This is a genomic window from Phyllobacterium sp. YR620 (assembly GCF_900104165.1).
Taxonomy (GTDB): Bacteria; Pseudomonadota; Alphaproteobacteria; order Rhizobiales; family Rhizobiaceae; genus Phyllobacterium; species Phyllobacterium pellucidum.
The window spans coordinates 111,650-168,199 of the sequence record NZ_FNJP01000003.1 but is presented as its reverse complement, the minus strand read 5'-3'; the positions used below and the strand labels follow the sequence as shown (position 1 = coordinate 168,199).

57 protein-coding genes (2 of these 57 only partly in view) are annotated in these 56,550 nt (G+C 59.8%); 33 read left to right on the top strand and 24 right to left on the bottom strand.

The window, feature by feature from the left end:
- A protein-coding gene (gene purN / locus BLR72_RS12590; RefSeq protein WP_091949012.1) for a phosphoribosylglycinamide formyltransferase crosses the window boundary here: on the top strand, positions 1–18 show its end. The gene continues 594 nt to the left of window position 1, outside the view; the window shows 18 of its 612 coding nt (coding positions 595–612); its start codon lies beyond the left edge, outside the window; it ends in the stop codon at positions 16–18.
- Positions 19–48: 30 nt separating this feature from the next.
- On the opposite strand, the gene BLR72_RS12585 is transcribed toward purN, so the two are convergent.
- Entirely contained in the window at positions 49–2,154 is a 2,106-nt protein-coding gene (locus tag BLR72_RS12585) for a molybdopterin oxidoreductase family protein (protein ID WP_091949009.1), read from the bottom strand.
- Between the two features lie 128 nt (positions 2,155–2,282).
- Here BLR72_RS12585 and BLR72_RS12580 point away from each other — a divergent pair, with 128 nt between their 5' ends.
- The gene (locus BLR72_RS12580) at positions 2,283–2,930 is read left to right on the top strand and encodes a glutathione S-transferase family protein (RefSeq protein ID WP_091949594.1); all 648 of its coding nucleotides are present in this window, start codon (positions 2,283–2,285) and stop codon (positions 2,928–2,930) included.
- Positions 2,931–2,934: 4 nt separating this feature from the next.
- Here BLR72_RS12580 and BLR72_RS12575 read toward each other — a convergent pair whose 3' ends face one another.
- Positions 2,935–3,777, bottom strand: a complete 843-nt coding sequence (locus tag BLR72_RS12575; RefSeq protein WP_091949007.1) for an EamA family transporter — start codon at positions 3,775–3,777, stop codon at positions 2,935–2,937.
- A 309-nt stretch (positions 3,778–4,086) separates the two neighbouring features.
- On the opposite strand from BLR72_RS12575, the gene BLR72_RS12570 reads away from it, so the two are divergent.
- The 4 genes from BLR72_RS12570 to BLR72_RS12555 all read left to right on the top strand — a co-directional run bounded on the left by BLR72_RS12570 (position 4,087) and on the right by BLR72_RS12555 (position 6,877).
- Positions 4,087–4,947 carry a 23S rRNA (adenine(2030)-N(6))-methyltransferase RlmJ gene (locus BLR72_RS12570; RefSeq protein ID WP_091949004.1) on the top strand — a complete coding sequence of 287 codons (861 nt, stop codon included), beginning with the start codon at positions 4,087–4,089 and terminating at the stop codon, positions 4,945–4,947.
- 53 nt (positions 4,948–5,000) lie between these two features.
- A complete protein-coding gene (locus BLR72_RS12565) occupies positions 5,001–5,438 on the top strand; it encodes a hypothetical protein (protein WP_027229775.1) in 438 nt (145 codons plus the stop codon).
- A 22-nt stretch (positions 5,439–5,460) separates the two neighbouring features.
- The gene (locus tag BLR72_RS12560) at positions 5,461–6,207 is read left to right on the top strand and encodes a ribonuclease T2 family protein (protein ID WP_091949001.1); all 747 of its coding nucleotides are present in this window, start codon (positions 5,461–5,463) and stop codon (positions 6,205–6,207) included.
- A 73-nt stretch (positions 6,208–6,280) separates the two neighbouring features.
- Entirely contained in the window at positions 6,281–6,877 is a 597-nt protein-coding gene (locus BLR72_RS12555; RefSeq protein WP_091949591.1) for a glutathione S-transferase, read from the top strand.
- Positions 6,878–6,932: 55 nt separating this feature from the next.
- On the opposite strand, the gene BLR72_RS12550 is transcribed toward BLR72_RS12555, so the two are convergent.
- On the bottom strand, positions 6,933–7,577 hold the full coding sequence (locus BLR72_RS12550; protein ID WP_027229778.1) for an outer membrane protein: 645 nt from the start codon (positions 7,575–7,577) through the stop codon (positions 6,933–6,935).
- Positions 7,578–8,068: 491 nt separating this feature from the next.
- Between BLR72_RS12550 and BLR72_RS12545 the strand changes: the two genes are divergently transcribed.
- From BLR72_RS12545 to BLR72_RS12520, 6 genes are all read left to right on the top strand, one after another.
- A complete protein-coding gene (locus BLR72_RS12545) occupies positions 8,069–8,836 on the top strand; it encodes an SDR family oxidoreductase (protein WP_244506692.1) in 768 nt (255 codons plus the stop codon).
- Entirely contained in the window at positions 8,833–10,929 is a 2,097-nt protein-coding gene (gene uvrC / locus BLR72_RS12540; protein WP_280140129.1) for an excinuclease ABC subunit UvrC, read from the top strand. Before BLR72_RS12545 ends, uvrC begins: the two co-directional genes overlap by 4 nt.
- A 98-nt stretch (positions 10,930–11,027) precedes the next feature.
- The gene (gene pgsA, locus BLR72_RS12535) at positions 11,028–11,612 is read left to right on the top strand and encodes a CDP-diacylglycerol--glycerol-3-phosphate 3-phosphatidyltransferase (RefSeq protein WP_027229781.1); all 585 of its coding nucleotides are present in this window, start codon (positions 11,028–11,030) and stop codon (positions 11,610–11,612) included.
- A 12-nt stretch (positions 11,613–11,624) separates the two neighbouring features.
- Positions 11,625–11,879, top strand: coding sequence for a molybdopterin converting factor subunit 1 (gene moaD, locus BLR72_RS12530; protein WP_027229782.1), 255 nt, complete (start codon positions 11,625–11,627; stop codon positions 11,877–11,879).
- A 1-nt stretch (position 11,880) separates the two neighbouring features.
- Positions 11,881–12,360 (top strand): molybdenum cofactor biosynthesis protein MoaE, encoded by a 480-nt coding sequence (locus BLR72_RS12525; RefSeq protein ID WP_091948994.1) that lies wholly within the window; start codon positions 11,881–11,883, stop codon positions 12,358–12,360.
- On the top strand, positions 12,357–12,788 hold the full coding sequence (locus BLR72_RS12520; RefSeq protein ID WP_091948991.1) for an META domain-containing protein: 432 nt from the start codon (positions 12,357–12,359) through the stop codon (positions 12,786–12,788). Before BLR72_RS12525 ends, BLR72_RS12520 begins: the two co-directional genes overlap by 4 nt.
- Before the next feature lie 60 nt (positions 12,789–12,848).
- Here the strand turns inward: BLR72_RS12520 and ndk are convergent, their stop codons facing one another.
- The gene (gene ndk / locus BLR72_RS12515) at positions 12,849–13,271 is read right to left on the bottom strand and encodes a nucleoside-diphosphate kinase (protein ID WP_027229784.1); all 423 of its coding nucleotides are present in this window, start codon (positions 13,269–13,271) and stop codon (positions 12,849–12,851) included.
- A 223-nt stretch (positions 13,272–13,494) separates the two neighbouring features.
- Here ndk and BLR72_RS12510 point away from each other — a divergent pair, with 223 nt between their 5' ends.
- On the top strand, positions 13,495–14,007 hold the full coding sequence (locus tag BLR72_RS12510; protein ID WP_091948988.1) for a DinB family protein: 513 nt from the start codon (positions 13,495–13,497) through the stop codon (positions 14,005–14,007).
- An 81-nt stretch (positions 14,008–14,088) separates the two neighbouring features.
- Positions 14,089–15,993 carry an ABC-F family ATP-binding cassette domain-containing protein gene (locus tag BLR72_RS12505; RefSeq protein WP_091948985.1) on the top strand — a complete coding sequence of 635 codons (1,905 nt, stop codon included), beginning with the start codon at positions 14,089–14,091 and terminating at the stop codon, positions 15,991–15,993.
- A 7-nt stretch (positions 15,994–16,000) separates the two neighbouring features.
- Here BLR72_RS12505 and BLR72_RS12500 read toward each other — a convergent pair whose 3' ends face one another.
- Together BLR72_RS12500 and BLR72_RS12495 are read right to left on the bottom strand one after the other, a co-directional pair.
- Positions 16,001–16,663: a GNAT family N-acetyltransferase gene (locus BLR72_RS12500; RefSeq protein ID WP_091948983.1), complete on the bottom strand. Its 663-nt coding sequence runs from the start codon at positions 16,661–16,663 to the stop codon at positions 16,001–16,003.
- A gap of 7 nt (positions 16,664–16,670) precedes the next feature.
- The gene (locus tag BLR72_RS12495) at positions 16,671–18,107 is read right to left on the bottom strand and encodes an MFS transporter (protein WP_091948980.1); all 1,437 of its coding nucleotides are present in this window, start codon (positions 18,105–18,107) and stop codon (positions 16,671–16,673) included.
- A gap of 116 nt (positions 18,108–18,223) precedes the next feature.
- Between BLR72_RS12495 and BLR72_RS12490 the strand changes: the two genes are divergently transcribed.
- On the top strand, positions 18,224–18,853 hold the full coding sequence (locus BLR72_RS12490; RefSeq protein ID WP_244506691.1) for a helix-turn-helix transcriptional regulator: 630 nt from the start codon (positions 18,224–18,226) through the stop codon (positions 18,851–18,853).
- Here the strand turns inward: BLR72_RS12490 and BLR72_RS12485 are convergent.
- From BLR72_RS12485 to BLR72_RS12465, 5 genes are read right to left on the bottom strand one after another with little or no spacing between them, the layout of a single operon-like run.
- Positions 18,832–19,371: a GNAT family N-acetyltransferase gene (locus BLR72_RS12485; protein WP_175492351.1), complete on the bottom strand. Its 540-nt coding sequence runs from the start codon at positions 19,369–19,371 to the stop codon at positions 18,832–18,834. The genes BLR72_RS12490 and BLR72_RS12485 overlap by 22 nt on opposite strands.
- Complete coding sequence (locus BLR72_RS12480; RefSeq protein ID WP_091948972.1) at positions 19,371–19,955, bottom strand: hypothetical protein; 585 nt, start codon at positions 19,953–19,955, stop codon at positions 19,371–19,373. Before BLR72_RS12480 ends, BLR72_RS12485 begins: the two co-directional genes overlap by 1 nt.
- A gap of 10 nt (positions 19,956–19,965) precedes the next feature.
- Positions 19,966–20,415 (bottom strand): DNA polymerase III subunit chi, encoded by a 450-nt coding sequence (locus BLR72_RS12475; RefSeq protein ID WP_091948969.1) that lies wholly within the window; start codon positions 20,413–20,415, stop codon positions 19,966–19,968.
- A gap of 13 nt (positions 20,416–20,428) precedes the next feature.
- On the bottom strand, positions 20,429–21,055 hold the full coding sequence (locus BLR72_RS12470; protein WP_175492350.1) for a glutathione S-transferase family protein: 627 nt from the start codon (positions 21,053–21,055) through the stop codon (positions 20,429–20,431).
- 4 nt (positions 21,056–21,059) lie between these two features.
- Positions 21,060–22,556 carry a leucyl aminopeptidase gene (locus tag BLR72_RS12465; RefSeq protein WP_091948964.1) on the bottom strand — a complete coding sequence of 499 codons (1,497 nt, stop codon included), beginning with the start codon at positions 22,554–22,556 and terminating at the stop codon, positions 21,060–21,062.
- 286 nt (positions 22,557–22,842) lie between these two features.
- Between BLR72_RS12465 and BLR72_RS12460 the strand changes: the two genes are divergently transcribed.
- From BLR72_RS12460 to rsmA, 6 genes are all read left to right on the top strand, one after another.
- Entirely contained in the window at positions 22,843–24,045 is a 1,203-nt protein-coding gene (locus BLR72_RS12460; protein ID WP_036813177.1) for an LptF/LptG family permease, read from the top strand.
- Positions 24,042–25,130, top strand: a complete 1,089-nt coding sequence (gene lptG, locus BLR72_RS12455; protein ID WP_027229793.1) for an LPS export ABC transporter permease LptG — start codon at positions 24,042–24,044, stop codon at positions 25,128–25,130. Before BLR72_RS12460 ends, lptG begins: the two co-directional genes overlap by 4 nt.
- Before the next feature lies 1 nt (position 25,131).
- Entirely contained in the window at positions 25,132–27,492 is a 2,361-nt protein-coding gene (locus tag BLR72_RS12450; protein ID WP_091948961.1) for an LPS-assembly protein LptD, read from the top strand.
- A 132-nt stretch (positions 27,493–27,624) separates the two neighbouring features.
- On the top strand, positions 27,625–28,578 hold the full coding sequence (locus BLR72_RS12445; RefSeq protein WP_091919060.1) for a peptidylprolyl isomerase: 954 nt from the start codon (positions 27,625–27,627) through the stop codon (positions 28,576–28,578).
- A 15-nt stretch (positions 28,579–28,593) separates the two neighbouring features.
- Positions 28,594–29,619 carry a 4-hydroxythreonine-4-phosphate dehydrogenase PdxA gene (gene pdxA, locus BLR72_RS12440; protein WP_091948958.1) on the top strand — a complete coding sequence of 342 codons (1,026 nt, stop codon included), beginning with the start codon at positions 28,594–28,596 and terminating at the stop codon, positions 29,617–29,619.
- Positions 29,616–30,437, top strand: coding sequence for a 16S rRNA (adenine(1518)-N(6)/adenine(1519)-N(6))-dimethyltransferase RsmA (gene rsmA / locus BLR72_RS12435; RefSeq protein ID WP_091948955.1), 822 nt, complete (start codon positions 29,616–29,618; stop codon positions 30,435–30,437). The genes pdxA and rsmA overlap by 4 nt, the downstream gene beginning before the upstream one ends.
- Here rsmA and gmk read toward each other — a convergent pair.
- The 7 genes from gmk to fabD all read right to left on the bottom strand — a co-directional run bounded on the left by gmk (position 30,434) and on the right by fabD (position 36,866).
- The gene (gene gmk / locus BLR72_RS12430) at positions 30,434–31,045 is read right to left on the bottom strand and encodes a guanylate kinase (RefSeq protein ID WP_027229797.1); all 612 of its coding nucleotides are present in this window, start codon (positions 31,043–31,045) and stop codon (positions 30,434–30,436) included. The genes rsmA and gmk overlap by 4 nt on opposite strands.
- Before the next feature lie 32 nt (positions 31,046–31,077).
- Positions 31,078–31,965, bottom strand: a complete 888-nt coding sequence (locus BLR72_RS12425; protein ID WP_091948952.1) for a YicC/YloC family endoribonuclease — start codon at positions 31,963–31,965, stop codon at positions 31,078–31,080.
- A 40-nt stretch (positions 31,966–32,005) separates the two neighbouring features.
- Positions 32,006–33,208 carry an endolytic transglycosylase MltG gene (mltG, locus tag BLR72_RS12420; RefSeq protein ID WP_036813190.1) on the bottom strand — a complete coding sequence of 401 codons (1,203 nt, stop codon included), beginning with the start codon at positions 33,206–33,208 and terminating at the stop codon, positions 32,006–32,008.
- A gap of 91 nt (positions 33,209–33,299) precedes the next feature.
- On the bottom strand, positions 33,300–34,562 hold the full coding sequence (fabF, locus tag BLR72_RS12415) for a beta-ketoacyl-ACP synthase II (protein ID WP_027229799.1): 1,263 nt from the start codon (positions 34,560–34,562) through the stop codon (positions 33,300–33,302).
- A 109-nt stretch (positions 34,563–34,671) separates the two neighbouring features.
- The gene (locus BLR72_RS12410) at positions 34,672–34,908 is read right to left on the bottom strand and encodes an acyl carrier protein (RefSeq protein ID WP_008128530.1); all 237 of its coding nucleotides are present in this window, start codon (positions 34,906–34,908) and stop codon (positions 34,672–34,674) included.
- Positions 34,909–35,166: 258 nt separating this feature from the next.
- Complete coding sequence (gene fabG, locus BLR72_RS12405; RefSeq protein WP_091948949.1) at positions 35,167–35,904, bottom strand: 3-oxoacyl-[acyl-carrier-protein] reductase; 738 nt, start codon at positions 35,902–35,904, stop codon at positions 35,167–35,169.
- Positions 35,905–35,921: 17 nt separating this feature from the next.
- On the bottom strand, positions 35,922–36,866 hold the full coding sequence (gene fabD / locus BLR72_RS12400; protein ID WP_091948946.1) for an ACP S-malonyltransferase: 945 nt from the start codon (positions 36,864–36,866) through the stop codon (positions 35,922–35,924).
- A 459-nt stretch (positions 36,867–37,325) separates the two neighbouring features.
- Between fabD and rpsF the strand changes: the two genes are divergently transcribed.
- From rpsF to BLR72_RS12345, 11 genes are all read left to right on the top strand, one after another.
- On the top strand, positions 37,326–37,754 hold the full coding sequence (gene rpsF, locus BLR72_RS12395) for a 30S ribosomal protein S6 (RefSeq protein WP_027229802.1): 429 nt from the start codon (positions 37,326–37,328) through the stop codon (positions 37,752–37,754).
- The gene (rpsR, locus tag BLR72_RS12390) at positions 37,754–38,002 is read left to right on the top strand and encodes a 30S ribosomal protein S18 (RefSeq protein WP_027229803.1); all 249 of its coding nucleotides are present in this window, start codon (positions 37,754–37,756) and stop codon (positions 38,000–38,002) included. Before rpsF ends, rpsR begins: the two co-directional genes overlap by 1 nt.
- Before the next feature lie 140 nt (positions 38,003–38,142).
- The gene (locus BLR72_RS12385; RefSeq protein ID WP_027229804.1) at positions 38,143–39,111 is read left to right on the top strand and encodes a DUF2232 domain-containing protein; all 969 of its coding nucleotides are present in this window, start codon (positions 38,143–38,145) and stop codon (positions 39,109–39,111) included.
- 19 nt (positions 39,112–39,130) lie between these two features.
- Positions 39,131–39,700: a 50S ribosomal protein L9 gene (rplI, locus tag BLR72_RS12380; RefSeq protein ID WP_091919068.1), complete on the top strand. Its 570-nt coding sequence runs from the start codon at positions 39,131–39,133 to the stop codon at positions 39,698–39,700.
- Between the two features lie 367 nt (positions 39,701–40,067).
- Positions 40,068–41,348: an SAM-dependent methyltransferase gene (locus BLR72_RS12375; protein ID WP_027229806.1), complete on the top strand. Its 1,281-nt coding sequence runs from the start codon at positions 40,068–40,070 to the stop codon at positions 41,346–41,348.
- Positions 41,349–41,712: 364 nt separating this feature from the next.
- The gene (locus BLR72_RS12370; protein ID WP_027229807.1) at positions 41,713–43,206 is read left to right on the top strand and encodes a replicative DNA helicase; all 1,494 of its coding nucleotides are present in this window, start codon (positions 41,713–41,715) and stop codon (positions 43,204–43,206) included.
- A 4-nt stretch (positions 43,207–43,210) separates the two neighbouring features.
- Positions 43,211–44,377, top strand: coding sequence for an alanine racemase (gene alr / locus BLR72_RS12365; RefSeq protein ID WP_091948943.1), 1,167 nt, complete (start codon positions 43,211–43,213; stop codon positions 44,375–44,377).
- On the top strand, positions 44,377–45,777 hold the full coding sequence (gene radA, locus BLR72_RS12360) for a DNA repair protein RadA (protein WP_027229809.1): 1,401 nt from the start codon (positions 44,377–44,379) through the stop codon (positions 45,775–45,777). The genes alr and radA overlap by 1 nt, the downstream gene beginning before the upstream one ends.
- Before the next feature lie 41 nt (positions 45,778–45,818).
- Entirely contained in the window at positions 45,819–46,418 is a 600-nt protein-coding gene (locus BLR72_RS12355) for a CvpA family protein (protein WP_027229810.1), read from the top strand.
- A 138-nt stretch (positions 46,419–46,556) separates the two neighbouring features.
- The gene (gene purF / locus BLR72_RS12350; RefSeq protein WP_175492349.1) at positions 46,557–48,050 is read left to right on the top strand and encodes an amidophosphoribosyltransferase; all 1,494 of its coding nucleotides are present in this window, start codon (positions 46,557–46,559) and stop codon (positions 48,048–48,050) included.
- Positions 48,051–48,062: 12 nt separating this feature from the next.
- Positions 48,063–48,815: an SDR family NAD(P)-dependent oxidoreductase gene (locus BLR72_RS12345; protein WP_091948940.1), complete on the top strand. Its 753-nt coding sequence runs from the start codon at positions 48,063–48,065 to the stop codon at positions 48,813–48,815.
- 342 nt (positions 48,816–49,157) lie between these two features.
- Here the strand turns inward: BLR72_RS12345 and BLR72_RS12340 are convergent, their stop codons facing one another.
- Positions 49,158–50,099, bottom strand: coding sequence for a helix-turn-helix domain-containing protein (locus BLR72_RS12340; RefSeq protein WP_139202529.1), 942 nt, complete (start codon positions 50,097–50,099; stop codon positions 49,158–49,160).
- A 144-nt stretch (positions 50,100–50,243) separates the two neighbouring features.
- Between BLR72_RS12340 and BLR72_RS12335 the strand changes: the two genes are divergently transcribed.
- The gene (locus tag BLR72_RS12335; RefSeq protein WP_244506690.1) at positions 50,244–51,278 is read left to right on the top strand and encodes an alpha/beta hydrolase family protein; all 1,035 of its coding nucleotides are present in this window, start codon (positions 50,244–50,246) and stop codon (positions 51,276–51,278) included.
- Positions 51,279–51,296: 18 nt separating this feature from the next.
- Here BLR72_RS12335 and pssA read toward each other — a convergent pair whose 3' ends face one another.
- The 5 genes from pssA to BLR72_RS12310 all read right to left on the bottom strand — a co-directional run.
- A complete protein-coding gene (gene pssA, locus BLR72_RS12330) occupies positions 51,297–52,145 on the bottom strand; it encodes a CDP-diacylglycerol--serine O-phosphatidyltransferase (RefSeq protein WP_091948936.1) in 849 nt (282 codons plus the stop codon).
- A gap of 9 nt (positions 52,146–52,154) precedes the next feature.
- On the bottom strand, positions 52,155–52,886 hold the full coding sequence (locus BLR72_RS12325; protein ID WP_255695364.1) for a phosphatidylserine decarboxylase: 732 nt from the start codon (positions 52,884–52,886) through the stop codon (positions 52,155–52,157).
- A 92-nt stretch (positions 52,887–52,978) separates the two neighbouring features.
- Positions 52,979–54,790 carry an ABCB family ABC transporter ATP-binding protein/permease gene (locus BLR72_RS12320; RefSeq protein ID WP_244506702.1) on the bottom strand — a complete coding sequence of 604 codons (1,812 nt, stop codon included), beginning with the start codon at positions 54,788–54,790 and terminating at the stop codon, positions 52,979–52,981.
- Between the two features lie 71 nt (positions 54,791–54,861).
- Complete coding sequence (locus BLR72_RS12315; protein WP_244506689.1) at positions 54,862–55,200, bottom strand: ArsR/SmtB family transcription factor; 339 nt, start codon at positions 55,198–55,200, stop codon at positions 54,862–54,864.
- Between the two features lie 122 nt (positions 55,201–55,322).
- Positions 55,323–56,550 carry the 3' portion of a LysM peptidoglycan-binding domain-containing protein gene (locus BLR72_RS12310; RefSeq protein WP_091948927.1) on the bottom strand. It continues 14 nt past the right edge of the window, so only the last 1,228 of its 1,242 coding nucleotides appear in the window; the start codon falls outside the window, past its right edge — the gene reads right to left on this strand; its stop codon occupies positions 55,323–55,325.

The window sequence follows — 56,550 nt, the reverse complement described above, 5'->3', positions numbered from 1 at the left end:
ACCGTTTTCAGCGACTAGGCGCCGCTTTTCCGCAAGTGCGCGGCCGGTTCAGGCCAGCCGCACCCAAATCTTGTTGTCGTGAAAAGCCGCGCCGCCATTGGGAGCTGGTGAATCGGCGCCGGTCAGCACGTTGATGCCCTCGCCGCGTTCAAAGGCGGAATTGGCGAAGATGCCTTCCGAGATAACGACGCCGCGCTTCGTCCGCGCTTCGACGCGAGCGTGCAGAATGACTTCGCCGCGTTCATTGCCAATCTCGACGCGCGCGCCATCGATAATGCCGAGCACCGCAGCGTCTTCCGGATGAATCAGAAGTTCGGGACGCTGTTCCTTGGCGGTCGAGGTCGGCGTTTCAGAAAAAGTCGAATTGAGGAAGTTGTGCGCCGGCGATGTCGCCAGCCGGAACGGGTGCTTTTCATCGGCCACCTCGATCGCTTCCCAATAGTCCGGGAATGCCGGCAGCGTGCCGTGCGGCCCCTGTAGCCCCATGGATTGCGGCGGACGGTTGGGCGACGGGCCATTCACCCAATCCGGCCTGAAGCGAAACTTGCCGTCCGGCCAGGCAAAGCCCTTTTCGTAATGCGCGGTCTCGAAGTCGGGCTGGATGTCGAGCCAGCGCATGGCCTTGAGCGCGTCGAAGCCCGGCAGATTGCTCGCCGCCATCATATTGTCGATGAGGGTCTTTGCATCGAGATCAAAGCCCGGCAGGTGCGCGACGCCGAGTCGTTTGGCGAGTTCGTTGATGACGAAAAGATTGGGGCGCGTTTCGCCGGGTCCGTCGATCAGTTTTGGACCAAGCACGATGTGCTGCTGGCCGCCGCCGCGATAGATATCGTCATGTTCCATGAACATCGTCGCTGGCAACACGACATCGGCGAGCTTCGCCGTATCGGTCATGAACTGCTCATGCACGGCCATGAAAAGGTCGTCGCGGAGCATCCCCTGTTTCACCAGCCGCTGCTCGGGCGCGACATTGGCGGGGTTCGTATTCTGCACCAGCATCGCGGTGACCGGCGGTCCGCCATAGAGCGCCGATGCGTCGCCAGTCAATGCGGGGCCAATGCGGGACTGGTCGATGTGGCGGATCGAGGGATCGGCAAAGGCCCGCCCCTCGATCTCGCGCTTGTCCATACGGAAAATGCCGGAATTGGAATGGAAGCCGCCGCCGCCCTCATATTTCCAGGCGCCGGTGACGGCAGGGATCGACAGGGCCGCATGCATATTGACCGCGCCGTTGCGCTGGCGCGCAAATCCATAGCCGAGGCGGAAGAACGTTTTCTCGGTCGTGCCGACAAGACGGGCGAATTCTTCGATTTCTGCAACTGAAAGGCCGGTGATCGCCGCGGCCCATTGCGGCGTCTTATCCTTGAGATGCTGTTCAAGCCCTTTTGGATCGTCCGTATAGGCATTGAGATAGTCCCAATCGGCGAGGCCATCGCGAAAGAGCACGTGCATGACCGCGCAGGCGAAGGCTCCGTCGGTGCCGGGCTTCAGCACGAGGCCGAGATCGGCCTGCCGCACCGTCGCCGTCTCATAGATGTCGATGGCGACGATCTTTGCACCGCGATCCTTGCGGGCGCGCACCGCATGGGTCATGACATTGACCTGTGTCGCCGCGGCATTCGTGCCCCATATGACGACACAATCCGACTTTGCCATCTCGCGCGGATCGACGCCCCCAAGCTTGCCGGTGCCGGCATAAAAGCCGCTCCAGGCGAGATTGGTACAGATACTGTCGAACTGGTTGGTATATTTCTTGGCGTGGCGCAAGCGATGGATCGAGTCGCGCTGCACAAGCCCCATCGTGCCAGCGTAGTAGTAGGGCCACACGGTTTCCGAACCGTACTTTGCCTCAGCCTCGAGGAACCGTTCGGCGACGAGGTCGAGCGCAGCATCCCAGCTCGCCTCCTTCCATAGCCCCTCGCCTTTGGCGCCAGCACGGATTATCGGCTTCAAAAGCCGCTCCGGATGGTGGATGCGCTCGGCATAGCGGGCGACCTTGGCGCAGATGACGCCGGCCGTGTAGCTATTTTCCTTGGCGCCGCGCACCCGCCCGATATGGCCCGTGTCGAGAACCTCCACATCGAGCGCGCAGGTCGACGGGCAGTCGTGGGGGCATGCGGAATGGGCGGTGCGAAGAAGGACAGCTTTGTTCATGTCCGATCCATAGCGCAAAATCACACTCGCACAAATGCCACTTTTTGTCTTGGTGACAAGCTTGACCGCGCCCCATCATCCTTGTTAGTTAAGCAACTACTTTAGTAATGATCAAAGCGGAGGAAGAAATGTCGCTGACGCTGTATTTTCACCCCTTGTCATCCTTCTGCCAGAAGGTTCTGACGGCCCTCTACGAGAAGGACATCGCCTTCGAAAAGCACGTCGTCAATTTCATGGATGCGGCGGAAAACGCACGCTTCACCGAGATTTGGCCGATCCGCCAATTTCCAGTGCTTCGCGATACGGCACGCGGCAGGATAATCCCGGAGTCGAGCCTGATTATCGAATATCTCGACCAGCATTATCCCGGCAAAGGGCAACTATTGCCGGAGGATCGCGAGGAAGCTTTCGAGGCGCGCAGACTTGACCGGTTCTTCGATCTGCACGTGCAGGTACCGATGCAAAAGACCGTGACGGACAAGCTTCGCCCCGAGGGCCAGAATGACAGTTTCGGCGTCGAGGAGGCAAAAGCAAAACTCAACGCGGCCTACGGCGTGCTTGAAAAGGAACTCGGCGGCAAGACCTGGGCGACGGGCGAGCGTTATACAATGGCCGATTGCGCGGCCTCCCCGGCGCTGTTCTATGCCAACCTGTCCGTGCCTTTCGGCGCCGAATATCCCGGTGTGTCGGCCTATCTCGACAGGCTGATGCAGCGGCCGTCTTTTGCGCGCGCCGTGGAGGAAGCAAGGCCCTATTTCGATATGCGGCCCGAATAGGTGGTCAGGCGAGCCGCATGACTGCCGCGCCCGCCGCGATCAACGCCACGGCGGCAATACGTTTCGGTCCAACGCGCTCGTGGAGAACCAGCGCGGAAATTGCAACGGCGAAAAGAATGGAGGTCTCGCGCAATGCCGCGACCGTCGCCACCGGCGCCATCGTCATCGCCCAGAGCGCGAGGCCGTAGGAGCCAAGCGTTCCGACGCCGCCGATGGTGGCAAGGCGTATGCGCCTGGTGAAATGCGGCCAGAGTTCGCCGCGACGCATCACCACGGTCCACAAGAAGAGCGGTCCAGCATTGAGGACGAAAACCCACATCGTATAGGAGGCGGGCGCGCCGGAATGGCGCACGCCGATGCCGTCGATGAGCGTATAGGTGGCGATCACAAAGGCATTCACGAGCGCAAACATCGTCGCGGCGCGATTAGCGGAAGCCCGCCGCCTCGCCTCCAGCGCCAGTGCGAGGACGCCGCCGCAAATAAGCGCGATGCCTGCCCATTTCTGCACCGAAAGCACCTCGCCGATGAGCGGCCCACTGGCAATCGCCACGATAAGCGGCGCCGTGCCGCGCATGATCGGATAGGCCTGGCTCATATCGCCGCTGCGATAGGCAGCCGCGACGAGGATGAGGTAGATCACCTGCGCGACGCCCGATGCGGCGAGAAACGGCCAGCTCTCCCGCGCCGGCGGCGGCAGAAATGGCAGGCAGATTGCTGCGATGAGGCCTGCCGACGTGACAACGACGACCGTGTTGAGAAACTTGTCGCCTTCGGATTTGACGACGGCATTCCAGCTCGCGTGCATGAACGCGGCAAAGAGCACAATGAGAATGACAGTCCCGGACATGTTGCTAACCCGTAGCACGCCAGCGATACGAGTGTGCCCTGCGGCCCTATAGGACAGATTTATGACATTTGGCAAATTGGTTGCTTGAAAGCACAGGTCCAGGGAAATTGAAGGTTTGCATTCGGCCTTTTCCCGGGTCCTCGGGACGAGCCCGTGGATGACGGCAGCGATGGTGGAAGCGGCGGTGGTGGCTGGATCACGGCAATGATTGTGGATCCGCGCCCTGCCCCAGGCACGCGAAGCACCAAAATGAGGCAGCGGTCACACCGGATACTTGCGAGCGGCAGGACATCGTGAAACAAGCAGCGCATGAACTATCGCCACGCCTATCACGCCGGCAACTTCGCGGATGTGGTCAAGCACATCATCCTGACGCGGCTGGTGCTCTACCTGCAGCGCAAGGAACAGGCGTTTCGCGTCATCGATACCCATGCAGGGATCGGTCGCTACGACCTTAAGGGTGTCGAGGCCGGCAAGACCAATGAATGGCAGAACGGCATTGGCAGGCTGCTGGAGGCAAAGTTCGATCCCGACGTCGCCGCGCTCTTGTCTCCCTATCTCGACATCGTCCGGTCCGAAAATACCGATGGAGCGATGCGGCACTATCCCGGCTCACCGCTCATCGTGCGCCACTTGCTGCGGCGTCAGGACCGGCTTTCCGCCCTCGAACTGCACCCACGGGATGCCGAGCAGCTCGGCGACCTCTTTGCCGGCGACGTGCAGGTGCGCGTAACCGAGCTCGACGGCTGGCTCGCCATGGGCGCGCATCTGCCGCCGAAGGAAAAGCGCGGCCTCGTCCTCGTCGATCCGCCATTCGAGGTTGCGGGCGAGTTCGACCGGCTGGTCGACAGCCTTGCCAAGGCACACAAGCGCTTTTCCGGTGGAACCTTTGCGCTGTGGTACCCGGTCAAGGACCGCCAGGAAGTCAGGCGTTTCGCGGAAGCGCTGCGCGATACCGGCATTCCCAAGATCCTGCGCACGGAGCTTATGATTCGCGCGCCGTCAGCCGAGCCGCGGCTCGACGGCACCGGCATGATCATCGTCAACCCGCCTTTCACGCTGGAAGCGGAACTGCGCATTCTCTTTCCGGCGTTGTCAAAAATCCTCACTGAGGAAAAAAATGCAGGCTTTACAGTCGATTGGGTACGCGGGGAACAAGTTGACGCTTGACCGGAGGCAACTGCTGGTCGAAATTGCGGCAAAGATTAGTGGAGAGTACATACATGGCACGCCTATCACCCCTCCTTGCGGTTGGCTTTGCGGTCAGCGTCGTATTGTCCTCAGGGATCCCGGTTAGGGCAGCGGACTACGTTCAGGGCGGCTACGACGATACCTGCGGCCAGGCAAGTGTGCTCAACCGTATCGTGAACCGGTTTGCATATCAGGTGCGGCACGTGCCCAACCTGCCGCAGGTCGGCATACAGAATTTCAGCGATGTTCGCATGACGCGCTTTGAGCCGAGTCGCGAGCCCGAACTTGCCGCCGTCGAGCGCCACTATTGCAAGGCGACCGCGCATCTGAGCGACGGCGTCCAGCGCCCGGTCTGGTACGTGGTCGAGGACGGCATGGGCTTTGTCGGCATCGGCAACAATGTCGAGTTCTGCGTGGCCGGGTTCGATCGCTGGCACGTCTATGACGGCCAGTGCCGCACGCTGTACTGAGCCGCCGAAACCCCGTTAGGTGATGCCGATCGGCAAATGGGCCGGCTACGCACTGTTTGCGGCACTGCTCGCGATTTCAGTTCTCACCTATCTGCGCGAACAGAATGCGCCGGAAATCACCGGCGGGGCGCCGGTCCCCGAAATCTCGGAAGACGCGCAACGATCCACTCCCACGGACGCAAAGCCAGTCGCCATAGGTTCGGGGTTCGATTTTTATGTCCTTGCCCTCTCCTGGTCGCCGAGCTACTGCGCGGCGGAGGGCGCGAAGGCCAACCGGCAGCAATGCAGTTCCGGCCGCCCCTACGGCTTCGTAGTGCACGGACTGTGGCCGCAATATGAGCAAGGCTATCCCGAGGATTGCGACACTACCTGGCCACGTGATGTGCCTTACGCCTTAGCGAAGCAGCTTTCGGACATCATGCCTTCTGTCGGGCTCGTCACGTACGAATGGCGCAAGCACGGCGCCTGCAGTGGCCTCAGCCAGCAGGATTATTTCGCCGTGATGCGCCGCGCGGTGGATCGGGTGTCGATCCCCGGAGCATATCGCCAGCCGACCGCGCACCCGCAAGTCAATCCGCTCGGTATCGAACAGGCATTCATATCCGCCAATCCCGGCATACCGAAAGCGGGCGTCGCCGTGACATGCGACCGCGATTATCTTCGCGAAGTGCGCATCTGCCTGACCAAGGATCTGAATTTTCGGGCGTGCCCTGAGGTTGACCGCTCGAGTTGCCGGCAACGCGCCGTCGCAATGCCCGATGCCCAATAATCGGGACCGCTTTGCGAAAACGCTCGCGGCGTTTACGTTTCACCATCGAATCGCAACACGCTGGAGCGTCATCGTGACGAAAGTTCTCTATTCCCCCGCCTCGCCCTATAGCACCAAGGTTCGCATGGCCGCGCTTTATTCCGGCGTGCCGATCGACAGCGTACTCGTCGACAGCAATGCCGAGCCGGCCGAACTGATCGACGCCAATCCGCTCGGCAAGATTCCGACGCTCATCCTCGATGATGGCAAGGCGATTTTCGACAGCCGGGTGATCACGCAATATCTCAACCGCCTGTCCGGCAACAAGCTTTTCCCCCGCAACGCGGAAAAGCGCCTTGAGGCCGAACAGCTCGAATCGATAGCCGACGGGCTTTGCGATGTACTGCTCGCACATGTCTATGAAAGACGGTTTCATCCGGAAGAGAAAATTCATCAGCCATGGCTCGATCGCCAATGGGGCAAGGCGGTACGCGTGTTCGATCACCTCAATGCCGCGCCCCCGCGCCTGGGAAAGAAGATCCATGGCGGGCATATCGCGCTCGCGGCGGCCCTCGCCTATGCAAGCCTGCGCTTCGAGGGCAAATGGGAAAAGGGCCGCTTCAAATTGAAGCGCTGGCAGAAGCGCTTCGAGGAGTTACACCCCGAACTTGCGGCGCTGCTGCCGAAATAACGCAAAAAAAGGGCCGGACAGTTGCCTGTCCGACCCCTTTCTTCATCCGGCTGGCTTAAAACTTGTAACCAACGCCAACGCGGACTTCGTTTGTGGTCAGCTTGCTCGAAACGTCGCTGAGGCCACCAAGATCGTAGTCCTTGCGTCCGAAATCGTTGTAGCGATATTCGACGCGGCCAACGATGTTGTTGGTGATCTTGGCTTCGGCGCCCGCACCAACCGTCCAGCCGAGCAGCGTATTGGAATCGCTGCCGGTGTCGGCCGAAAGCTTGCTGTTCGTCACGGCAAGACCGCCGGTGCCATAAAGCAGCACAGGGTCAAGGGCGATACCGGCACGGGCACGTACCGAGCCTTCTACGCCCTGCTTGGCCTTGATGCCGTTGCGGGTTTCATCGCCGCCGGAATAGCCGAGATCGGCTTCACCACCGTATACGAACTGGCCGTTCTGGAAGTTGTAACCACCATAAGCACCACCTTTGAAACCGTCGGCATTGATTTTGCCGTCATCGGTCTTGTGCTTGTTCCAGCCGTAGCCGCCATAGGCACCGAGATAAGCGCCTGACCAGTCGGATGCGACAGGCGCTGCTTCCACGGGAGCAGGCGCTGGCGGCTGTTCCATGACAGCGTCGGCGGCAAATACGGGAGCGGAAAGCATCAGCACGGCGGCCGACGCGAGGAAGGTTGTTTTAAGAGTGCGCATGGCAATCTCCTTTTTTTAAACTCTTTTACACGGAGCGGGCACTGGTCGGGGGGAAAACCATGGATTGCGTCCGCTTAACGAGGCGGACATTCGCGCCGCATTGTGGCGGCACTTGCGCGGCAGTGTGATAAGAAACCGACGAGATCGTGGCCGAAATGCGATGTGCTTTTTACGCAACATCCTACATTGCGGCCAAGCGCAATAGTATGTCAGTCTAGCTGTGAAAGAATTGCTCACAAACATTTGATAATAAACAAAACTATCTCACTAAGAATGGTTAAATTCTGATTAGAATACTTAATATTTACTTAATATTTGCACAGATCGACGGTGAGACATTGCCACCGTCAAACAACGCAACTTTCGGCGAGCAAGCCGTAGCGAAAGAACACCGTTCGACTGCTTCTGTTCACTGCTGACCTTTCACCCTCGCGCTTTTCGTCGCCTAACCCTATATTCGGACCTGAATCACAGCATGGATGGAGTGGACCTTGAAGATTGACCGAACCGTTGCTCTCGTAACCGGCGGCGCGAAACGGATCGGCAAGGCGATTGTCGAAGACCTGGTGGCGCATGGGTTTGCCGTCGCCATTCATGGCCATAACGGCCTTGATGAAGCGCGCGACCTGCTTCGTTCAATCGAGGCGCAAGGGGGCAAGGGCTGCGTGGTGAAAGCCGATCTCAGCGACAGTGACGCGGTTCGCCGGCTGATCGGTGATGTCGGGGCCGCGCTTGGCCCGGTTCAACTCCTCGTCAACAACGCTTCGGTGTTTCACGCGGACGGCATCGGCGATCTCGGCAATGACGAGATCTGGGACGGCCATTTCGCGGTGCATGTCAAGGCGCCGGTGCTGCTCGCCGACGCCATGGCCGCGGCCCTTCCGCCGGAAGCGGAGGGACTCATTGTCAACATGATCGACCAGCGCGTCCTGAAGCTCATGCCGACGTTTACATCCTACACATTGTCGAAGGCGGCACTGTGGGCCGCGACGCAAACGCTGGCGCAGGCGCTGGCGCCGCGTATTCGCGTCAACGGCATCGGCCCAGGCCCTACCCTGCCGAGCTCCCGCCAGGATACCGCCGCGTTCGACAAGCAGGTTCACGCGCTCCTGTTGCAGCGCGGCCCCGATTTGTCAGAATTTGGCCGCACAATCCGCTACCTCTGGGAGACCCGCTCGATCACAGGGCAGATGATCGCCCTTGACGGCGGACAGCATCTGGCGTGGGAAACGCCCGATGTATCAGGAATTATTGAATGATCGACCCGGCCAATCAGAACCAGAAGAACGAGCTTCACGCCGACAATACCAACGATGACGACATCATCCTTGGCGTCGACGAGGAAGACGAGCCTGTCGAGGAAAGCAATGAGCCCGTCCGCGACGTCGCCGCGCTGATCAGCGCGATCGAATGGGATACCAGCGTCGTTTCCGAAGGCTCGAGCGGTCCCGACGTGATTGCGGACCTCGTCAAGCGGCTTCCTAACAAGCCCGGCGTCTATCGCATGTTCAATGCGAGCGGCGACGTTCTTTATGTCGGCAAGGCACACAGCCTGAAGAAGCGCGTTTCCAACTATGCGCGCGGACAGGGCCACAATAACCGCATCTCCCGGATGATCCGCGAGACGGTCAAAATGGAGTTCGTCGTCACACGCACCGAAACGGAGGCGCTTCTCCTTGAAGCGAATCTGATCAAGCGCTTACGGCCGCGTTTTAACGTGCTGATGCGGGACGACAAGTCCTTCCCCTATATCCTGCTCACCGCTCCGAAGCGCGGCGAAAAATGGCTGGCGCCCGGCATCTTCAAGCATCGTGGTGCGCGCTCCAGCAAGGGCGACTATTTTGGCCCCTTCGCTTCGGCGGGGGCGGTAGGACGCACGATCAATGCGTTGCAGCGTGCCTTCCTTTTGCGCACCTGCACTGATTCCTTCTACGAGAACCGCAGCCGGCCGTGCCTGCTCTATCAGATCAAGCGCTGCTCGGGCCCGTGCACCGGCGAAGTTAGCGAGGGCGACTACGACGAACTCGTGCGCGAAACGAAGGCGTTCCTCTCGGGCAAGAGCCAGGCGGTCAAAACCCACCTTTCCGACGCGATGCGCGAGGCGTCGGCTGAACTCGACTTCGAACGCGCCGCCATCTATCGCGACCGCCTCTCGGCTCTCTCGCATGTGCAATCGCATTCCGGCATCAATCCGCAATCCGTCGAGGAAGCCGACGTTTTCGCCATCTACCAGGATGGCGGCGTGACCTGCATTCAGGTGTTCTTCTTCCGCACCGGACAGAACTGGGGCAATCGCGCCTATTATCCCAAGGCAGACTCTTCGCTGTCCGCCGCAGAGGTTCTCGGCGCGTTCCTTGCGCAGTTCTATGACGACAAGCCATGCCCCGCCTTGATCATGCTGTCGGAAACAGTAGAAGACCAGGAACTGCTCTGCGCTGCCCTCACCGCAAAATCTGACCGCAAGGTCTCGATCACCGTGCCGCAGCGCGGCGAAAAGAGGGATCTGGTCGAACACGCCTTGAGCAATGCACGCGAGGCGCTGGGACGGCAACTCGCGGAGACCTCATCGCAATCGCGCCTGCTCAAGGGCGTCGCCGATACGTTCGGACTGGAAAAGACCCCACGTCGCATCGAGGTCTACGATAACTCGCACATCATGGGAACCAACGCGATCGGCGCGATGATCGTCGCCGGGCCGCAGGGCTTCGTCAAAAACCAGTATCGCAAGTTCAATATCCGCTCGACCGAGATTACCCCGGGCGATGATTTCGGCATGATGCGCGAAGTCATCGAGCGGCGATTCAACCGGCTGGTCAAAGAGCACGGAACGCCCGAGAACCGCGATGCACCGGCCGAGGACCTTGAGGTCGATGAATTCGAGGAAGATACCGATGCCTTCCCCGCCTGGCCGGACATAATCCTGATCGACGGCGGACAGGGGCAGATGAGCGCGGTGCGCGGCATCCTCAACGAGATGGGCATCGCTGACAAGGTGACCGCTATCGGCGTTGCCAAGGGCGTCGACCGCGATGCCGGACGCGAGCGGTTCTTCATGGAAGGCAAGCCGTCGTTCACGTTGCCGCCGCGCGACCCGGTTCTCTATTTCCTGCAGCGCTTGCGCGACGAGGCACACCGTTTTGCCATCGGCACCCACCGGGCCAAGCGCAAGAAGGAAATGGTCAAGAATCCGCTCGACGAGATCGCCGGTATCGGACCGTCGCGCAAGCGCGCGCTCCTGCATCAATTCGGCACGGCAAAGGCAGTTTCACGCGCCGCTGTCGAAGATTTGATGAAGGTCGACGGCATATCTGAAGCGATGGCGATTACAATTCGCGACCATTTCCGTACATAGCTGATTTTCGGACATAAATGCGCCTGACTTCTTATTGATTGGCTTGACGTTTGGCGGTCGAGCCACTTTGATCGGCACTGATTTGATTGGTTGGAAACATGCCCAGAAACAACGCCTACTCACTGCCGAACCTGTTGACCTATGCCCGTATCATCGCGGTTCCTCTCGTCGTCATTTGCTTCTTCCTCGAAGGCAGGCTGCAATCGAGCGACGCTGCGCGCTGGGGCGCGCTGGCCATCTTCCTGATCGCCAGCATTACCGACTTTTTCGATGGTTATCTCGCCCGTATCTGGCAACAGACTTCTACGATCGGGCGTATGCTCGATCCCATCGCCGATAAACTGCTGGTTTCCGCCGTCCTCCTCCTTCTCGCTGCGGACGGAACGATAGCAGGCTGGAGTCTTTGGGCGGCCATCATCATCCTTTGCCGGGAAATTCTTGTTTCGGGCCTGCGCGAATATCTTGCCGAACTCAAGGTCAGCGTGCCGGTCAGCCGGCTGGCGAAATGGAAGACGACGATCCAGATGATCGCAATCGCGTTTTTGCTGACCGGCCCGGCCGGCGACAAGATCGTGCCGATCGTGACAATAACCGGCATTATTCTATTGTGGATTGCCGCGCTCATTACGCTGTACACTGGCTGGGACTATTTCCGCGCCGGCCTGAAACACGTCGTCGATTAGAAAGGTTTCGATATGACCAAGCTCGTCTATTTCGCATGGGTACGCGAGCGGATCGGCAAAGGCGAGGAAGAACTCGAACTTGCTCCATCGATCGTGACCGTGGGCGACCTTCTCGCGCATCTGAAGCAACGCGGCGACGAATATGAGGCGGCATTCGAATATCCAGAGGTCATCCGGGTTGCTATCGATCAGGAGCATGTCGAGCACGACGCGCCGATCCAGGGTGCGCGCGAAATCGCCCTCTTCCCGCCGATGACCGGGGGATGAAATGGGTTCGGTCAAGCCCCTCGTCCGGATTCAGGTTGAGGATTTCGATACAGCCTCCGAGATTGCCCGCCTGACTGAAAACCGCCGCGGCATAGGCGCCGTCGTAACATTCAGCGGCCTTTGCCGCGACGAGGCAGGAACGCTCGCCGCGCTCGAGATCGAGCATTATCCCGGCATGGCCGAAGCCGAGATCACCCGCATTGCCGACGAGGCCCTAGCGCGCTGGAGCCTGGACGGGGTGACGGTCATCCATCGCTACGGCTTCATCAAGCCCGGCGAAAACATCGTCCTTGTGGTTGCGGCCTCGGCGCATCGGCAGGCGGCTTTCGAAGCTGCGTCGTTCCTGATGGATTACCTAAAAAATGCCGCACCTTTCTGGAAAAAACAGCATCTCGTCGGCAGGGATGGCGAGAACAGCTGGGTGGAAGCCAAGGCAACGGACAAGGAAGCGCTAAAGCGCTGGCAGAAGAAAACCAAATGAACCGGATAGCAATCGGATCGCTCGTCATCGGCTTCATCGCCGCCGTCGTACTTCTTGGACTGTCGCTGACAGCGCGCAGTGCGGAAGCCGCCAGGCAATTGACCGACATCAACTGGGTTGCGGAAGATCTCAATGGCCGCGGCGTCATCGATTATGCGCAGACGACGCTGCTCATCGGGCCCTCGGGCGCCGCGAGCGGCTCGGGAGGTTGCAATCGTTTCGCAACGACTGCGACGATCAACGGAGCGAAGATCAGCTTCAAGCCAGCTGCGGCGACGCGCATGATGTGCGCGCCTGCCGTGATGGACCAGGAGCAGAAATTCTTTGCGGTCCTGGAAGAGGCGCGGACCTATTCGGTCGAGGCCGCTACGGGAAAGCTCTTTCTATACGACAAGGACGGCAAGATCGTCGCCCGCCTGTCGCGATAGACCTCCAGAAACAAAAAAGCCGGGCACTTGGCCCGGCTTTTTCAATTCGATTATCAGGTATCAACCGACGATTTCGGTGCCCGAGAACCAGTAGGAGATTTCCTCGGCAGCGGTTTCGGGAGCATCCGAGCCGTGCACCGAGTTCTCGCCGATCGACAGGGCGAACAGCTTGCGGATCGTGCCTTCGTCGGCATTGGCCGGGTTGGTCGCGCCCATGATTTCACGGTTGCGGGCAATCGCGTTCTCGCCTTCGAGAACCTGAACGATCGTTGGGCCGGAGGACATGAACTCGACGAGCTCGCCAAAGAACGGGCGTTCCTTGTGAACGGCGTAGAAGCCTTCGGCTTCGCGGCGGCTCATCCAAACGCGCTTCGAAGCAACGACACGAAGGCCGGCCTCTTCGAACTTCTGGATAATGGCACCGGTGAGATTGCGACGCGTCGCGTCGGGCTTGATCATCGAGAAAGTGCGTTCAATCGCCATGGGAGTAAACCTTGTCATGAGGGAAATTGGTGGCGACCCTATAGCGGCAGGCAGTGCTTTTGCCAAGGGCTCGCCGCGATAAAGGCGAAAGGCTAAAAACTCATCGCTGCCTGCCATGCTCGGGCGGGCCCATCCTTGGTGCAGAATAAAATCGCGTGGAAAGATGGCATCGTTTGGATAATGTGTCAGCAGGACTGACTCTTATCGGCGGAACGTCAACGTCATGGAACAGCATTTTCGCATGTTCGCAGCCTATAATCGCTGGGCGAACGAGCGCCTATACACAATAGCGGCCGAACTCGATGACGAGGAGTATCGCCGCGACATGCGCGCTTTCTTTGCGTCGATCCATGGGACGCTCAACCATCTTCTCGTCACCGACCGCATCTGGCTTTTCAGGTTCAGCGGTGAAGGCGAAGCACCGAAGGCACTCGATGCGATCCTCTTCGACACGTTCGAGGATCTCAGGATTGCGCGCGTAAAGGAAGATGCCCGCATCATCGACTGGGTCAGCAGCCTGGATGCAGCGGCCATCGGCGGGCGTTTCACCTATACCACCGTGAGCGACATGCGCACGATCAGCCAAAGGCTTGCCCCGGCGCTGGCGCATTTGTTCAACCACCAGACGCATCATCGCGGCCAGGCGCATGCCATTCTGACGGCGCTCGGCAAGACGGCTCCATCCTTCGATCTGATCCAGTTTCAGCGAACGGAAGAAGGCCGCCCCTACGCCTGACGCCATTTTCCGGTCCGTTCGGAACATATCTGCAACAGGAGCGGCTTGCGAAATCGGCATTTCCCGTGCAAAAGCGCGGCCATGCTTATTCTCGACAATATATCCGTGCGCATGGCCGGCCGCTTGCTGATCGATCACGCCAGCCTCAACCTGCCTTCGGGCACGAAGGCTGGACTGGTCGGGCGCAACGGCGCCGGCAAGTCGACGCTGTTCAAGGTCATCACCGGCGAGCTTCACGCCGAGACGGGCGATTTCTCGCTGCCGAAGAACGTGCGCATCGGCCAGGTGGCGCAGGAAGCGCCGGGTACCGAAGACTCGCTGATCGAGATCGTGCTGGCCGCCGATACTGAGCGCAGCGCCCTCTTGGCGGAAGCCGAGAGCGCAACGGACCCGCATCGCATCGCCGATATTCATATAAGGCTTGCCGATATCGACGCGCATTCGGCGGAAGCGCGCGCCGGCGCGATCCTTTCGGGTCTCGGCTTCGACGCGGAGGCGCAGAAGCGGCCAGCCTCGTCTTTTTCGGGCGGCTGGCGCATGCGCGTTGCCCTGGCGTCAGTGCTGTTCGCCGAACCCGATCTTCTGCTCCTTGACGAGCCGACCAACTATCTCGACCTAGAAGGCACCTTGTGGCTCGAAGATTATGTGCGCCGCTATCCGCATACGGTCATCCTCATCAGCCATGATCGCGACCTTTTGAATTCCTCGGTCAACGCGATCATCCATCTCGACCAGACCAAGCTGACGCTGTGGCAGGGCAATTACGACCAGTTCGAGCGCCTGCGCAGTGAAGCGCTGGAGCTGCAGCAAAAGCAGCGCACCAAGCAGGAAGCCCAGCGCAAGCACATGGAATCCTTTGTCGAGCGCTTCCGGGCCAAGGCATCCAAGGCAAAGCAGGCCCAATCGCGCCTGAAGGCGTTGCAAAAGCTGAAGCCCATCGCCGCCGTCATCGAGGATCATGTCCGGCCGTTCCATTTTCCCGAGCCCGAAAAGGTCGTGGCATCGCCGATTATCGCCATCGAGAACGGCGAAGTCGGCTACACGCCGGGCAAGCCTGTATTGCGGCACCTCAATCTGCGCATCGACGCCGACGACCGCATCGCCCTCCTTGGTTCGAACGGCAACGGCAAGTCGACGCTGGCAAAGCTCATCGGCGGCCGCCTGCCATTGCAGACCGGGCGCATGACCGTTGCGCCCAATCTCAAGATCTCGTTTTTCGCCCAGCACCAGCTCGATGATCTCGTGCCGGAAGACAATGCGATCGAGCATGTGCGCAAACTGATGCCGGATGCGCCCGAAGCAAAGGTCCGCGCGCGCGTTGCGCAGATGGGTCTTGCGACGGTCAAGATGAACACGGCGGCAAAGGACCTTTCCGGCGGCGAGAAGGCGCGCCTCCTGATGGGCCTTGCGACCTTCCACGGTCCGAACCTGCTCATCCTCGACGAGCCGACCAACCATCTGGACATCGATAGCCGCGAGGCGCTGATGTATGCGCTCAACGATTTCAACGGCGCGGTCATCCTCATCGCCCACGACCGCCACCTGATCGAGGCGACGATGGACAGGCTCTGGCTCGTGCGCGATGGCGGGGTCGCGCCCTATGATGGCGATCTCGACGCTTATCGCGCACTCGTGCTTGCCGATGCAAAGGCGGAACGCTCCGGTAGCGGCAAAGCCGCGGTCGATGAAGGGCAGAAGCTGACCAAGGCCGAGCAACGCAAGCTCGCGGCGCAGCGGCGCGAAGCGTTGAAGCCCCTGCAGAAGAAGATTCATGAGGCGGAGGCGCAGGTCCAGCGCTTCCAGAAGAAGATCGACACGCTGCAGGCGCAGCTCGCCGATCCGGTCATCTATTCGCGCGAGCCCGCCAAGGCGACGCAGATTGGCAAGGAGATCGGCTATGCCAAGACTTCGCTCGCCCGCGCCGAAGAGGAATGGCTGACGCTATCGGGCGAATATGAGGAAGCGATGGCGGAACTGGCGCAGTGATCTACGTCTAGGCTTCGGGCGGGATCAGCACGGTCGTATAGGGCGAGTGCAATTGCCAGCCTAAGGTCTGATAGAGCGCCCGTCCCTCCGGCGTTGCGACGAGAGCGGCATGGCGAATGCCGTTCTCGTGCGAAAGACGCTCCAGCTGCTTCATGAGCGCACGGCCGAGCCCGCGGCGGCGGTGGTTTTCATGCGTGCGGATGCGGTCATAAACGGCGAGTTCGCCGGGAAATGCGATGCGCCCGGTCGCAGCGATCTCACCGCCACCGTCCAGAATATTGAGAAGCGTTACACCCGCGCCAAGCTCCTCGCGGGAAAAGGAATAGCCGTCCGGCAGCGACGCATCTGGCCCGACCATTTCTCCGGAAAGCAGCATCATGTATCCCGGCGGCCCGATGTGCCATCGGCGCGGCAGATTTAACCCGACCGTTTGCGCGGGCGCGCAAACTTTAAGGAAGACGAAAGGCTCGCGGATGGCTTCAGCGTGCTCCAGGACATGGGCGGAATATGCCGGAAACAAGTGCCGCCGCTTCTGGTCGGGCAAGCCGACCTCGATGCGGTAAGCGCCATGCTCGAAAACGGGCGCCGCCACCTGCCGTGTCAGCGCCCATCCTTTCGCCCAAATCCCGACAATCGCCGGATCGGCTTTCAAATCGTCTTCATTCGCCATGCGCTATCTATAGCGGCTTGTGCAATTCGATCGCCAGCGGATTTTTCTTGCGAAGCGGCAAGGCAAAGCCCGCTATCATGGCGCCGAGGCCAATGGTCGCCGAGACCGTGAATATGGTAATCGTCGCATCGCGTAGGCCATCGGGCGTCGTCGCCTCGGGGTAACCGGCGGCGTTGGCGACGAGACCCGCCACCGCTGCGCCGATCGCATAGCCCGCCGATTGTAACGTCGGCAGCAGCGCCGAGGCGCGGTCACGCTCACCGCTGCGGGCGGCCTCCATCACGTTCTGGCTCAGAAAACCCCAGCTCACGCCAAAGCCGGTGCCAATGCTCATCTGGCCGAGCATCACGACGAGCGGAATATCCAGCGAGAAGCCGACGACAATGACGGCGAGGCCAGCAACCAGCAGCGCTGGCCCAAGCCGGATCAGGAAGGCGCGGCGAGACGGACTCTGAATATTGGCCACGAGGATAGCGCAGGTGCTCCAGGCGATGGCAAAGGTCGCGCTGAAGGCACCTGCCTTGGTCGGACCGTAGGACCAGAGGTCCTGCAGAGTCATCACCAGGTAGACGGATGTCGATGCCTGTGCCACCGGCATCAGCAGGACTACCCAGAGGCCGATACCGACCGTCGAATTCAAAGCAAAGGCGTCCGAAGGAAAGAGCGGCGTGTGGCTGCGGCGGTCGAGGATGATAACGCAGACGAGCACCAGGCCGGCCGCTGCAACGAACACGACCTCAAGCCCGAGATTGTTGGCGATGCCGGCAAGAGCAACGAGCATGATGCCAGTACCGATCGCCGCGAGGCGAAAGATCGGCACAGAATGGCGTGATACTTCACCGGAAAATTTTGGCACGATACGCAAAACAAGGGCGATGAAGATCAGCCCCAGCGGAACATTGACGAGGAAGGCGGCGCGCCAGGAAAAATGCTCGGTCAAAAGCCCGGATGCCAGCGGGCCGCCAAAGGCCGCGGTGGCCCAGACCAGGGCTTCGGCACCAAAAACCTTGGCGACCAGCCGCGACGGGAAGAGTTCGGGAATGAGCGCATAGCAGATGGCGGCGATGATGCCCTCGCCCAGTCCCTGCAAGGCGCGGCCCACGAGCACCTCCGGCATTGAAGACGCAAAGGCGGCGATAAGCGTGCCGAGCAGAAAAATCAGCCCGGAGCCGACGAGTGTCGTGCGCGCGCCAAACCTTCCCTTCAGAAGCGCGCCGCTCGCGCCGCCGACAATCGACAGCACCAGATAAAGCGTGAAGGCCCAGGAGATCAGTTCCAGACCGCCGATTTCGCGAACAGCGGTCGGCAGCGATGTCGAGACGAGGAAGCCGTTGAAGGCAAAGAGCGCAACGCCGAGGCAGAGCGTCGTCGTTGCAGCCGAGTAGCGCGGATCCAGCAGTTCCGACCAGCCAGCGTCGCCGGCATTTTCCTTTACTTCCGACATGGCAATTCCTCATTTAATAAGTTTTATATTTTTATATTCCGTCCAATTAAACAAGCAATAGCTTTTTTAATTTTTTTCGATAAGCTCAAGCCATGCAGGACCGTACGACAAACCGCATGCTATATTCACTGAAAGTGGCTGGTCCGCAGACCGCCGCCGCCCTCGCCGACCGACTGGATATTACCGCCGTCGCTGTCCGTCAAATGCTTGGGCGATTGCATGAGGGCGGCCTTGTCGCCTTTGAAGACAGCCGCGAAAGCGTCGGACGGCCCAAGCGCTTCTGGCACCTGACCGATGCCGGCAATGCGCAATTCCCCGACAATCATGCCGGTCTTACCGCCGATCTCTTGGCCTCGGTTTCATCCGTGTTCGGGGAAGCGGGCCTTGACCGACTGATCTCGCACCGAGAACAGGCGATTTTGAACCAGTACCGGGCGGCACTCGACCCAATTCACTCTATCGAAGGGAAAGTTGAGCAGCTCGCCGAAATCCGCTCGGCGGAGGGCTACATGGCAGAAGCCAGACGAGACCCCAATGGAGATTTGATACTCATCGAGAATCACTGTCCGATCTGTGTTGCGGCCAAGGCCTGCCAGAAACTCTGCAGATCGGAGCTCGAGGTGTTTCAGGCCGCGCTTGGGCCCGATGTCAGCGTCGAAAGGTTCGAGCACATCCTCAAGGGCGCTCGCCGCTGCGCCTACCGGATCAGGCCAACCAGCGGGGGTCAGCTGGCGATGAAGCTATAGAGCATCGGGCTCATATAGGTGGTCCCAGTTCGCCAGTAGTCGCGCAATGGACCGCCCTCGCATTCAAAACCGAGCTTGGTCACCAGCCGGATCGAAGGGGCATTATCCGGGTGAATGATCGCAGCGATGCGCCTTGTCTTGAGGTTTTCGATGCAGTGCGCCACCAGTCCCTGCACGGCTTCGCGCATCAGCCCGCGCCCATGCCAATTTGCGTTGAGGATATAGCCGATCTCCAGGCGATGGTTGCGCGCTTCGCGATGGTGATAATTGACCATGCCGATGCACTCATCGGTTTTGGCATCGGCGACAGCCCAGGCGAGCGCGTCATAAGGCGATGTCGTCTTCGCAAGAATGCGCACCCAGCGCCGCGTCTCGTCGATATGCTCGCAGGCAACGAAATCCCAGTAGCGCATGAGGCGCTCATTGCCGAGGCAAGCGTGGAGACCGCGGTCGTCGCGGGCCTCGAACTGCCGCAAGCGCAGCCGCTTCGTCGTAATTACCGGAAACGACCGGTCCATCACCGGCCCCATTTCGGCGTCGGCACTTGTTCAACGGATTTGCGGCGACGCGACCGGATAAGGCCGAAAACACCGATCGCGATCAGGGCGACACCGCCCGACACGATGCGCCAATCGATGGCCCGTGCACCGCGACGCAGGATCAGATCGACCCCGGCGACCTCGAGCCCGTCAAAATCGCCGGGACCTATGGTGAAGGTATAATTGCCAGGTTCGACAGGATCGATATCGCCGATACTGGCGCGATAGAACTGCGGGCCCTGCGGCGAGCCCTTGTTGCCGACCCGCCCATTCAGATAATCCAGCGTCTTGACGAGAATGTCCTTGCCGTCCCGCGTCACCACTGCCGTCAGGGCCGTGCGCCCCTGCGTCGGCACGAAATTGCGTAGGGGCTGCATATCGACAAAAGCGCGCACCGGCTCGTCGTTAACGTCGAGGCGGACCGTAACCGGCTTGTAGGGGCACGGCCGATCATAAATGCGCCATGATCCGATCTCCTCACCGGAAAAATTTGTGGTTGCCCAGGGATAGGCCACGCCAAGGACGATTCCGGTCAGGAGAACGAGAAACAGAATCAGCCGCATCTGACAGCGCTCACGCTTTCTTCTCCCAACGACCCTCTGCGTTCTGCTGCCAATAGGTGAGCGTGTGCCCTTCGGCCTTCAACGCTTTCCACTGTTCCCGCGCCTGTTCGAGTTGCTGTTGGTCGTGGCCATCGAACATGAGCACCAGTCGGTCGTATTTCTCGACGTTGCGGGGTGCGGCGCCATCGACAAGGAAGCGCACCGTTGCGCCATTCGGATTGCCGTCGCCGGTCGTCAGGATGATTGGCTGCTCTTCCGGGTACGGCTCCAGATCGGTGGCATGGGCGAGGAACGAGGCGTCTGACCAAGTCCATAAATGGTTGTCGAGGCTGTCGCGGCGCTCTTCCGACCCTGTCTGGATAACCACCCTCCACTTGCGCTCCACCGATCGCTCGATCAAGCCGGGAAGCGCGTTTTCGAGCGTAGATTCCGTCAGATGGTAGAAAAGGATCTCGGTCATGGGGTCTCGGCGATCAGAATTTCGTATGTTGCGAACGCGTGGACGCCAAAATCGGCAACGTTCGAACACCGTTCCACCATTCACGCAAGCGCGGCTGTTCGTCAATGAGGTTCGAGCCGATCGCCACGCTGTCGGCCGCAGCAAGCACGCTTGCGAGATAAAACGTCGCCAGCGTCGGGTCGGCAAACGCGGCACCGGGCGATGCGGCGACAAATCCCTCAAGAGCCCGCAGGACGCGCCGTCCGTGTTCAATGCTTTCGCTCGAAGGCTGCTCGCCGTCACGCCACCAGAGCGGAACGTATATGCCCCACACGAGCGGCCGATAGCCGTAATTGTCGATGATGCGCATCAGCTGGCGCATGCGCGCCGCCATTTCCACGTCCGTCGGAGTGAGGCTGAATGGTTCTACGATGGCATCGATATAGTGGACTATGGCGTCCGTCTCATAGAGGCGAACGCCATCGATCTCGATGGCCGGAATGCGCTTGAAGGGATGGCGTAGATCGTAACCCTCCGGCACTGTTCCGCCTTCGAACGGATCGGTCTCGACCAGATCGAACTCCAAGCCCTTAGCATGAAGGACGAGCCGCACGATCCGCGTATAGACGCTTTCATCGAGACCGTAGAGTGTGACGTCCACCAGACTAGCCTTCGAAATTGTCCCTTACCAGGCGGTCGAGGAGCCGAACGCCGAAGCCCGAGGCCCAGGACTGGCTGTATTCGGTTGCCGGTAAGCCCATCGCCGTGCCGGCAATGTCCAGATGGGCCCAAGGCGTATCGCCGACAAAGCGCTTCAGGAACTGCGCGGCGATGATCGCACCGCCGTGACGCCCGCCAATGTTCTTCATGTCGGCGTTCTTGGTGTCGATCAGCTTGTCATATTCATCGCCGAGCGGCATGCGCCAAAGCTTCTCGCCAGTCGCCTCGCCTGCATCGAAGAGTTGCGTGGCAAGCGCATCGTCGTTGGAGAAAAGGCCGGCGCGGTAGACGCCGAGCGCCACCATGATTGCGCCGGTCAACGTTGCAAGGTTGACCATAAACTTCGGATTGAACCGGTCGTTGCAATAATAGAGCGCATCGGCGAGGACGAGACGGCCTTCCGCGTCGGTATTCAGCACTTCAATCGTCTGGCCCGACATCGACGTGACGATGTCGCCGGGGCGCTGCGCGTCGCCATTCACCATGTTCTCGACGAGGCCGATGATGCCGACCGCGTTGACCTTGGCCTTGCGGGACGCGAGGGCGTGCATGAGACCGGTCACGGCAGCGGCGCCGCCCATGTCGCCCTTCATTTCATCCATGCCGGCCGCAGGCTTGATGGAGATGCCGCCGGAATCGAAGGTAACGCCCTTGCCGACAAATGCGATCGGCTTGTCCTTGCCCTTCCCGCCATGCCACTCCATGATCGCAAGGCGCGCCGGACGGACAGAGCCCTGGGCAACGCCCAGAAGCGAGCCCATGCCGAGCTTTTTCATGTCCTTCTCGCTGAGGATTTCGACCTTTACATCGAGCTTCTTCAACTCCTCGACACGTTCGGCAAATTCAACCGGGCCAAGAATGTTGGCGGGTTCGTTCACAAGATCGCGCGCCAGGGTCACGCCGGCGGCGATGGCCTCGGCGTCCGAAAAAGCCTTCCTTGCCGCCTGTGGATCGGCAACATGAATGGTGATGCTGGCCGCCGACTTGCTCTCCTTGGCCTCATCGTCGTTCTTGCCCTTTTTCGTCTTGTATTTGTCGAAGGTATAGGCGCGCAGCAGCATGCCCAGCGCGAACTCGGCAGCACTTTCAGCGGAAATCTCGCTGGCCTGCAAAGCCAGGATCACCGACACATCCTTTGCCTTGCCCAATTTGGAGAACGCCGCGCCGCCTATCTTCAACCAGTCGTCCGCCTTGAGCTTGGCAGGATCGCCGGTGCCGACGAGGACGAGACTTTCGAGTTCGGTGGAGGGCGCCACAGTCGACAGGGTTGCAGCGAGTTTTCCCTTGAAATCCGAGACACCGATGATACGCGAGAGCAGCGCCTGCCCGACGATAGATTCGGCCTCCGCAGCGGTCTTGCCCTCTGCGGCGACAAGCACGATCGCAGTGCCTTTCTCGACGGCTGCAAATTTGGCGAAACTGATGGATGGGCGTTTGGACATGATATCTCCAGATCGAACAAAAACGTGATTTTCCTATTCACCAGAGCGGTGAAAGAAGGGATGGTTGCGAAGAACCTTGACTAACACCTTGTTAACCAGCTTTCTTCGCCTATTTTTAGCCAAGCCTGACTAGAGTGAACATATGTCGGGTTTATTGAACATGTAACGGGTTCGTCCCATAGTGCGGCAAAAATAATGCCATGGAGTTCATGGCATGGATTAAGCAACCGGTGTTTTGTCGCCGGTCGGTCGAACAAAGTGGCGGTACTCTTTTGCGAAACATGACATGCGCCTGATTGAGATATATATCTTGCGACGGATCGTCGTCATGTTTTTTTCCGTGCTGCTGTCGGCGGTCGGGATCACATGGATCGTTCAGGTTCTGAACCGCATCAACTTCCTGACCACCAGCGGCCAAAGTTTTCTTTACATCCTGAAATTCAGTTCGAACCTGCTGCCGGCAGCATTTCCGATCGTGATGCCGTTCGCACTCGTGATCGCGGTGGCGCAGACGCTCTCGACCATGAATCAGGATTCGGAACTCGTCGTCATCAATGCCGCCGGTGCGCCACGCTCCGCCGTCATCCGCCCGGTTTTGCTGTTTGCGGTCGTCATTTCGGCAGCGTCTTTCCTCATCAACAATTTCATCGTCCCCTACTCATCGATGAACATGCGCCAGATGGTTGCCGAAGCGCGCTCCGACGTCATCAACCTCGTCGTGCAACAGGGCACGTTCAAGGAGATCGACACGGACCTCTATCTTCAGATCGAAAACCGCGACGCGAACGGTGCGATAAAGGGGCTTTTCGTCTCCGATTCGCGCGACAAGACGACCGACCTCATCTACTACGCCAAGGACGGTCTTGTATTCGATACGGGCGAGCAGAACCTTTTGATCATGAAGGATGGCGAGATCGATCGCCGCGACGTCCAGACGGGCAACGTCTCCATAATCAAGTTCAACACTTACGCGCTTGATCTTGCAGCAATGCTGCCGGCGGACGACGACAATGTCACGCTGTTTCCGAAGGACCGGCCACTGACCTATCTGCTGAGCCCGGATCCCAACGACAAATATTTCCAGCAGAATCCGTTGCGCTACCAGTCTGAACTGTACAAGCGGCTGACCGACTGGATGTATCCCATTGTTTTTGCGTTGATCTCGCTCGCAGCAGCGGCCGATTCGCGCTCGCACCGCGAAGCCCGGGTATCGGCATCGTTTACGGCGATCACCCTTAGCCTGATCGTGTTCTGGCTCGGCTATTCCGCCGGGCAGAGCAGCGACAAGAATGCCTCGGTATTGCCCCTGCTCTTTGCGTTCCCGATCGGCGCGGCCTTGCTGGCGACCTATGCACTTGTTACCAACCGCCAGATTGGCGTCCCGGTAAAGTGGAGCAACTGGGTTCGCGATGCCTTTGCGACGCCGCAGACCGCCTTTGCCGGAGCCGGCGCCAGGCTCTTCCGTCGCGGACGCGGAGGACGCTCATGATCGGCTGGACCCTCGGGCGCTACTTCTTCCTGCGCTATGTGCAGATCACGATGTATTTCCTCTTCGGCAGCTTCGCACTGGCGTTGATTCTCGACTTCACCGAACTCTCGGGCAAGCTCTCGTCGCTCCCCGACTATTCGGCAATCCAGGCCTTTGGCCTTTCGGTGATGCGCGTTCCCTACATCATGCAGCAGGTGTTTCCCTTCCTCGCCTTGTTCTCGGCAATGGCGACGCTGATTTCGCTCAATCGCAAATATGAGTTGGTCGTCGCGCGTTCGGTCGGCGTTTCCGCCTGGCAGTTCCTGCTGCCCGCCTGCACCGGCGCACTCCTGTTCGGCCTCGTCGCTATTTTGGTCGTCAATCCCCTCGCCGCCTGGGGCTTCGACCGCAGCGAGCAGATCACGGCAAACTGGCGTGCCGGCAAGGCCAATGACGTGCAGGCCGATCGGGTGCCCTGGCTGCGGCAAAAGACGGAAGATGGCGAGACCATTATCGGTGCCAAGTCAGTGGTCAATCGTGGGTTGCGGCTGGTCGATGCGACCTTCATCAGGCTCGACAAGAATCAGGATATTCTCGAGCGGCTCGACGCCAAGGTCGCCGACCTTGAAGAGGGCTACTGGAAGCTCGCCGACGTTACCAAATTCGTCCTTGGCTCGACCCCTGTCGCGCAGGACGAGGTTCGGATCCCGACGCATCTTCGCCCTGAATTCGTTGAAGAAAGCCTCGCTCGGCCCGAGACCATTCCTTTTTTTGAGCTGCGTAACAAAATTGCCGCAGCCCGCTCATTTGGCTATCCGGCCAACGCTTTTGACATGCATTTCCAGTCTTTGCTGGCTTTGCCGGCTCTTCTGATGGCGATGACTTTAATCGCTGCAACCGTTTCGTTGAAATTTGTTCGTTTCGGACAATCGGGGACGATGATTCTGGGTGGCGTCCTCGCAGGCTTCGTGCTTTATGTCGTCACTGTTGTGGTCAAGGCATTCGGGAACGCAGGATTCGTCCCGCCTTTCGTCGCCGCATGGACACCCGTGCTGATTGCAACATTTTTTGGGGTCTCCTTTCTGTTGCACAAGGAGGATGGTTAGAGTGGGATTGAATGTAACGCGCTCGGTGTTGCCGACGTGGTTCGCACGGCTGGCGTGCGGGACGGCGGTTCTATGCCTTGCGGGCGGGATTTCACTCCCAGCCTATGCCCAGATGGGCGGCGCCGATGCGCTTACCGCAAATGTCCAGACCAACCCGAATGCCCAGCTTCTGCTGGAATCGGACGAACTCGTCTATGACATCAACGCCAAGACCATCTCCGCAGTCGGCGGTGTACAGATCGATTATGACGGCAACAGGCTAGTTGCGCGTCAGGTCACCTATGACCAGAAGACCGGGCGCCTCAAGGCGATGGGCAAGGTCGAACTCGTCGAAAAAGACGGCAATCGCATCTATGCCGAAAATCTCGACGTCACCGACGATTTTCGCGAAGGCTTCGTCAATGCCTTGCGCGTTGAAGCAGCCGACAATACCCGCTTCGCAGCGGAGAGCGCCGAACGTATCGGCGGTGAGCTGACCGTCTTCAACAATGGTATCTATACGGCGTGCGAACCGTGCCGCGCCAAGCCCGATCGTGCGCCGATCTGGCAGGTTCGCGCCCAGAAGATCGTCTGGAACGGCAAGAAGAAAACCATCCGCTTCGAGCGCGGCCGCTTCGAAATGTTCGGCATGCCCCTGGCTTATCTGCCATCATTCGAAATTGCCGACCCGACCGTGAAGCGCAAGAGCGGCTTCCTCATGCCGAGTTACCAGCATGAAACCGAGCTTGGCTCGGGCATTTCTGTTCCCTATTTCTGGGCCCTGGCGCCGAACTACGACCTGACGACGACTGGCACCTACTATACCAAGCAGGGCTTTCTGGGCGATGTTGAGTGGCGGCACAGGCTGGCCAACGGCGCCTATACGTTAAGGCTCGCCGGCATCAGCCAGCAGGATCCAGGTACATTCTCCGACAGCGAGCCCGAAGATCAAAAAACGAATCGCGGCATGATCGGGTCGACGGGCGCGTTCCAGATCAATCCACGCTGGTCCTACGGCTGGAATCTCATGGCCCAGTCGGACAAGTCGTTCGCGTACCGCTATGGCATCGAAGGCTATTCGGGTTACAACATCACCGACCAGATTTATCTGACTGGACTTAACGATCGTAACTATTTCGATGCGCGGCTCTATCGCTTCCACGTCCAGGAAAGCATTCCGGACCAGAATCCCGACGGAACGCCGAATGGTTCCTCGCAGCCGAAGCAGCCATACGTCCTGCCCGTCGTCGACTATGCCTATTACCTGCCACAATCAGTGGCGGGCGGCGAACTTAGTTTCGACGTGAATTTGCAGAATCTGCATCGCGACGAAGAGGACGGCACGACGCCCATCGGCTTGAACCGTGCCGGTTATCTCTCCGGTATCGAGGGCAATGACGGCCGCATCACTGGTGAAGCTGAATGGAAACGCACATTCATCGCCGATAACGGCTTGGTGATCACCCCAATTCTCGCTTTGCGCGCTGATGGCATGTACGTCGATTCCGACTCGATCGGCGTGACCCGATCCGAGGCCTTCCGGGGCATGGCGACAGCCGGCATGGAAACCAAATGGCCGATACTCTTCTCCACGACGAGTTCGACGCATATTCTCGAGCCCACTGCGCAGCTCTTCGTGCGCAACGACGAGCCCTATAATGGCGAGATGCCGAACGAAGACGCGCAGAGCTTCGTCTTCGACGCCTCCAGCCTTTTCGAGCGCGACAAATATTCCGGTTATGACCGCATCGAAGGCGGCACGCGCGCCAATCTCGGTTTCCGTTATTCCGGCACGTTCAACAATGGCTGGTCGCTCAACGGTATCGCCGGCCAATCCTTCCAGCTTGGTGGCCTGAATTCCTTTGCCGGGCCCGATTTCGTCAATGCAGGTGCCGAATCCGGGCTTGATTCGGCGCGATCCGACTATGTGGCAATGATCGGCGCCAATCGCGGTGGCTTCACGTTGACAACCGGCGGCCGTTTCGACAAGGACTCCTTTGCAGTCCGGCGCGCCGAAGTTGCCAGCACCGAAACGGGTAAATACGGCTCGCTCTTCGTCAAGTATGCTTTCATCGACGCGCAGCCGACCTATGGCTTCACTGACGACAGGCATGAGGCAACGGTCGGTGGATCGCTGAAGATGACACCGAACTGGCGGGTTCTCGGATCCGGCACGTACGATATCTTCCATGAAGCGCTGGTCAAGCGTACGGCGGCCCTCGCCTATGACGACGAATGCTTCACCTACATGATGTACTACCAGCAGGAACAACCCATCACCTCGACGGGTGACAAGGGCGACGAAACGACGAAGTTCGGCTTCAATATTTCGTTCCGGACGTTGTGGGAATTCGGCAAGCCGGTTGACATCGGCGGTATCTGATCGCTCGCATGACAGGCTGTACTTGCAGCAAGTCATGCTTTTGCCTTACTAGAGCGACAATAGAGTGTCACGAGAACCCATAAGACTACCATCCATTCGTCAAGAATGGCCTATGATCGGATATAGTGGAACATGATGGCGAGGAAACATCTACTTGTAGCACTTATTGCTACCGCTTTGACCTCTACGCTCCTGGGCGGAATGGCCCTGCCTGCCGCGGCGAGCGAGGTCAAGGTCATCGTCAACGGTAATCCGATCACCGATTACGACATCACCAAGCGGGCCGCATTCCTCAAACTGCAGAAGAAAAAGGGCAACCTCAACCAGGAAGCCCGGGACGAATTGACAACCGAAGCGCTCAAGCGCCAGGAACTGAAGCGGCTCAATCTTCTTGTTTCGGACGGTGAAGTGAACGACGCTTATGCGCGGTTTGCCACCAACAACAAGATGTCGCTCGATCAGCTCAATACTATTCTCGATAAGTCTGGCGTCACTTCCACTCACTTCAAGGAATATATCCGCATTCAAATGAGCTGGGGCCGCGCGCTTTCCACGCGCAACAAATCCCAGGGCGGCGTTCGCGTATCGGAACAGGAAGCCGTCCAACGCATGTTGAAGGATGGCGGCAAGAAACCGGTCTCTACCGAGTACAAGTTGCAGCAAGTCATCTTTGTTGTGCCGGCGAATAATCGCGGCATACTCGCGAAAAGGCGGGCGGAAGCCAACGCCCTCCGCGCCCGCTTCAACGGCTGCGAAAACACGCGAGAGATCGCCAAGGGCACACTCGACGTGACGGTGCTCGATCTCGGCAAGTTCATCGAACAGGAACTGCCGCCGGAATGGTCGAAGCAGGTCATCTCGACGCCGGTCGGCCAGGCGACAACGACACTCGATACTGGCAAGGGCGTTGAATTCCTTGGCGTCTGCGCATCGCGCCAGGTGTCGGACGACCGCGTTGCCCGCATGGTGTTTTCACAGGAGGATGCTGCGGCCACGGGCGACGGCAAGAAGGATGCAACCGCCGAAGCCGTCGATAAGAAATACATCGAAGAACTGCGCAGCAAGGCGAAAATCGTCAACGAATGATCGGATTGCACGCGCATGAATGCTGCCCTCGCCGTTAGTTCCGGTGATCCGTCGGGCATTGGCCCCGACATAGCCATTGCCGCGTGGCAATTGCGCCAGGAAATGCAATTCCCTGCCTTCTTCTTCCTCGCCGATCCGGACTTCGTTCGCTCGCGGGCATTGCGGTTGGGGCTGGATGTTCCGGTTGAGCCGACAAACCCTAAAGCTGCGGCAGGAGTTTTCGACCGGGCGCTGCCGGTCATACCGTTGCAGCACCCGCAGATCGACAGGCCGGGTGTGCCTCTCGTGGCGAATGCTGCCGCGACGATCGAGGCAATAGAGCGCGCGGTTGCGCTTACGCTGGCGGGTGAAGCCCATGCGGTCGTCACCTGCCCCATCGCCAAGAAGCCGCTCTACGAAGCAGGGTTCAAATATCCCGGACATACCGAGTTTCTTGCTCATCTTGCCGGCGAACATCTCGGCCATAAGGTCGCGCCTGTCATGATGCTGGCGGGTCCCGAACTTCGCGCAGTGCCGGTCACCATCCACATTGCGCTGAACAAAGTGGCGACGGTCCTGGAAGCAGCGACAATTCTCACGGTTTCCCGCATTACAGCCCTCGCCTTGAAAGAGCAGTTCGGTATCGCTCAGCCGCGCCTCGCCATTGCCGGGCTAAACCCCCACGCCGGCGAACACGGCAGCATGGGCATGGAAGACGAGACGATTGTTCGTCCAGCCGTCGAGACGCTGCGCGCCGAGGGTATCGACGCGCGTGGACCGCTTCCGGCTGACACCATGTTCCACGCCGCGGCACGCACCCAATATGACGCAGCCATCTGCATGTATCACGATCAGGCGCTCATTCCGGTAAAAACGCTCGGCTTCGATGACAGCGTTAACGTAACCCTCGGCTTACCATTTGTCCGTACCTCGCCGGACCACGGCACCGCATTCGACATAGCCGGCACGGGAAAAGCCAAGCCCGACAGCCTCATCGCCGCGCTTCGGCTGGCCGGCGAGCTTCACGCCAAGCGCGCCCAATTGAAGCGCCCTGCCGCATGAGTATCGACAGCCTGCCGCCGCTGCGAGAGGTCATCGAACGGCATGGCCTGATGGCGAAGAAATCGCTCGGGCAGAACTTTCTGTTTGATCTCAATCTGACAGCGAAGATTGCGCGGCAAGCGGGTGATCTCGCGGGACGCACCGTCATCGAGGTCGGGCCTGGTCCTGGAGGATTGACGCGCGCCCTGCTCGCACAAGGCGCCAACGTCATCGCCATCGAGCGCGATGAACGCTGCCTCGCTGCCCTTCAGGAAATAGCCGACCACTATCCGGGTGCGCTCAAGGTCATTCCCGGCGATGCGCTGGAAGTCGACTTCACGCAGTTGGCCAATGGCAGCGAGGTCAAGATCGTTGCCAACCTGCCTTACAATGTCGGCACGCAATTGTTGATAGGCTGGCTCCTCAGCGAGCCTTGGCCGCCGTTCTACGCATCGCTGACGCTGATGTTCCAGCGTGAAGTGGCCGAACGGATTGTCGCGAGGCCGGGCTCCGACGCCTATGGGAGGCTCGGCGTTCTCGCAGGCTGGCGGACCGAGGCAAAAATCACCTTCGATGTGCCGCCGCAGGCGTTTACTCCGCCGCCGAAGGTGACTTCATCGGTTGTCCACCTCGTCCCGCGCCAGTCGCCACTCGCGTGCGATGCGGCGACACTCGGGCGTGTGACCCAGGCAGCGTTCGGCCAGCGACGAAAAATGCTGCGGCAGAGCATCAAGCCGCTTGGCGGCGAGGCATTGCTGCAGAAGGTCGGGATCGACCCGACCCGGCGCGCGGAAACGCTCTCGATCGAAGAATTCGTTGCGCTTGCAAACGCTCTTTAGAGCTTTTCTTCCAGCAGGCCGCTGACAAAATCGAAGAGGCCCGGGCAGCGGTCACGCCGCAGCCGTTCGGCCGTGACGATCGACTGTACCTGGTGAAATGCTTCGTCGAGATCCTCGTTGACCACGACATAGTCATACGAACGCCAGCGCTCGATTTCGTTGCGCGCATTGCGCAGGCGCATGTCGATGACTTCCTCGGTGTCCTCGGCGCGTCGATGCAGGCGCTGCTTCAGGTGTGCCATCGAGGGCGGCAGGATGAAGATACTGACAATGTCGCCCTTCATCTTTTCCTGAAGCTGCAAGGCGCCCTGCCAGTCGATGTCGAAAAGCATGTCCTGACCATCGGCGAGAGCATTTTCAGCGGCCTCACGCGGCGTTCCGTAAAAATTGCCATGCACTTCGGCCCATTCGATCAGCGCGTCGCTGTCGCGCAGACGTTCAAATTCACGAACCGAGATGAAGTGGTAGTGCACGCCTTCGATTTCGCTGGCGCGGCGCGGGCGCGTTGTCACGCTGATCGAAAGCGAGAGCTTCAATCCGGTATCATTGAGCAACAACCGGGCGAGCGTTGATTTTCCTGCGCCGGACGGGGACGACAGGACCAGCATGAGACCGCGTCGCTTGATGCTGTTGAACATGATTACTCCAGATTCTGAATTTGCTCGCGCAATTGATCCACAACGGCCTTCAGGTCAAGCCCAATTGTCGTGATCGATGCCGCATTGGCCTTTGAACAGAGCGTATTGGACTCGCGATTGAATTCCTGCGTAAGGAAATCGAGCTTGCGGCCAATGCCATTGCCTTCTTTCAGAAGCGCGCGCGCCGATGCCACATGCATCTCCAGCCGGTCGAGTTCCTCTTGGATATCCGCCTTGGTGGCGAGGAAAGCCGCTTCCATGTGCAGGCGCGCCTCATCGAGAGCAGGCGCCGCATCAAGAAGAAGGGCGACCTGAGCGGCGAGACGGGCACGAATGGCTTCTGGCGAGCGGCTCGGATCAAGCCGCGCCTGCTGCACAAGCATCTCGATCGTCGTGATCTGCACCCGCAATATCTCGCCGAGCGCCTTGCCTTCGGCCTGACGATTATGCGCGAGTTCGATGAGCGTTTCATCAAGCACAGCCAGGACCGCGTGTTCGAGTTCGCTCTGGTCGCCCGGCAAGACCACCTCCTGCGGCACGTCCAGCACGCCGCGCAATGCCATCAGGCCCTCCGGCGTCGACGGCGCGAGGCCGTACTCCTCGCGAAGATGTGCCGCGATGGAAGCCAACTCTTTGAGGAGCGGCTCGTTGACGATGGCGCGACCGATATTGGCTGTGCGATCCACGGTCAGCGTCGCCTGGAAGTTGCCACGCTTGAAATGCTGCGCGACGAAATTGCGCGCCTTCTGTTCGATTGCTTCAAGCCCTGACGGCAGTCGAAACCGCACGTCGAGACCCTTGCCATTGACCGATTTGATCTCCCAGGAAATCTGTGCGCCGGCCATATTGCGAAGGTGCCGGGCAAACCCCGTCATGCTTTGCAGTGACATTGTGCCCCCTCGAGCCCGGCTTCAATGCGGGCTCGTCCGTTTAGTTGCCGCTATCGACGTCCGGTGCGGCGTTCTTGTCGCCTGTCGCCGCCTTGGCCGCCTCATCCAGGCGATTCTTCTCGACCTCGCGCCAGCGCTTCACATTATCATTATGTTCTTCAAGCGTCGCAGCAAACACATGACCGCCGGTCCCGTCGGCAACGAAATAAAGCTCGTTGGTCTGCGATGGATGGGCAACGGCCTCCAGCGCATCGCGCCCGGGATTGGCAATCGGCCCAGGCGGCAGCCCGTTCACCGTATAGGTGTTATAGGGTGTCGGCTTTTCGAGGTCCGATTTCAGGATAGGCCGATCCGTCGGCTTGCCCTTGCCGCCGAACAAACCGTAGAGGATCGTCGGATCAGACTGGAGCCGCATTTTCTTGTTGAGGCGGTTGATGAAGACAGCGGCGACGCGCGGGCGCTCATCCGCCTTGCCGGTCTCTTTCTCGACGATTGAGGCAAGCGTGACGAATTCATCGATGGTCTTCAGCGGAACGCTGGGGTCGCGACGCTCCCAGATGTCGTCGACAAGCTTCTTCTGGTCGGCCTGCATCTTCTTGACGAGTTCCTCGCGCGTCGTGCCGCGTGAGAAGCGCATCGTATTGGCAAAGAGCGAACCTTCCGCCGGCAAAACTGCGGGCAGATCACCAGTGAGAACATCGTCCTCCTGAATGCGCTCGAAAATCTGCTCGACCGTCAGTCCTTCGGGAATTGTCAGCGAATGAAGCACGGACTTGCCGCTGCGCAGGAGATCCATGATCTCGTGCATCGACGCCCCGGCCTTGATCTCATATTCGCCGGCCTTCATATCGTTCTGAAAGCCGTAGGCGCGCACTGCATATTTAAACACGCGGGCATCGGAAATGATGCCCCGGCGCTCAAGCCCGTCGGCAATCTCGGCAAAACCTGTACCGCTCTTCACCACGTAATTGGTTGTAACTTCGGTAGGCCCCGCCTCGTTGAAGGCGATTTTGCCGAAGTACACCGCAGCGGCGGCGGCCAACACCACCAGCACAACCAGCGAGAACAGAAAATTCGCGAAAACGACGATCTGGCTGCGGGCGCGCCGCGAACGCTTCTTCGGCGCAGGCGGGGGCGTACCCGGCTCAGGACGCAAAGCTTCCGACGCCGATTGCGGCACGATCGGTTTGCGCGCCGGCGCACTGCCGGCGTTCGCGTCTCCAGACTGTTGATCTGAGCTCACTCAAGCACCTCGGATATCCTCTGCTCTAGAGCCGGTAGAATCGATTGCGAATATGGCGAAAGCGCGAATGAGCGCTCCCGCCATGCTTGCATCACTGTTGATAACGCCGCAATACGAGCGAAGCGTTCGTGCCGCCGAAACCGAAGGAATTGGACAGGGCGATATCGATCTTGCGTTCGCGCGGCTTGTGCGGGACGAGATCGATCTTGGTTTCCTTCGACGGATTGTCGAGATTGATGGTGGCAGGCGCGATATTGTCACGAATGGCGAGGACGCAGAACACAGCCTCGGTGGAACCTGCCGCGCCGAGAAGGTGGCCGATCGACGACTTCGTCGAAGACATCGAAATTTTCGATGCAGCATCGCCGACAACGCGCTCGACCGCACCGAGTTCGATGGTGTCGGCCATCGTCGAGGTACCGTGCGAGTTGATGTAATCGATATCGTCGGGCGTTATTCCAGCGCGCTTCAGCGCCATTTCCATGCAGCGCTGCGCACCTTCGCCGTCCTCGGACGGGGCGGTGATGTGATAGGCATCGCCAGAAAGACCGTAGCCGATCACTTCAGCGTAAATCTTTGCACCGCGTGCCAGGGCATGTTCGAGCTCTTCAAGGACGACAACACCAGCGCCCTCGCCCATGACGAAGCCATCGCGGTCCTCGTCATAGGGCCGCGAAGCAGCCGTCGGATCATCGTTGCGCGCTGTAGACAGCGCCTTGCATGCAGCAAAGCCGGCAAGCGAAATGCGGCTGACCGGTGATTCCGTACCGCCGGCAACCATCACGTCGGCATCGCCAAAGGCAATCAGACGCGAGGCATCGCCGATCGCATGCGCGCCGGTCGAACAGGCGGTAACGACCGAATGGTTCGGCCCGCGCAGCTTGTGCTTGATCGAAACGTGCCCGGAGGCGAGATTGATCAGGCGGCCCGGAATGAAAAATGGCGAAATGCGCCGGGGACCTCTGTCCCGGAGCGTATAACCAGCCTCGACGATACCCTCGAGACCGCCAATGCCCGATCCGATCAGCACGCCGGTGCGAATCTGGTCTTCATCGCTCTCCGGCGCCCATTTGGCATCGGCAAGCGCCTGGTCGGCGGCCGCCACGGCGTAGATGATGAATGGATCGACCTTGCGCTGCTCCTTGGGCTCCATCCATTCATCCGGATTGAACGTCCCGTCGGTGCCGTCGCCTACCGGAATGCGGCAAGCGATCTTGCAGGGCAGATCATCAACTTCGAATTCCGTGACGCGCCGGGCACCACTTTGGCCTGCGAGCAAACGAGACCAGGTGGCTTCAACACCGGATGCGAGAGGAGACACCAGCCCAAGGCCGGTTATGACAACGCGCCTCATGGCCGATCCTTCAATGTCATATGCAACATGATTATTTCCGGCTCCACGCATGAACGAGGAAGGCAGAACACCTTACATCACCATCCACGCGGTGGCGAGCCGAACGAAATCAGGCCTGTGCCTTGTCGATGAACTTGACCGCATCGCCGACTGTCAGAATCGTCTCAGCAGCATCATCGGGAATTTCGACGCCGAATTCTTCTTCAAAGGCCATCACGAGCTCGACAGTATCAAGGCTGTCGGCGCCCAGATCGTCGATGAAGCTCGCACCATCGGTGACTTTCTCGGCATCAACGCCCAGATGTTCAATGACGATTTTCTTGACGCGTTCTGCAGTATCACTCATGTGGAACCTCAACCTGTTTGTTTTTTCCTATGCCTTGGTTAGCGGCACGGATGACTCTAATCAAGCAATAAGATGGTTGTTTTACCCTGTTCGGCAGCCAAAACACCCACCCATGCGGCTCTTTCCTTGCGGAATTTGAAAGGACATCAAATCGGTTTGACTGCCCAAACTGGTGCGCGACTTATCACGCTTTATTCGTCGCCTCAATCTCATAAATGGGATTGGGCCCAATACCCACCGATACCTGCACTAACAGGCTCAAATCATTGCCATGCCGCCGTTGACGTGAATGGTCTGGCCGGTGACGTATGCGGCCTCGCTGCTGGCAAGGTACGCAACCGACGAAGCAACCTCGGCACCGGTGCCCATGCGGCGCATCGGGATGGCGGCCATGATGCTTTCCTTCTGCTTGTCGTTGAGCTTGTCGGTCATGGCCGATTCGATGAAACCGGGCGCGACGCAATTGACCGTCACGTTGCGGCTGGCAATCTCTTGCGCCAGCGACTTCGTAAAGCCGATAAGGCCGGCTTTTGACGCAACATAGTTGGTCTGGCCCGGATTGCCGGTCACGCCGACGACGGAAGTGATGTTGATGATGCGGCCATAGCGGCGGCGCATCATCGGATGCGTCAGCTCGCGTGTCAGCCGGAAGACTGCCGTCAGATTGACCTCGAGCACGCTGTCCCAATCGGCATCGCTCATGCGAACGAAAAGACCGTCCTTGGTGATCCCGGCATTATTGACGAGGATGTCGACCCCTTCGAGGTCGGCTTCCGCCTTCTCGCCGAGCGCCTTGACCTCTTCGCGGCTCGAAAGGTTGGCCGGGAAAATCTTGACGCGGTCGCTGAATTCGCTGGCCAGGGATTCCAGTTTCTCGACTCGGGTGCCATGCAGGCCGACTGTGGCGCCCTGTGCGTGCAGCATCCGCGCGATCGCCTCGCCAATGCCCCCTGTCGCGCCCGTCACGAGCGCCTTGCGGCCGGTCAGATCAAACATGGTATGTCCCTCTTGTCTCAGGCGTTGAGCGCGGCGACTGCCGCATCGATGTCTTCCGGCGTACCGATGGCGACCCCGGAAATGTCCTTGTTGATACGGCGGGCAAGTCCGGACAGTACTTTGCCGGCACCGATCTCATAGAGCGTCGTCACGCCATTTGCGCCGAACCACTCGACGGTTTCGCGCCAGCGCACCTGGCCGGTGACCTGCTCGACCAGCAGCCGGGCGATTTCATCGGCGGATGTGACAGGCGCTGCGCGCACATTGGCAATGAGCGGCACGATCGGATCCTGCATGCGCACAGCGGCGAGCGCTTCGCGCATGGCCTCCGCCGCCGGCGCCATCAGTGCCGAATGGAAGGGCGCGGATACGGGCAGCATGATAGCGCGTTTTGCGCCCTTCGCCGTTGCCAGCGCCGCCGCCACCTCGACGGGGGCCTTCGCCCCGGAAATCACCAGCTGGCCGCCGCCATTGTCGTTGGCGATCTGTACCGGTCCCCCGGCAGACGCCTCCTTGCAAACGGCTTCGACATCGGCGTGCTCCAGCCCGATGATGGCTGCCATAGCGCCCTCGCCGGCGGGAACGGCCTTCTGCATGGCATTGCCGCGAATACGCAGAAGCCGGGCCGTGTCGGCGAGCGAGAAAGTGCCGGCCGCGCAAAGTGCCGAATATTCGCCGAGCGAATGCCCGGCAACGCAGGCGACCTTGTCCTTCAGCGAAACACCCTTTGCCTCAAGGACGCGCAGGACGGCAATGGAAACCGCCATCAGCGCCGGCTGGGCATTGGCTGTCAGGGTGAGGGTCTCTTCCGGGCCTTCCCAGATGATTGCCGATAGCTTCTCGCCAAGGGCTTCATCCACCTCGTCGAACACTGCCTTGGCTTCCGCGAAGTTGTCCGCCAGCGCCTTGCCCATGCCGACGGCCTGGCTTCCCTGTCCCGGGAAGGTGAATGCTATGGACATGGAAGGGCCTCCAATCGTTCGCTCGCTTGTCAATCTGACGCGCGATGTGCCTATCGGCAAGCGCGAAGTCAAGCTTTGATGCTGCAGCGGCCGGCAAGCCCACAGTATTGAACCAATTGTTATATTGACTGCGACGGCTGTATTTGGGCAAGCTCGCGCGAAATCTAAGGCCTCAATCGGCTTTCAATCGTCCGATCCCGCTGCATCGAATATTCTCGGGCGGGCGGGTTGCTTCTTTGACCTTTTGCCCGTATAAGCCGCCCGTTCATTGCTCGGCGTCAGCTGGGGGCTGAACGGAGGGCCGGATCAAGCATCCGTCGAAGCGTAAAGCTTCAGCCTCCCGTGTCTCCGCTCTCGATCGTCTCCATCAGCGTCCTTTCTTCCCCGGTCTTCCGGCAGAGAGATTCGCAGAGGTTTACCGTTGATACCGGGCAATACTAACGAAGAAAGGCAAAGACAATGGCTCTTTATGAACATGTGTTCCTTGCCCGACAGGACATTTCGCAGCAGCAGGTCGATGCGCTTGTAGAACAGTACAAGGGCATCATCGAGACCAATGGCGGATCAGTCGGGCGTATCGAAAGCTGGGGACTGCGTGCCCTCACCTATCGTATCAACAAGAACCGCAAGGCGTATTACTCGCTTCTCAACATCACTGCTCCGGCAGCGGCTGTTGCAGAACTCGAGCGCCAGCAGCGCATCAATGAAGACGTCCTGCGCTTCATGACGATCCGCGTCGACGAACACGAGGAAGGCCAGTCGGCCATGCTCGCACGTCGCGACGATCGCCGTGATCGTGACGACAACAAATTCGGTGGCCGCGACGACGATCGTCCGCGCCGTCCGCGTCGTCCGCGTGACAACGAAGCCGGTGAAGGAGCAGAATAATGGTTGATATCAATCAGATCCCGACCCGCCGTCCGTTCCATCGCCGCCGCAAGACCTGCCCGTTCTCGGGTGCGAATGCGCCGAAGATCGACTACAAGGACATTAAGCTCCTGTCGCGTTACATTTCCGAGCGTGGCAAGATCGTTCCTTCCCGTATCACGGCTGTCAGCCAGAAGAAGCAGCGCGAACTCGCCCAGGCGATCAAGCGCGCACGTTTCCTCGGCCTCCTGCCCTACGTTGTGAAATAAGACAAGACCGAAGGCGGCAGCCCAGCCGCCGCCTTCCTTGCCATCCGCGATGGGCGCGGGCCTGGCGAACAAAAAACCCAAGTTGAGGCTCTGGTCGAAGAACCGCCTCTAACTGCTCAAGAAGCAGGACAGCGAGCGAAATGAAACTGACTGCAAAAGATATTGGCGTTGGAGTAATGGCGGGGCTCGCAGCCGCGCTGCTCTCGGTCGGCGTCATCACGCAGTCGACGCTCGCCATGGCGCTCCTGCTCTTTTCCCCGCTTCCGATTTTCGTTGCCGCCCTCGGCTGGGGCACCGGCGCGGGCTTCATTGCCGCCCTCTCGATGGCCGTTGCCGTTTCGGTGCTTGCCGCACCGACCGCGGCCATCGTCGTCGTGCTTATCACGGCGCTCCCCGCCGCGGCAGCTTCCTACTTCATTGGCCTTGCACGTCCTGCCGAGGAGATCGGCGGCCCTAAAGATACCTATGTCTGGTACCCGATCGCCGACATGCTGCTTCGCCTCGCGCTGATCGTCGGCGCAAGTTTCATCGCCATCGGCGTGATGATCGGCTTCGGCGATGATTTTGCCGCGCAGCTTGCCGCGTCGCTTGGACAGCAGCTTGCCGCGAGCAATCCAGAACTTGCCGCCAATGCGGAAGCCGTTCAGGACATGGCGCTGTTCGTCGTGCGCGTCCTGCCGGCCATGCAGCCCGCCGTCTGGGTGATGATCATCGTCGCCAATCTCTACCTTGCCCTGCGACTCACCGCAGCGTCGGGCAAACTGCGCCGTCCGAGGGATGACTGGCCGCGCGCCCTGCGCATGCCCCGCCCGGCGCTCGCCGTCTTTGCAGTTGCCTGTGCCGCGTGCTTCCTTCCGGGCGGTATCGGCTATGCCGCAACCGCCTTTGCCGGCGCCCTTGGTGCCTGCTTCATCATGGCCGGCTTTGCCATGCTTCACGCACGGACACGCGGAGCCGCGTGGCGTCCTGTGGCGCTATGGTTCGCCTACTTCGCCGTGATGCTCTTCGTCTTCGTGCTTTTCTTCTTCCTTCTCGCCGGTCTGTTCGACACATCGCGCAGCGCTCCGGTTTCGAAGGCTGCGAATACAACACCCAACAACGACAATTGAACTTGAAAGGAAACTCAAAATGGAAGTCATTCTTCTCGAACGTATCAGCCGCCTCGGCCAGATGGGCGACACCGTCAAGGTAAAGGACGGCTTTGCCCGCAACTTCCTCCTGCCGCAGGGCAAGGCTCTTCGTGCAAACGAAGCCAACAAGAAGAAGTTCGAGGGCCAGCGCGCCCAGCTCGAAGCCCGCAACCTCGAGCGCAAGTCCGAAGCCCAGGCAATTGCCGACAAGCTCAACGGCAAGACCTTCGTCGCCATCCGCTCGGCCGGCGAGACCGGTCAGCTTTACGGTTCGGTATCGACGCGCGATATCGCCGACCTGATCACGGCCGAAGGCTTCTCTCTCAACCGCAACCAGGTTGAACTCAACCTGCCTATCAAGACGATCGGCCTCCACAAGGTCGTTCTCGCCCTGCATCCGGAAGTTGAGGCATCGGTCACGATCAACATCGCCCGCACGGCCGACGAAGCCGAGCGTCAGGTAAAGGGCGAAGACCTTACCTCGGCTCAGGCGATCTACGGAATTGAAGAAGCTCCGCTTTCGGACGAATTCTTCGACGAGGACGAAGAAGGCGAAGAAAACGCCTGATAGTACTTCGGTTACCATGAGGTAACTGCTTTACTTGAGTCGCACAAAACACCCGGCAGAGATGCCGGGTGTTTTTTTGCTTTTCAGAATGAAAAAATTGAGTAGATTTACTTGTCCTACCCATGCCCGACCTAGACTCAAGGTTGAGTCTTCTAGAGCAAAGGATATCCAAATGGCACCATTCTGCCGGAGGAAATTCGGGATACGGTCAAAGGGTCCGGCTAGACCGATCGCATCGGTCGAGCCAAAGCCTGCAGAATTTATTCCGAATCTGCCCGGAACGCCGGGTTTCCGCCCAAGAAGACATACCTTTTGGACATCCTTTGCTCTGATGGCCGAGCTCTATCGTCAATGATGGAGATTGTTCATGAATGCCATTCTAAAGGCTGCACTATCACGGCTGATCCACACTGGTACCCTTGTAATAACGGACGCCTCGGGCAAATCCCGGACGTTTGGCGATGGAACGGGCGAACCGATCGCCTTTCGCATCAACAGCGCCGCCGCAGAGCGGAAAATCGCGTTCGACCCGTCGCTGCACTTTGCCGAAGCCTATATGAACGGCGAAATCGACGTTCTTGACGGCAATATCTACGATGTCCTCAAGATCATATTCGAGAATACCGGGGCAACGGTTGCCCGGGAACCCTGGATGCTGGCAATCGAAGGCATCCGCCGCGCCACACGCAGACTGCACCAAATGAACACGCTGACCCGCGCATCGAACAATGTGCAGCGGCACTACGACCTTTCGGGAGACCTTTATCGTCTCTTCCTCGACAGCGACATGCAGTACTCCTGCGCCTATTTCGAGCGCCCTGACGCGACGCTCGAAGAGGCGCAGCTTGCGAAAAAGCGCCATATTTCCGCAAAGCTTCTCGCCAGGAAGGGCCAGAAGGTGCTCGATATCGGCTGCGGCTGGGGTGGCCTCGGGCTTTACCTTGCCAAATATCTCGAAGCAGACGTTACCGGCGTTACGCTTTCGCAGGAGCAGCATGGCGTTGCCAACAAGCGCGCCTTCGATGAAGGCCTCTCGGCACGCGCACGCTTTGATCTGCGCGACTATCGCACGCTGGAGGACGGTTTCGACCGCATCGTTTCCGTCGGCATGTTCGAGCACGTGGGCGTTGGCCATTTCGCCGAGTATTTCCAGCACACGGCCCGGCTTCTGAAAAAGGATGGCGTGTTCCTCCTGCATTCCATCGGCCGTTCGGACGGTCCGTCCTACACGAATGCGTTCATCCAGAAATACATCTTCCCAGGAGGCTATATCCCGGCCCTGTCGGAAGTCGTCCCGCATATCGAGAAGGCAGGCCTTGTCGTCACCGATATCGAGATATTGCGTCTCCACTACGCCGAGACGCTGCGTATCTGGCGCGAGCGCTTCATGGAAAATCGCGAACAGGCCAAGGCGATCTATGACGAACGCTTCTGCCGGATGTGGGAATTCTATCTCGCCGCCTCGGAAGCTGCTTTCCGCTGGCAGAACCTCGTCGTGTTCCAGATCCAGCTGGCGCACCAGCAGGAGGCCGTGCCGCTGACCCGCGACTATATATTCGAGGCAGAAAAGCGGCTGAGGCGTCTCGAATGCGAGCGCAGTTCCGCCAACAGCCAGGTCAATACGAAGGAGTCGGTAGCGGGGCGCTAGGCCGCCCCTCTTCCCCTTCGCCGTCATCTTGCGCCCGGTATGCCCAAGATCACCCTCGGGCCCATGCTGCCGTTATCCGGTCCGTCCCGAGGATCCGTTCCCCACGAAAGAATCAGCGCTGGTCTCACTTTAGCTGTGCGGAGCGGCCAGCGTTCGCACAGCTTATTGCCGCCTGCAATTTGCACAATTTCCTACGCCGGGTGTAGATTCAGGAGGGCGAATCGCGCCCCGAATCTGCCTCTCTGAGTCAAGCTTCAAACAATCCGAGTCTGCTTTTGTTGTGGATTGAAATGTATGTTTCGACCCCGCATTGCGCGGTCAAATGCCCGGTGGCCATAGTGAAGGGATAACAGGAAAAGGCGAAATGGCTGAAGCAACGGTACGCAAGATCAATGAGGCCCGCGACGCCTTCTACAGGGAGGCTCCCAATAATATCGAGGCGGAGCAGGCCCTTCTGGGTGCCATCCTGGTCAACAATGATGCGTTCTACCGCGTTTCCGATTTCCTGAAGCCGACCCATTTCAACGAACCTTTGCACCGCAAGATTTTCGAGATCTCATCCGACATGATCCGGATGGGCAAGATGGCGAATCCGGTGACGCTGAAAACATTCGTGCCAGCCGACGAGAAGGTCGGCGACATGACGGTCATGCAATATCTCGCCCGTCTCGCGGCCGAAGCGGTGACAATCATCAATGCCGAGGATTACGGCCGCGCCATCTACGATCTTGCGACCCGCCGCGCGCTGATCACCATCGGCGAGGACATGGTCAATATCGCCTATGACGCTCCCGTCGATGTCGCACCGCAAGGCCAGATCGAGGACGCTGAGCGGCGGCTGTTCGAGCTTGCCGAAACCGGCCGGTACGATGGCGGGTTCCAGACCTTCACCGACGCGGTGAAGTCCGCGGTCGACATGGCCAATGCCGCCTTCATGCGCGACGGCCACCTCTCCGGCATCTCCACCGGGATACGCGCACTCGATGCGCGCATGGGCGGGCTGCAGCCTTCCGACCTTATCGTACTCGCCGGGCGTCCCGGCATGGGTAAGACCTCGCTTGCCACCAACATCGCGTTCAACATCGCCGCGGCCTATGAGCCGGAACAGCAGGCGGATGGCAGCTTCAAGGCCAAGAATGGCGGCGTCGTCGGCTTCTTTTCGCTCGAAATGTCGTCGGAACAGCTGGCGACGCGTATCATTTCCGAGCAATCGGAGATCAGCTCCTCGAAAATCCGCCGAGGCGAAATAAGCGAAGCCGATTTCGAGAAGCTGGTCGCCTGCTCGCAGCATATGCAGCGCGTGCCCCTTTATATCGACCAGACCGGCGGTATCTCGATCGCCCAGCTTGCCGCAAGGGCACGGCGGCTCAAACGGCAGCGCGGGCTCGACGTTCTCGTCATCGACTATATTCAGCTGATGCAGGGGTCTTCCAAGCGCGCCTCGGAAAACCGTGTTCAGGAAATCACCGAGATAACAACCGGCCTGAAGGCGCTTGGCAAGGAACTGAACACGCCGATCATCGCCCTCTCCCAGCTTTCCCGCCAGGTGGAAAGCCGTGAAGACAAACACCCGCAGCTCTCGGACTTGCGCGAATCCGGCTCGATCGAGCAGGACGCCGACGTCGTTCTTTTCGTTTATCGCGATGAATACTATATCAAGAACAAGGAGCCGAAAGTAGGGACGGAAGAGCATTTCAAGTGGCAGGCCGATCTCAACGAGGCTTCAGGCAAGGCGGAAGTCATCATCGCCAAGCAGCGCCACGGCCCGACAGGAACCGTGAGGCTTGCCTTCCAGTCAGAGTTCACGCGCTTCACCGATCTTGCCGAGGATTCGCATCTTCCCGAACGATTCGAGTGATGATTTGAACAACAAGACCAATGTGACCACGACCGGCGCCGACCCGCGGCTGGCTGGCGGGCGTCTGACCATCGACCTAGATGCCCTCATTGCCAACTGGCAGCTTCTCGCGGAGAAATCGAAGCCAGCCGAAACGTCGGCCGTGGTCAAGGCCGACGCTTATGGGCTCGGGATCGTGCATGTCGTGCCCGCCCTTTGGCAGGCTGGCTGCCGCAGCTTCTTCGTTGCGCTTGCAGAAGAAGGTTTGCGGGTCAAAGCTGTTGCCCCGGATGCGCGCGTGTTCGTCCTCAACGGATTTTTCGAGGGCGCATTTCCCGCCTATGAGCAATCGGACCTCATCCCGGTTCTCGGATCGCCCCACGAAATCGAGCTTTGGGAGCGCGCAAATTCTGGTCGTCCCGAGCCGCTGCCATTCGCCTTGAATGTAGATACCGGCATGAACCGCCTCGGGCTAACGGTTGACGAGGCGCTGGCATATGCCGCAAGGCCCGGCGCACCCGCCCCGGTGCTCCTGATTACCCATCTCGCGGCGGCCGACGACACAGCCCACGCCTTGACGGCCAAGCAATTTGAATCATTTCAAAAGCTTCGAGCCGCTTTCAAAGGCATTCAGTCAAGTATCGCCAACTCGCCCGGCGTCTTTCATACCTTGCATACGGGCTTCGATTTGAGTCGCCCAGGCGTTGCCATGTATGGCGGCGAGCCGCTCTCCGGCGTTGCCAATCCGATGCGTCCCGTGGTGACGGTGGAGGCGCGCATCGTACAAATCCGTAACGGCCGCAAGGGCGAGACGGTCGGTTACGGCGCCACCGCGACGCTCGAGCGCGATACGCGGATTGCGATCTGTTCGGTCGGCTACGCCGATGGCTACCTCCGCTCGGCCTCGGGAAGCGGCGTGCCGTTGCGCGGCGCTGTCACCAAGGGCGGCGAAGGGTTCATCGCTGGTCAGAGAGTGCCCGTGATCGGCCGCGTCACCATGGACCTTACCTCATTCGATGTGACGGATCTTCCGTCAGACGCCGTAAAGCCCGGGGACCTTATCGAACTGATCGGCGCCAACATTGCGCTGGATGAGGCCGCGCGCGCCGCCGGCACCATTGGCTATGAGATGCTCACCAGCCTCGGCAATCGCTATCACCGCCGCTATCTTTATTCGGGAAAGCGTAGCTGATGGCCAAGGCCCGGGTTCAATTCATCTGCCAGAACTGCGGCGCTGTACATTCACGCTGGGCGGGGAAGTGCGACGAATGCGGTGAGTGGAACACGCTGGTCGAGGAAGGCACCTCCGGCGGGATCGGGAGCGGCCCGGGACGCCTTTCGGCCCGCAAGGGGCGAGCCGTCGCCCTCACCAGCCTCTCTGGCGAGATCGAGGATGCGCCGCGTATCCGCTCCGGGATCGGCGAACTCGACCGTGTGACTGGCGGTGGATTCGTACGCGGTTCCGCCATTCTCGTCGGCGGCGATCCAGGTATCGGCAAGTCCACATTGCTGACGCAGGCGGCAGCAGCGCTGGCGCGGCGTGGCAACCGCGTCGTCTACGTCTCGGGTGAAGAGGCGGTGGCGCAGATCAGGTTGCGCGCACAGCGCCTCGGCGCTGCGGACACCGATGTGCAGCTAGCGGCCGAGACCAATGTCGAGGACATTCTGGCGACTATCGCCGATTCGAAGCGCCCCGACCTCATCATTATCGACTCGATCCAGACCCTTTGGACGGACGCGGCCGATTCCGCGCCCGGCACGGTGACGCAGGTACGCGCCGGCGCACAGGCGATGATCCGCTATGCCAAGCAGACTGGCGCCGCCGTCGTTCTCGTCGGCCATGTCACCAAGGAAGGCCAGATTGCCGGTCCGCGCGTCGTCGAGCATATGGTCGATGCCGTGCTCTATTTCGAGGGCGAAGGTGGCCATCACTACCGCATCCTGCGCACGGTGAAGAACCGCTTCGGACCCACTGACGAGATCGGCGTCTTCGAAATGTCCGACCGCGGCTTGCGCGAAGTTGCGAACCCATCCGAGCTTTTCCTCGGCGAGCGCAACGAAAAATCCCCGGGCGCAGCGGTATTTGCAGGCATGGAGGGCACGCGCCCGATCCTCGTCGAGATTCAGGCGCTGGTTGCGCCGTCGACGCTCGGAACACCGCGGCGCGCGGTAGTCGGATGGGACGGCAACCGCCTGTCGATGATTCTCGCCGTGCTCGAAGCCCATTGCGGCGTTCGGTTCGGCCAGCATGACGTTTATCTGAACGTCGCCGGCGGTTATCGCATTACTGAACCGGCCGCTGATCTCGCCGTCGCCTCTGCGCTGGTTTCCTCTATCGCCGGTATTGCCCTTCCGGCCGATTGCGTCTATTTCGGCGAAGTCAGCCTATCGGGCGCCGTGCGCCCGGTTGCACATGCTGTACAGAGACTGAAAGAAGCAGATAAGCTTGGCTTCAAGCAGGCGGTTCTTCCCAAGGGAAGCAACGATGTTGCCAAGAACGGCAATGCCGCTCTGACCGAAACGGCTTCGTTGCCGGACCTTGTGGCCCGGATCGCGGCTTCGGGACCAGGCAAGAAACAACGCGCAGACTGACCGGATGGGGCCATCGGGCAGTGACATGGGGATGAAAGTAAATGCCGATTACGTTGCTTGACGGAATTCTATTGGGCATCACCCTCGTATCGGCGGTCCTCGCCATGGTGCGCGGATTTTCGCGTGAAGTGCTGTCGGTTGTTTCCTGGGCAGCGGCGGCAGCGGCCGCCTATCTCTTTTACAAGCCTGTTGTTCCCTTCCTCACCCCGTACATCAGCAACGACACCATCGTGCAGATTGCAGCGGCGGGCCTTGTCTTCGTCGTCACGCTGATCGTCGTGTCCATTATAACCATGAAGATTGCCGATTTCATCATCGACAGCCGCATCGGCGCGCTCGACCGCACGCTCGGCTTCCTGTTTGGCGCAGCGCGCGGCATACTTCTCGTTGTCGTCGCCATGCTGTTCTTCAACTGGCTCGTGCCGGAAAACCAGCCAGCCTGGGTTGGAAACGCCAAATCGAAGCCGATGATCGACCAGCTTGGCGCGAAACTTGTCGGCCTTCTGCCGGAAGATCCCGAATCGACCATCCTGAAGCGGCTGAAACCCGGCACGACCGCGCCGGAAGCATCGCCCGACGCGACGACTGCGCCGGAACCGAAGGAAGATATCCCGCCGGAAGGTGGTGCGACAAACCAGTGACTTGGAGTCTTGGCACTTATACACCATATAGGGGCTTCGATTGACACGTGGACGCGGGTCCTGCCCTGTTAGTCGATTGCCTCCTATGGCATAATATGAATTAGGCTCAATTGAATCTGCGGCGAAAGGCTGGCGGTAATGACCGACATTTCTCGTGACGATACCCAATTGATGTCCCTCGATGACGACACACTGCATGAAGAGTGCGGTGTGTTTGGCATTTTGGGGCACACCGATGCGGCCACGCTGACGGCGCTCGGATTGCATGCGCTGCAGCACCGCGGGCAGGAAGCTGCCGGTATCGTTTCCTACGACGGACGCCAGTTCTGCTCGGAGCGGCGCATGGGCCTTGTCGGCGATCACTACACCAACCCCGCCACGCTTGCCCAGTTGCCGGGGGACAGGGCCATCGGCCATGTGCGCTATTCGACGACGGGCGACACGGTTCTGCGCAACGTGCAGCCGCTCCTCGCCGAGCTTGAAGTCGGTGGCATCGCCATCGCCCATAACGGCAATTTCACCAATGGACTGACCCTGCGCCGCCAGTTGATCGCCGACGGTGCGATCTGCCAGTCGAATTCCGATACGGAGGTCGTCCTCCACCTTATCGCGCGCTCACGCCATGCCTCGTCCAGCGATCGCTTTATCGACGCGATCCGCCAGATGGAAGGCGGCTATGCGATGCTTGCCCTCACCCGCACCAAGCTGATTGCCGCGCGTGATCCGATCGGCATCCGCCCGCTCGTCATGGGCGAACTCGACGGCAAGCCGATCTTCGCATCCGAGACCTGCGCGCTCGACATCATTGGCGCGAAGTTCATCCGCGACGTGGAGAACGGTGAAGTCGTCGTTTGCGAGATCCAGCCGGACGGCTCGATCAGCATCGACGCCTTCAAGCCCCAGGCTCCGAAGCAGGAGCGGCTCTGCCTGTTCGAATATGTGTATTTCGCCCGTCCTGACTCCGTCGTCGGCGGCCGCAACGTCTACACCGCGCGCAAGAACATGGGCATCAACCTTGCCAAGGAAGCGCCGCTTGAGGCCGACGTTGTCGTACCGGTTCCAGATGGCGGCACACCCGCCGCGATCGGCTTTGCCCAAGCCAGCGGTATCCCGTTCGAGCTCGGCATCATCCGCAACCACTATGTCGGACGCACCTTCATTGAGCCGACGCAGTCGATCCGCGCTTTCGGCGTGAAGCTGAAGCATTCGGCCAACCGTGCCGTCATCGAAGGCAAGCGCGTCGTTCTCATCGACGACTCGATCGTGCGCGGGACAACGTCGGTCAAGATCGTGCAGATGATCCGCGATGCCGGGGCGAGCGAAGTTCATATACGCGTCGCGAGCCCGATGATCTTCCACCCGGATTTCTATGGCATCGATACGCCGGACGCCGACAAGCTCCTCGCCAACCAATACGCCGATCTCGACGCCATGTGCCGTTACATCGGCGCGGATTCGCTGGCGTTCCTGTCGATTGACGGTCTCTACAAAGCCGTCAGCGGCCAGCCGCGCGATTCCCGTGCGCCGCTGTTCACCGATCACTATTTTACTGGCGACTATCCGACCCGCCTTCTCGACAAGGATGGTCCGAGCAACGTCCACAAGCTCTCGCTTCTCGCAAATAACGGTTGAGTTCACGACACAATGATTTCTGACGGCAGTTTCCGGCTGGACGGCAAGCTTGCGCTTGTCACTGGCGCATCCCGCGGCATCGGCTATTTTCTGGCGAAGGACCTTGCCGCACGCGGCGCCCATGTCATCGCCGTCGCCCGGACAGTCGGAGGGCTCGAGGATCTCGACGACGAAATCAAGAGCGTGGGCGGTAGCGCGACGCTTGTGCCGCTCGACCTGACCGACATGCCAGCCATCGACCGGCTGGGCGGCTCGATCCACGAGCGTTGGGGGAAACTCGACATCATGGTGGCGAACGCCGGTTTCCTCGGCACAATATCGCCGATCGGCCACGTAGAGGCAAAGGTCTTCGACAAGCTGATGGCGATCAACGTGTCGAGCGTATGGCGCCTGATCCGCACCACTGATCCGCTCCTGAAACTCTCGGATGCCGGCCGTGCGCTGTTCCTTTCCTCAGGGGTCGCCCACACGGCGAGAGCCTATTGGGGTCCCTATGCCGCTTCCAAGGCCGCCGTCGAGGTGATGGCGCGCAGTTGGGCCGAGGAGACTCGCCAGACGCGCCTTCGTATCAACTCGGTCAATCCGGGCGCAACACGCACGGCAATGCGCGCCCAGGCAATGCCCGGCGAAGATCCGGAAACCTTGCCGACGCCGGGCGACGTTGCCGCCCAGATCGCGCTTATGCTTGACCCGGCACTCGATGTCACCGGCAAGCTCTATGACGTGCGCGAAGGCAAGCTTCTGAGCTACAACGATCCGAGCTAGAGTCTCCGTATTCGTCGGCTGGTGTTGTTGCCATTTTCTGTTGGCTCGGAGCACGGCTCTTGCGAGAAGCCATGATTGCGGTCTTGGCGACCTTTGAATCGTTCTGCCGGAAGGCATTGATTTCACATCGCCCCTCCTCTCCGCCGGGATCCTCGATGATGGCGGTGGGAGCGTATAACGGCGGTAGAAACGCGGCGGTGCAACGGATGACGGCCGTGGAGGCTAGACAACGAGTCGTATCCGCTTGGTCGGTCTGGCGTTCAGTTCCCATTGCAGTGCACGCCACGCCTTGGGGCTCATGCCGGTAACGCGCAGGAATTCGCGATTGAAGTTGGACTTTGTCTAAAAACCTGCATCGAAAATGATGCGGGTTATCGGATCGTCCGTATTTGCGAGCAGGCGGCACGCCTCCTTCACGCGAAAATCATTGACATATTGCGAGACGCTCATTGCCTTGACGCGGTTAACCGCGCCCGACACCTGACGGGTGGAGAGGCCCATTTTTCGCGCAAGCCGGTTGAGGTTAAGATCGACGTCCCGGTGCAGGCTCCGCGTTTGCATCAATTCGTCAAGCGACGCAGCGATACGGGCATCCTCCGCGCTCGGCACCGGAGACGGTATTTCATTGCCGCTTCCATCGTCTTCAGATGCGGGTTGGCTAGTTCCTGCAACGGTCGCCGAGGTTCCAAGAATCAGCAGGGCAAGGACATTGCCTATGGCCACGATACCGCCGGAATGGGTTCCGCCTGTTTCGGCGAAATCAAGGCTGATGATGACATCGATGAAACCGGAGCCAAGGATCGCGAACGCTGTGATTTGAAGCGCCCTATAGGCGTTTCCGACACCGTCAAGCCTCGAAGAACCAAGCGCATTCGGCCCGAGCCAGGCCAGCCATGTCAGCGCGCTGCCATAGCCGAGAAATATCACGATAAGGGCGAGCGAAATCGGCATCGGCCAGAACGCCACGAATGCCAAAATCATCAACGCCGGCAGGGCATGCAATAAAAGCAGCGGCCGATTGCGCGGCGAGCGCCCGTCGCGCAAGCCTTCGAAACTGAGCCATGCAAGAGCCGGGATAATTGCAGCCAGTATCGCCTGCACAGGCAGGAGTGCGACGATGTCGTATCCCCAGCGCGTTCCTATCACCAGTGATTGCAGGGCGTAGACTGCGATCAAGGCCGCAAAGAACAGGTTTGGCTTATTCCCATCGCTTCGCCTCACCATCTGGATCAGCAGGATAGCAAGCAGCAAGGCAACGACATACGGCAACGGGACAAATATCATCTGCACTCAATCCGTGAATTCGGCACCGGCAATATGTCCTCCATCGCGATTGCGGACGACCTGAAACGCAATTGAGGTCGTTATCATACGGGAATTACACTGCGATCAAGGCTCGACCAACTCTAACATGTGGAGCCCGGAAGCATGCTGGATATTCTCGCCTCATTTATCGCACTCTTTTCGACAATCGCCATGCGTGCGGCCATCCCCGCGCTCGCAATTTTTGGCTCGCCGGAACTTGCTGATGCAGCAGGGTTTCAAACGCTGACCGTGCCCTCAAATAGAAGCGGACCAGAATTGCAAGGCGCCGTCTGGTATCCGTGCACAAAGATACCAGGTGCGGTGAAATTTCGCTTCGATACGCTCAATGTCGCCCAAGATTGTCCCGTGACGGGCGAAAAGTTGCCGCTGATTATCATTTCGCACGGCGTCGGCGGCTGGTTCGGCAATTTTCACGTCCTCGCAGACAAGCTTGCCGATGCAGGTTTTGTCGTCGCCGCTATCAACCATCCTCGGGATGCCGGTCTCTCGGATTCCCGAGACCCCGGCGACATCGCTTCAATGACGCAGCGCCCGGCGGATACGACAAGGCTCGTAACCTTAATGCTCGGCTCCTGGCAGGATGCGTCGAGGCTTGATGCGGGCCGCATCGGGTTCTTCGGATATTCCAGAGGCGGCTTTACCGGCCTAGCGCTGCTCGGCGGACGACCTGACTGGAACCTGCTGCTAACAAATTGCCCTACCTATCCCGGCAATCGCTTCTGCGAACAAATCCGCGCCAGTGCGATAGGCCCCCTCACATCCGATCCCCGTATAAAGGCTGCTGTGGTCGTCGATCCAGCAGGCGGCAGCCTGTTCACCCGCGCAGGTTTGAAAGACGTGACAATTCCTGTGCAGCTCTGGGGATCAGAACGCGGCGGCGATGGACTTTCGGTCAAGGATGCCGCGACGATTGCCGCCAACCTCCCACGCAAGCCGGAATTTCATTTCGTTGCCAATTCAGGGCACTTTTCGTTCCTGCCGCCGTGCGGCCCGGAACTGGCAAAACTTGTTGCCGACTCCGAACCCGAAATCTGCGCCGACGCATCGAATTTCGACCGCGTTGCGTTTCACAAGGATTTCAACGCGGAAATCCTCGCATTTTTCCGCAAGCAATTCATGAAACCCAAGCCCGAGTAACGACCATAAACCCGAGCCTCACGACGATGCGGCTTCGGCGTCGTTGTTTGGAGAAGCGGTAGCGGCGCTGAGCGCATCCGCCGCTTCGAAGCGCTTCCAGGCGCGTGTGCTGAAAGGCAGGCTGATGAAGAAGGCGATCGTCGTCAGTGTCAGCGTTTGCCATGTGTAGCTCATCAGGAACGCAACGTAGACGACGATGAACAGGAAAATCGGCATGACCCAGTCGGAGCGCAGCTTTGTACCCGCCGCCTTGCCGCTATAGACCGGCAGACGGCTGATCATCAGGCTGGCGACAATCACCGTGTAGGCGGCCGCCCCGAAGGCGAGAGCCCGCGTCGGGGCAAGTCCGAGAAAGCCGAGATAGACCGGCAGCATTACCAGAAGCGCGCCGGCGGGTGCTGGAACGCCCGTAAAGAAGTTCTTTTGCCAGGCCGGCTGGCCGACGGCGTCGAGCATGACGTTGAAACGGGCAAGGCGCAGGCAGCAGGCGATGCAGTAGAGCAGCGCCGCGATCCAGCCGAAAGACCGCGCCTGATCGAGCATATAGGCATAAAGCACGAGGGCCGGCGCAACGCCGAAATTGACGATATCGGCGAGCGAATCCATCTGGGCGCCGAAATTGCTCGAGCCCTTCATCATGCGGGCGATACGTCCGTCAATGCCGTCGAGAAAGGCGGCAAGCAGCACCATGGCAACGGCGAGTTCGAAGCGATTCTCGAAGGCGAGCCTTATGCCCGTCAGCCCGGCACAGATGGCGAGCACAGTGATCACATTCGGGACGAGATAGCGCAGCGGAATTCGCCTGCCCCGCGGTTCGTGTGCCCGAGGCTTGTCGTCAAACAGCGGATCGGATTCGATGTCGTTCATGCCGCAACCTCAGCTGATCCGCACCAGCGGCGCGCTCGCCGCCCCGCCGAATTCGGCGATGACGGTCTCGCCGCCAACCGCCATCTGGCCAATTGCGACGCGGGGGGTAAAGCCCTGGGGAAGATAGACATCCACCCGTGAGCCGAAGCGGATGAGCCCGAAACGCTCGCCGATCGACAGCGCGTTGTTCTCGTCAGCCCAGCACACGATGCGGCGCGCAACCAGCCCGGCGATCTGCACCACGGCGACCTCGCCATTCGGGCTTTCGATCAGGAGGCTGTTGCGCTCGTTCTCGGCGCTCGCCTTGTCGAGCTCGGCATTCAAAAACTTGCCCGGCTTGTGAACGATCGTCTTGATGCGTCCGCGCACCGGTGCGCGATTGATGTGACAAGAGAAAACGTTCATGAACACGGAAATGCGCGTCATCTCGCCGGTGCCGAGGCCGAGTTCGCGTGGGGGCACGGCTGGGCCCACCGCTGAAACAATTCCATCCGCCGAGCTTATGACCAGCTTGTCGTCGATAGGCGTCACGCGCTGCGGGTCACGATAGAAATAGATACACCAGGCCGTCAGCACGAAGCCGATCCAGAACAACGGCTCCCAGAAATAGCCGAGAATGATCGTCGCACCGGCAAAACCGGCGATAAACGGATATCCCTCCCGATGAATCGGCACAAATGTATTGCGGATGGTATCGACAAGGCTCATTCGTTGCTTCCTGCTGGTCCCGGTAACGCACACGCGAACCCAAGGCGCGCCAATGCGTTTCGCGCGTTACTTATCGGAGATTGGAGGCCGGGGCAAACGCTTCGCTCGCCAGTTCACTGAAACCGCTATGCTGCCGGCTCGCCGCGCAGGACCACGCCAAGGTCGTCTTCCTCGCGCACACGGCGCAGCCGCTCCTCGGCCTCGGTGGCTTCGCGCTGGCGATTCCACATGGAAGCATAGAGGCCGCCGCGGGCAAGCAGCGTCAGGTGCGTGCCACGCTCGGCAATCACGCCATCCTTGAGAACGATGATTTCATCAGCGCCGATGACAGTCGAAAGACGATGGGCAATGACCAGGGTTGTGCGGTTGCGGCTGACAATATCGAGCGCCGACTGGATTTCATGTTCCGTGGCGCTATCAAGCGCTGACGTTGCTTCGTCGAGGATGAGAATGGGCGGAGCCTTCAGGATTGTCCGTGCAATGGCGACACGCTGTTTTTCGCCCCCGGAAAGCTTCAACCCACGCTCGCCGACCATCGACTCGTAGCCGTCCGGCAATGTCTGGATGAACGGGCCGATCTGAGCAAGTTCAGCGGCGTTGCGCATTTCCTCATCGCTCGCGGCGATCCGGCCATAACGGATATTATAGGCAATGGTGTCATTGAACAGCACCGTATCCTGCGGCACCATGCCGATCGCGGCGCGGAGGCTCTCCTGCGTAACGTCGCGAATATCCTGCCCGTCAACGCTGATCGAGCCGCTCTGGATATCGTAAAAGCGGAATAGCAGCCGGGACAGGGTCGACTTGCCCGCACCGGAAGGCCCGACAATGGCAATCGTCTTGCCGGCTGGCACCTCGAAACTGACGCCCTTCAGGATAGGTCGCTTCGGGTCATAGGCAAAGTGAACATTGTCAAAGCGGACGGACCCGCGCTCAATGTCAAGCGGCCGCGCGTCCGGGCTGTCCTGGACTTCCTGCTCCACATCCAGAAGATCGAACATCTGCTCGATGTCGGTCAGGCCCTGGCGCACCTCACGATAGATGAAGCCGATGAAATTGAGCGGGATCGACAGCTGCATCAGCATGGCATTGATGAAGACGAAGTCACCCAGCGTCTGCGTGCCGGCGAGAACCTCCCTGCCCGACATGATCATCATCACCGCCATGCCGACGCCGAAGATGACGGCCTGACCGAAGTTGAGCCAGCCGAGCGAGGTCCAGATGCGGGTCGCCGACACTTCATAGCGCGCCATCGCTCCGTCGAAGCGCTTGGCCTCCATGGCCTCGTTGCCGAAATATTTGACCGTCTCGAAATTGAGCAGCGAGTCGATCGCCTTGGAGTTGGCGTCCGTATCGGAAGCGTTCATGTCGCGGCGTATGCCGATGCGCCAATCGCTGGCACGGACGGTAAACCACGTATAGAGCCAGACCGTGGCAACGACCACGGCGACATAGGAGAAACCATAGGTGACGGCGAAGATCACGGCCGTCATGAGGAATTCGAGGATCGTCGGCGCCGTGTTCAGGATCGTGAACCGGACAATCGTTTCGATGCCCTTGGTCCCGCGCTCGATGATGCGTGAAAGGCCGCCCGTGCGCCGTTCGACGTGGAAGCGCAACGACAAATCATGCATATGCACGAAGGTCTTATAAGCAAGTTTTCGCACGGCGTACTGGCCGACGCTGGCAAACAGCGCGTCGCGCAACTGATTGAGGCCTGCCTGAACGATACGCGCCAGATTATAGGCTGCGACCAGCATAAGCGGGCCAACGAACAGCGCCGGCACGAGGTCCGAGGGCTCGAACTTGCCATTTAAGGCATTGGTCGCCCATTTGAAGAAATACGGAACAAGGATCAGAACGACCTTGGAAATGACGAGATAGACCGTGGCCCAGATCACGCGCATGCGCAGGTCCGGGCGCTCCATCGGCCACATGTAGGGCCAGAGATTGCGTATGGTCTGGAGTGTCTTTCCAGAGTCGGCGGAAACGGTCTTGTTGGCCACTTTTAATCCTTGTGGATCGCGGGGTGCAGCGAGGCACGGCCCCGAACCATCCCTTCATCGGAACAGCAAAGGCTCGCCATGTCGCTAACAAACGCGGCAACGGTGACGAATGCATCCGGATTAATACTGTAGTGCGAGCTCTGGCCTGAGGGCTGATAGCGGACAAGGCCGGCTTCGACGAGAATTTTCAGATGCTGCGAGACCGTCGACTGCGCAAGGTCAAGATGCGCGACGATATCCTTGCAACAGGAGCGGTCGAGACAGGCGAGCTGCCGGACGATGCGCAAGCGCGCCGGATGAGCAAGCGCGGCAAGGATCCGGGCGGTTTCCGCGTCCGACAAAGAGCGTTCAAACGGATTGGTACAATTCATCGTCCATCGGCGATAAACGATATAAATTTCCAAAGCAAGCCGAAAAGTAAAAACGCTATTCCGGCTTGAGGTGCCGGAATAGCGCAATCATGTCACTCGACGGCCGATTTTTCCTGATCCGGCAAGGTGAAGACCTGACCGGGGAAGATCTTGTTCGGATTGCGGATCTGTTCCTTGTTGGCAAGGTAGATCGTCGTGTAGCGAACGCCCGCGCCATAGGTGCGGCGGGAAATCCGCCAGAGATTGTCGCCCCGGCGAATAATGACCGAGCCGTCGACATTCTTGAGCGGCGCTTCGCTGTTCTGCGCTGCCGGATCCGTGCCTTGCGGAACGGCGCCGGTTGCGCTGTCGCCGGGCGTGGCATCGGCAATGGCTGCGACGCGCTCACCTGCCTCGCGTTTGAACGGCACCGCCGCACGCGCGATTATGGTCATGCCATCCCGGCCCATCATTTCGGCGCGAATAATGTAATCGCCGACAGCAAGCTCCTGCACCGTCTGCAGCAGGAAGCGGCCGTTTGGCGCCGTCTTCGTCGTTCCGAGCGGATCGTCATTGGCATAGAGCTTGACTGTCGAGCCTGGCTCCGAGGTGCCGGCGATGAAAATCTTGTTGCCCTCGATCTCGACAGCCTCGACGGCAACGAGAGCCCTCTCGGCGGGCGCGGCGGGCTTGTCGCCGGCAGGCGAGGCGGCGGTCGCCATTGCCGTCTGCGCTTCAGCCGGTGCAGCCGGTGCCGTAGCTTGCGGAGTCGTGATCATGCGGCTCGGTTGGCCAGATTGCTCGACGAGCGCCAGCACCTGTCCGGACTTGTTTTCGGGTATGGAGACAATGGCGGTCTCAAGCGATGTCAGCGCGCTGCCATCGGGCAGTGTCGAGCGCAGCACAAGCTGATAGTCGCCGGGTTTCAATGGCGTATCGAGGGCGATGACGAAGTCGCCGGTATCTGTCGCCTTGCCGGTGCCGACGATCTGCGATCCAGACAAAAGATCGACTGTAGCGTTCTTTGCCGCCTTGCCGGCAACAACGATCGATCCGGAGGGTTCGACGCGGAGAATGTCGAAGGTGGGTCCGCTCGAAGTTATCGTCGCTTCGCCTTGCGGCTGGGCAGCGGGCGCAGTGGCCGCAGGAAGCGACGCCGGGCTCTCTACCTTGGCCTCTTGTTGCGGGGCCGGTGTTGGTGCAGCGGCGGGCTGCTGTGTCTGTGCAGGACTGGTCGCAAGCGCTACGGGTTTGTCAGAAGTCGGCTCACCTGGCAGCAACGCCACGACAGCGGCGACGAGCCCAGCGGCAACGACAGTACCGAGCCCCAAAACCGCAATT

Bases quoted from the DNA above. Each gene is read 5' to 3' on its own strand.
- BLR72_RS12585 (WP_091949009.1), bottom strand. From the start codon at position 2,154: ATGAACAAAGCTGTCCTTCTTCGCACCGCCCATTCCGCATGCCCCCAC.
- BLR72_RS12580 (WP_091949594.1), top strand. From the start codon at position 2,283: ATGTCGCTGACGCTGTATTTTCACCCCTTGTCATCCTTCTGCCAGAAG.
- BLR72_RS12575 (WP_091949007.1), bottom strand. From the start codon at position 3,777: ATGTCCGGGACTGTCATTCTCATTGTGCTCTTTGCCGCGTTCATGCAC.
- BLR72_RS12570 (WP_091949004.1), top strand. From the start codon at position 4,087: ATGAACTATCGCCACGCCTATCACGCCGGCAACTTCGCGGATGTGGTC.
- BLR72_RS12565 (WP_027229775.1), top strand. From the start codon at position 5,001: ATGGCACGCCTATCACCCCTCCTTGCGGTTGGCTTTGCGGTCAGCGTC.
- BLR72_RS12560 (WP_091949001.1), top strand. From the start codon at position 5,461: ATGCCGATCGGCAAATGGGCCGGCTACGCACTGTTTGCGGCACTGCTC.
- BLR72_RS12550 (WP_027229778.1), bottom strand. From the start codon at position 7,577: ATGCGCACTCTTAAAACAACCTTCCTCGCGTCGGCCGCCGTGCTGATG.
- uvrC (WP_280140129.1), top strand. From the start codon at position 8,833: ATGATCGACCCGGCCAATCAGAACCAGAAGAACGAGCTTCACGCCGAC.
- pgsA (WP_027229781.1), top strand. From the start codon at position 11,028: ATGCCCAGAAACAACGCCTACTCACTGCCGAACCTGTTGACCTATGCC.
- moaD (WP_027229782.1), top strand. From the start codon at position 11,625: ATGACCAAGCTCGTCTATTTCGCATGGGTACGCGAGCGGATCGGCAAA.
- BLR72_RS12525 (WP_091948994.1), top strand. From the start codon at position 11,881: ATGGGTTCGGTCAAGCCCCTCGTCCGGATTCAGGTTGAGGATTTCGAT.
- BLR72_RS12520 (WP_091948991.1), top strand. From the start codon at position 12,357: ATGAACCGGATAGCAATCGGATCGCTCGTCATCGGCTTCATCGCCGCC.
- ndk (WP_027229784.1), bottom strand. From the start codon at position 13,271: ATGGCGATTGAACGCACTTTCTCGATGATCAAGCCCGACGCGACGCGT.
- BLR72_RS12510 (WP_091948988.1), top strand. From the start codon at position 13,495: ATGGAACAGCATTTTCGCATGTTCGCAGCCTATAATCGCTGGGCGAAC.
- BLR72_RS12505 (WP_091948985.1), top strand. From the start codon at position 14,089: ATGCTTATTCTCGACAATATATCCGTGCGCATGGCCGGCCGCTTGCTG.
- BLR72_RS12500 (WP_091948983.1), bottom strand. From the start codon at position 16,663: ATGGCGAATGAAGACGATTTGAAAGCCGATCCGGCGATTGTCGGGATT.
- BLR72_RS12495 (WP_091948980.1), bottom strand. From the start codon at position 18,107: ATGTCGGAAGTAAAGGAAAATGCCGGCGACGCTGGCTGGTCGGAACTG.
- BLR72_RS12490 (WP_244506691.1), top strand. From the start codon at position 18,224: ATGCTATATTCACTGAAAGTGGCTGGTCCGCAGACCGCCGCCGCCCTC.
- BLR72_RS12485 (WP_175492351.1), bottom strand. From the start codon at position 19,371: ATGGACCGGTCGTTTCCGGTAATTACGACGAAGCGGCTGCGCTTGCGG.
- BLR72_RS12480 (WP_091948972.1), bottom strand. From the start codon at position 19,955: ATGCGGCTGATTCTGTTTCTCGTTCTCCTGACCGGAATCGTCCTTGGC.
- BLR72_RS12475 (WP_091948969.1), bottom strand. From the start codon at position 20,415: ATGACCGAGATCCTTTTCTACCATCTGACGGAATCTACGCTCGAAAAC.
- BLR72_RS12465 (WP_091948964.1), bottom strand. From the start codon at position 22,556: ATGTCCAAACGCCCATCCATCAGTTTCGCCAAATTTGCAGCCGTCGAG.
- BLR72_RS12460 (WP_036813177.1), top strand. From the start codon at position 22,843: ATGCGCCTGATTGAGATATATATCTTGCGACGGATCGTCGTCATGTTT.
- lptG (WP_027229793.1), top strand. From the start codon at position 24,042: ATGATCGGCTGGACCCTCGGGCGCTACTTCTTCCTGCGCTATGTGCAG.
- BLR72_RS12445 (WP_091919060.1), top strand. From the start codon at position 27,625: ATGATGGCGAGGAAACATCTACTTGTAGCACTTATTGCTACCGCTTTG.
- pdxA (WP_091948958.1), top strand. From the start codon at position 28,594: ATGAATGCTGCCCTCGCCGTTAGTTCCGGTGATCCGTCGGGCATTGGC.
- rsmA (WP_091948955.1), top strand. From the start codon at position 29,616: ATGAGTATCGACAGCCTGCCGCCGCTGCGAGAGGTCATCGAACGGCAT.
- gmk (WP_027229797.1), bottom strand. From the start codon at position 31,045: ATGCTGGTCCTGTCGTCCCCGTCCGGCGCAGGAAAATCAACGCTCGCC.
- BLR72_RS12425 (WP_091948952.1), bottom strand. From the start codon at position 31,965: ATGTCACTGCAAAGCATGACGGGGTTTGCCCGGCACCTTCGCAATATG.
- fabF (WP_027229799.1), bottom strand. From the start codon at position 34,562: ATGAGGCGCGTTGTCATAACCGGCCTTGGGCTGGTGTCTCCTCTCGCA.
- BLR72_RS12410 (WP_008128530.1), bottom strand. From the start codon at position 34,908: ATGAGTGATACTGCAGAACGCGTCAAGAAAATCGTCATTGAACATCTG.
- fabG (WP_091948949.1), bottom strand. From the start codon at position 35,904: ATGTTTGATCTGACCGGCCGCAAGGCGCTCGTGACGGGCGCGACAGGG.
- fabD (WP_091948946.1), bottom strand. From the start codon at position 36,866: ATGTCCATAGCATTCACCTTCCCGGGACAGGGAAGCCAGGCCGTCGGC.
- rpsF (WP_027229802.1), top strand. From the start codon at position 37,326: ATGGCTCTTTATGAACATGTGTTCCTTGCCCGACAGGACATTTCGCAG.
- rpsR (WP_027229803.1), top strand. From the start codon at position 37,754: ATGGTTGATATCAATCAGATCCCGACCCGCCGTCCGTTCCATCGCCGC.
- BLR72_RS12385 (WP_027229804.1), top strand. From the start codon at position 38,143: ATGAAACTGACTGCAAAAGATATTGGCGTTGGAGTAATGGCGGGGCTC.
- rplI (WP_091919068.1), top strand. From the start codon at position 39,131: ATGGAAGTCATTCTTCTCGAACGTATCAGCCGCCTCGGCCAGATGGGC.
- BLR72_RS12375 (WP_027229806.1), top strand. From the start codon at position 40,068: ATGAATGCCATTCTAAAGGCTGCACTATCACGGCTGATCCACACTGGT.
- BLR72_RS12370 (WP_027229807.1), top strand. From the start codon at position 41,713: ATGGCTGAAGCAACGGTACGCAAGATCAATGAGGCCCGCGACGCCTTC.
- radA (WP_027229809.1), top strand. From the start codon at position 44,377: ATGGCCAAGGCCCGGGTTCAATTCATCTGCCAGAACTGCGGCGCTGTA.
- BLR72_RS12355 (WP_027229810.1), top strand. From the start codon at position 45,819: ATGCCGATTACGTTGCTTGACGGAATTCTATTGGGCATCACCCTCGTA.
- purF (WP_175492349.1), top strand. From the start codon at position 46,557: ATGACCGACATTTCTCGTGACGATACCCAATTGATGTCCCTCGATGAC.
- BLR72_RS12345 (WP_091948940.1), top strand. From the start codon at position 48,063: ATGATTTCTGACGGCAGTTTCCGGCTGGACGGCAAGCTTGCGCTTGTC.
- BLR72_RS12340 (WP_139202529.1), bottom strand. From the start codon at position 50,099: ATGATATTTGTCCCGTTGCCGTATGTCGTTGCCTTGCTGCTTGCTATC.
- BLR72_RS12335 (WP_244506690.1), top strand. From the start codon at position 50,244: ATGCTGGATATTCTCGCCTCATTTATCGCACTCTTTTCGACAATCGCC.
- pssA (WP_091948936.1), bottom strand. From the start codon at position 52,145: ATGAACGACATCGAATCCGATCCGCTGTTTGACGACAAGCCTCGGGCA.
- BLR72_RS12320 (WP_244506702.1), bottom strand. From the start codon at position 54,790: ATGTGGCCGATGGAGCGCCCGGACCTGCGCATGCGCGTGATCTGGGCC.